This is a genomic window from Bacillus sp. CCNWLW194, from assembly GCF_037120585.1.
Classification (GTDB): Bacteria; Bacillota; Bacilli; order Bacillales; family Bacillaceae_G; genus Bacillus_A; species Bacillus_A basilensis.
The window spans coordinates 230,686-288,356 of the sequence record NZ_JBBBBL010000005.1 but is presented as its reverse complement, the minus strand read 5'-3'; the positions used below and the strand labels follow the sequence as shown (position 1 = coordinate 288,356).

Below are 57,671 nucleotides of genomic sequence, written 5' to 3'. Positions count from 1 at the left end.
GCGTATCTTTTTCGCGTTTAAAAATACCAAAATAACGAAACTCACCAATTACTCTTATGAAAAAAACAACCATACAAACCCAGGATCCCATTTGAACAATAATATTAGGAAATGCAAAATGAACTATATTTGTTTGTTGCAATAAAATCATTGCTGCCATACTTAATAATAACGCAATGAACAATGTCACTCCTAAACCTGGTGTAAACGCCTTTTCTCCAGATTTTGTTGGAATGACAATATTCGTCGCCCACTTACCTCCAAAAGCCCAGTAAACATGTAAAAAGCTAGCTAAGAATAATATGCAGACGGCAAAATATGTAATAATAAGCATTTTGTCCTCCCATTATTTTATTTAAGTCCCCAACTTTAGATTATGCTATGAATTCCTAATTAGCAATTTATATTTAATTACATAAAAACCCTTTAATGGTTCATCAATTCAATGATAAATCATTAAAGGATTTACTGAAATTTCTTATGCATTATACCTATTTCTACGACGTTCCATCCTCGTTTGCCCTTGAACAGTACCTTCTTTATATTGATGTATTTGCTCTGGCGTTTCATATGTTGCAGCTGGAGCTGGTTCTTCGTAATTATGCTCACGTATTTTTTCTGGTGTTTTTCGTTTTGATACTTTTCCACCAAACTTAAATAACTTCATCTTAAATTTTGGTAATCTTGGAAGACGAATCTTAAATAATAGTCTTTTTCTTTTCTTTTTTTGTTTAAATAGATTAATATTTTCTTTATTATTATCTTCCTCTTTTCGGTGCAATAACATCGCAAGTAACCCACCTAATATAAGTCCCCCAATTAAAAGGAGAATATATAAGTAATGGCTCGTCCTTAAACTCGACATACGTTCAAGTATGACTAATGACTGTACTTCTTTAATATCCCATAGTAAAGCAGCCCATAATGAGACTAAACCGAATGTAAGTCCATATGTACGAAAACGGAATAGACACGGAATTAAAGCGACACAAGCGGCAATTTTCGCGTTCGCTATTATTGAACTTATTGAAATATCTTGATGCCAAATGACTAACAGTAGTGTTATAAATGGAGCATACGCTATCCAGCTACATATGCGTGAATATATTTTTTTCGCAAAATAACTACCGAAACTAGTAAAAAATAAAAGGCCTCCAATATATAAAGACTGTTCTAGTGGGATTTGCTTTATAATTCCTGCAACTGGAAAGAGGCCGCTCAATAACATTAATAGCACATCTAATTTCTTCACAATTCCTCATTCCTTTCAAATTTCTTTTGAATCAATTCATACTGCTTTTCCATTTGATGTAGTTTTTTATTTCTAAAAAACATCTTAATCCTGTATGTAAATAAAGTAAATATGTAAAAGAAAAGATACATGACAAAAGATATCCTTATTTACATGAAAAAATGACAAATCCTGATCGATATAATGAACAGGATTTGTCTACTATTATTTAAAGAAGCATAATTGAATCTTTCTTTTCTATTTTCATTATATCTACATCCAATTCATCATCAAACTCTTTAAACTCTCTTGCATCTATATCAGTCATATAGCTTTTTATTACTTTCGCCATATGCATGGAATACGGCATGTGTATATTCTTTTCCAAAAGCATACTTGAATTACAGCACATGTAATGTACCATTTTGGCAATATAATTCTTTTCTACAGCTTTTACACCTCTAGCGGTAAAATTTCGAGTATGTATCGCTGCAATGTTTCACTACCATTAAACGAATACTCACCAGTGCTATAATACATTCCTTTAGGATCTACATATAAACTCGTACAATCGAGTACATCCTCACATTCTATTGCACCGTATGTTGGTACATCAAAAGATGTATTTATTCTAATAATATTTAAGTTTGGAACCTTTAACACATCCGGAACAATCTCAGGGAAAGTATCTATATCAATTTTATTATTTTGTAACTCTTTTATCCAATGTTTTCTTAAACTCGCATCTATAATGAAATATACTTGCTCATTTTGCTCTTTTGCATATTGTAAAATTCCCGTTAATGTTTCAGAAACAAATTGTTTAAATTGAATTCCCATGTCATTTCTTTTTGAAGGCTGCGGTAAAAAGATATTATGTTTATTTATATTTAATAATAAACGATCAATCGTTTGCCACTCTGTATTCCCATATAATTTATATGAAATTTCTTTTCCTTTTATTTGTGAAATAATAGGTAAGAAATCAAATTTCGAGATTCTTTCAATTGATAAATTAACATATGTACAAGGTAAATTTATCTTATTCCAACTACGTTTCAAAAATCCTCTTTGTTCTAATAAACTAAGAATACAATTTATAATTGTTTTACGAGATACACTTTGGCCTATAAATAAATTAATAAATGCCGAAATACGGTTTGTTCGTGCAAACCCTTCTCTAACGATTTGCTTTGGATCAATTTTTTCACGTCCATCACAATTTTCCATTGCAATTAACGCCAATGTCGCATCATTTCGCTCACCTGCAGTAGCATAAACCGCTTTCATAACATCCTCTACTAGGTTTGTTTTGTATTTCTGACAATATTGCATTTTATATGGGTTTTGCAATAATTTTTCAATATTATACCTTACTATTTTTAACAATACTGGAGAATCTGTATGTAATACATATGATGACTCACCAATTTGCGCTATCACAATTTCACTTTCAAATAATGCTTGTTCTACTTCCATCGATATTTTTTCAGACCATATTTCTAACGTTATAGTCTCTAATCCTTTTGGAGCAATTAAAGGGAATAATTCATTTTCATTATTTATTGCTATCCTTTTACATTCTGGTAGTAATCTGAAGTAGGGAAATTTTTGCTGAAACCCTTTAAATAGATACTCTCTTTCCTTTACTTTTATACCTGGTTTTATTTTAGTACCTTGAACTTTATATATTCTCTCATTGTATGGAAGCAACACCCTAATATTTGCCCCTAGCATATAATCTTTCGGATATTGTAGAATATGCTCTAATTCAACTTCTCCACCTATATGAAAATCCTCTTTTAAATTTCTAAATATCTTGATCCACTTTATACCGTTTGTAGCTTGTTGTACTTTTAGTTTTACAAACCGTGACTTTTTATTATTCGATGCAAATTCTGGAGTAGAAATTAATACCATACCCCGTTTTCGTCTTAACAGCAAAGGAATGTCTGGATGGTTATAATCTTGATATTAAGACTGTTTTTATGAGCATCTCCTATAAGTGTGATTTAGTTGATTTAAGCTATTTTCAAAGATGACATATCAGCGATATCTTATGTTTATTCTGTATAAGTGTTAGCAAGTTCGTTTGCAAACTTGTTAGCACTTTTTTATTTTTTTCTATTAAAAATTTTAATTACCACTATACCAAAAACTTTAAGGTCCGTTAACTACTGATAATGATGTACTATGTTAATCTGGCGTGTATATAATATAAATTCTATTAGATAAGCACACAAGCCAAATTATTCGAAACTGAATATGAATAATTATATTAAGTTTCAAAAAAGGAGATGAATTATTTTGAGGTCATATTTTCCAAAATCATTTTTAACCTTAAAGCAGAAAAGAGACTGCCCTAGAATTTTCCCTGCTTTTCCAGCTGAATTCCCTCCGATTCCAGAACCCCAAGGACCACCAACAGTCATGACATGGAATCTTTATTTAGGTGCAGATTTTACCCCCCTTGTAATTGCTACTACACCAGCAGAATTACGCCAAGCGGTAACTGAAGTATTTCGACAATTTCTCGCGACCAATTTTCCTGTCCGTGTAGAAGCAATTGTCAAACAGATTATATTGAAGAAACCTGATATTATTGGATTACAAGAAGCAGAACTGTGGCAACTATTTGTTCCTGGTGTCCAAACAGTCACATACAATTTTATAGAAATACTGTTAAATGAATTAAAGAAAATGGGATTGGATTATGAAGTGGCAGCCAAAAATGAAAATAACTCGGTACAACTGCCAAGTAGCAACGGAAATATAGTAGGTTTTTTAGACAGGGATGTCATATTGATTCGAAAAGATTCCGGATTGAAGGTTATTCAACGACAAGAAGCCAATTTTCAAGCAAAATTAACAATACCAGTTGGCGGACAACCGTTTACCATTCCCCGGGGATGGTCATCTATCGACGTTAGCGCAAACGGACGTATCTTCCGAATAATCAATACGCATTTAGAACCTCTTTCTCCCCCAGTTCAAGTTGCCCAAGGGAACGAATTACTAACAGGCCCAGCCAATACAAATCTACCGCTAATCCTTCTAGGCGATTTGAATTCAAATGCTAACGGAACCGGCACACCAACATATGGAAATTTAATCAATGCTGGATTTCAAGATGCTTGGACAAGGGTGGGAAAAGGACAAGGGTTTACCTGTTGCCAGGATCCTGATTTATTGAATGCTATATCCTCTCTAAACAGAAGAATAGATTTTATTTTGTTTAAAAATGGTTGGATCCCAATTATGGCTGATGTGGTAGGAGAAGAACAACACGATAGAACATCAACCGCTCTCTGGCCATCCGATCACGCCGGAGTATTTGCTAGCTTAGTTCTTCCCTCTTAAAAATAAAAAGAATGGTAATAAAAGGTAAAAACCGATTGGTTATTATCTTAAAAAAATAGATAATCTATCTAATATTTTTTTATATTAATATTAGACTATAGGCGTTGCTATTGTTATAAAAGCTATCATACTTTATTTAATTAACTACTAATAACAAGGATTATATAAATACAAAAGCCATTCAGAAAGCTTAAATAAAGAATTTTTGGTAATCTCGTAATAAATATTTATTATGCATTGGACAAACATACAAGAAAACAGAATCATTTCACATTTAATATATTAAACCTAACTAAAGAAAGGAGCTTGATTTTTTCTTGATCTCAAAAAACAAACACTTCAATTCTTGTAGTCCTTTTGCGTTTCCGCTGATATGTTCATCACCACCAATTCAAGAACAACCTCAATCAGCATTTAGAGCTGTGAATACTGCTGTTGAACAAAATGTTACTGCAGATGTTCCTGTAATTCCAGTTCTTTATCCAAATAAAATATTTGATTTAAACAATGAATATGACCCAATCACATCAACTTTTACTCCAAAACAAGATGGAGTATATTTAATTATTGCAAGTGTTAATTTTTTCCCTGATATTGTGACGAGTTATAGAGTATTAGTACTGATTAGAGTAAATGATGTTCCTGTAGCATCTGATAATGATTTTTTTGGTGAAATTCCTATTGGTGATATAACAAGTGTTTCTGCTATCCTACCATTAAAAGCTGGAGATACAGTAAATGTTGCTGTTTCAAGTTCTACTGATGGCACAATTTTGTCTACCGCATTTGCATCTCCGACTCACTTTGAAGCAGCCAGATTCCCTTCGCCGAATGGATTTCATTTTTTATCTGCTAATAATATTTCAACTTCAACTTACAATTTCAGTTCAATATAACTACTGATAAATAGTAAGTTATATTAACCCTTTATAATTGTTTCTTTTTAAAAGTCTTTATGTAGGTGCTTTAAAGATTTGCATTCAAAATAAACCCTAATGGATTTATTTTTTGAATTAAGCCACTTAATTATCAGACATGATACAATTTTAAATGACACCTAATATATCAAAGACTGTTGTTTCTCATATCGCTAAGATTTTCAACCGCTTTGCTGTAGAAGATTGAAGAGGCGAATTAGAATCTTTGATAGCTCTTGGGTGTCTTTCTCTATAGCTTAGAAAAGAAGAAGAAAGTAATCTTTATTCATATATGGCCTTATTTTTACTCAGTTCTTGTTATTTTTTATAAGAAGTAATTGCTGAATTTGAAACATGATAGCGAAAAGAGTAGAATGGCATTTAATTCGCCATATAAATGGCACTTTTATCGTTCTGTTTTTACCTTTTTCGGATCACCGTACATGCCCATCAAGCTAACAAAACTAAATTTCCTTAAAATGAAAAAAGTACGCTATTCTTTCTGTAGAATAAATCACACTTTTAAAATATCGTATTAATAGGTATGATTTATTTAATTCGAGGGGGCTGATACGATGAAGATTATCCAGTCAATATTTAGAGGTTTTCGTTTAATCAGTAAGATTTTGAATCCAATTTTAAAGGCATTATCTAAAAGTAAAATTTAATTACATAGATATAAAAAAGAGCCAAATCATAATAGAAAGGCTTTTTTAGGTCTTTTAAAAGAGCGTACGTTTGCGTTCGATAAGGATAAATAGCATGTATCGGGGAATTATTATGGAAAACACAAATTGGGGAACACCGAAACTAAAAGGACGCGGCATGATAAAATAGAGACCATTCGCTTCACTTCCGGAACAGTTCATAGGGATTAATGAAATGCTTAACGATTTAAATAAAGTTCCTAAACCAATTGTGACTGAGGACATGCAAGAACAACTACAAATCGGTATTGTACATTCATTACAAAATAAAGTAGGGATATTGATTTCTTATTAACGCGATGGCTTAATTCATGACATGTACATAAATGTATTACATATCGAGCCGATGACAAAAACGATCTATTGTACCGATGCATTTGGATTAAATACGGAATTTAAATTCGATGAATTAGTTAATATAAACTAAAAAAAGCCGCCCATAGGACGGATTTTTTCTTACTTCACATACACATAGGCTTCATTTGCTGTTACATAGTATGTTTTCCCTTTTCTATTGTGTACTTTATATTGTGGTGAACCATTAACACTTACTTTTACATCAATTGTAAATCCTAATCCCGCATCTACAGAACCCACAACATCTTTATCCTGCCAAGATGGAGCATCATAGAAACGTAGATTATTAACTTTAGAAACAACACGCTTACCTACAATTGATGAATCCACAGCACTTTTCTTACTAAACTTTACATAAGATGGATCGTTCTTAATCCATTGTTCTCCACCTAGATTTAACCAGCCATCCTTTTCAGCCCATACAACATAAGACTCTGGTTTATTTAGGTGACGAATCTTAGAATAGCTTGTACTAGGACCTTTACGTAAGTTCACATTGTAACCTTCAATATATGCAATACCATCTGTTACAGCCGTTGGAACCTCAACAGGTTTAGATGGCTTTTCTGAAACAGAAACATCAACATTAGAATTATTGTATGCTCGTTGTACGTCAGCTCGGAATTGAGCTTCTGAAACGCCATGAGACTTTAAGTAATCAAGTGGATCTTCATGATCAGTTCCGCCAAGATATTTTGTAACATCGTAGTGAGTCCATAATCCTTTTTCTACAGATAATCCACGATCACGAAGAATTTTAGCTAATAACTTAACGTATTTATCATAGCTGCGTTTGAATTTCCCATAATCTCTTGTTTCGCATAATTCTACGTGAACAAATCGTTTATTTGCTCCTGGTCCTGCACCATAAGCAATATATTTCGTATCAGCAATTTGGATTGTTTCATTCCAATCAACTGCATAATGTACGAATGCTGAGCGCCATGTGCGAGACTCATATTTTTGAATGTTAATAGCTGGCGCTTCAGGAGTTGCTGTCGAATGTGCCACAACACCTTCATAAGCGCCTACACCATTTCGATATGGTTGTTTGGGTAAATCAGGAATAATAAGTGTTCTATCCGCGAAAGCACTTGTTGCAACGGATAAAGCTAAAATAACAGCAAAGAGTACAGAAGAAATATGTTTTAATGTTTTTTTCATTTTATATCAGCATCCTTTTTCATAATTTTTGTGTGGTCAAATAATCCACTTGCTGATAGACCAATGATGATTCCTTGAAATACATTTGTTTTGATATCTCCGTCCAAAAATAAAACGCCTAGCACAATGCCAAGCGTTAAATTTAATAACGGAATATATTTTGTTTGTAATCCAATTGTTTTTACGATTTGCGAAAGACCAACTACAATTCCAATCATTACAGCTAAACTAACCATTACATACCACCTCCTTTCATTAAGAAAGTGAGAATACCACCAACAATTCCACCAACTATAAGTCGTAAAATCCAGGTAGTATTGGCGCTGATTTTATCTAACTGTTTGTTGATATTAATAATGTCCTTTTCGTTACCCGTTGTTCGTATTTCTAAGCTTTTAACTTCTAATCTTATTTCCTTAATTTCTTGCTTAATTTCTTGCTTGATTTCTTGAACATCACTTCTTACTTCTTGTAACCCTTCCACCTTAACCACCCCTTTTTAGGCAATAAAAAAAGACCAGCTTATGGCTGCTCTGGTTTCTAATCAATTGATTGTTGTAGTAATAATTCTTCTAATCGAGCTATCCGATCTTCTTGGCTAGCTACTTGTGATTTTAGATTTGCAATTTCTACCTTTTGTTCCTGTACTGTTGTATCAACTTCCTGTAAGCCTTTCATTGCAATGGATGCGTATGAATACAAGTGAATTCCTTTCCCACTTTCATCCACAAACATTTCATCACATTCATCTACGATTAAACCGTAGTATGTTTTAATATCTTCTGTTGTCAATGGTGGATCATTGGGACCTTTCTCTTCTCTCATCCGGTATAGTTTGTTTACGGCATTCTTATAATTAAATTGTCTAATTTTAAGACTTCTAATTTTTTCTAAGGCGGAAAAAGAAATATCACGGATATTAGATTTATACTCCCGTAATGAAGGAGTCATAAAATTCCCTTGAACAGCACCCCAGCCATTTTGAGTAACAGATGATTTCAGTTGGATAACTCCTGTATATCCTGCTGCACGGCTATTACGTAAAGTTATATTAGGTAATCTTAAATCAGAATCTGTACTATTATCTTCAACGACTAACGAAGTTTGATATAACCCCGGTTTTCCTCGTCTAAAATACCAACTCCCATTTCCAGCATAAAAAACATGGTAATCATTAGCGTTTAGAACACTTAGTCCGTTTCTTTGCAACTCCCAATACACAGATTTTTTAATTTCATTATTTTCTATGCCGTCGCTAATACCAATGCTCGCATAAGCACCAGACCACCCTGCACCTGCTTGAGACATAAATAACGTGCCTGCAGGAGCGTTAGTCTTTTCATCTGAACCTAAGATAAAAGTCGGTTGCACTGCTCCATCTGCTCTTCTGTAATGCCCCAGAAACGCTCTAGCAACCCCTCTTTCATAGAGACGTATAAATTGGTCATCTAAGCTTACGTAGTTATCCGTATTTGATGTTCTAATTTGGCAACCGGTTAGCAATCCAGCTTTAATCCACTCAGCATTAACTTTACCAACTAAGTCTATTCGTGCAGCATTTAACTTAATGTTTTCTTTACTCATGTTAAAGGCTGCTATTACATCATTTTCTTTTACCGATATACTAACGCCCTTTTCTGTTAGCTGCAGGCGCGACTCCATATCTCTTACATAAGAATCTGTAGCAAATTGTCCATCTGCCTGCGTCTTTGTATATACTTCTGTCTTTTTTGCTGCAGCATTGATACCCTGTTCATTAATAGTGAAACGGTTATCAATCATAGTCATCTTCTGGTTAAATTGTTCAGTTGCAAGCTTGTTAGCTAATTCATCTAATAAATCTTGTTTATTTTGATTCACTGTTTGTTTTAACTCAGGAATCTTAAAGCCAGCAACATAATCCTCTACTTGTTTAAGCTCAACTTTTGCCCCGATTGCCGTTGCCTGTTGTTCAAGTTTTGTATTTGCTTCAGTAAGTTTCTTGCCTTGATCTGTTACTACATTGTTTAAATCACTTACTGTGGAAGATAATCCATTTGCGGTTTGCTCCACAGTAGACATACGCTTTTCGAATCCAGCTTGGCTGTTTTGAACATTTGTTACAGTAGTTTTTACGCCATCTACACTTTTCTCAATTTCAGTTGTTTTTTTAACGAATTCATCAACGGACACTTGTTCCTCTGGTGCTACTGTCCAAGCTGTTGCTACATTACCCTTTTCTATTTTCAATGCTACAATCCGAATCCAAGCGTAACCATTTGACCCTGTAAGCTCTCTTTTTACAGCACCACCGATAAGCATGTAAACATTATCGTCGTCACGATCAGCTTTGAATGTCAATTTTACTTTATGATAAAATCTAGTCGCCCCCACATAAACTGGTGCGGTTTGTGGGAAATCTGTAACTTTGATATTACCAAGCTTCCTATTGCCCCCTGTAACGGTATACATAAGATATATATAATCTAGAACATCATCGAACTCACTCGTCGCCACTTCCATAGAAAGAGTGTATTCTCTTCCGGCACGAACTGAAAACGAATGTCCAGTAGCTTCTAGACCTATCTTTGTATCTTTTGCGATTGGAAGTTGCGTTTTTCCGTCAGCGGATTTTGTTTCCACGTATAAACTTTGACCTGCTAGACCCATCGGGGCATATACGCCAATACGCCCAATGCTTCCCCAAGACTTCCAACCTGTAGCGGATTTGTTCTCTGTTCCGGTAATTAAGTTAGGGCCACCAATATCTATATCATCAAACTTCTTTTCTACGCTTGTTAATTGTTCACTAATCTTCCCAGCTTGTTCTTTAATTTCAGTTGTTGTTTTAGTTAATTCACTTGTTGTTTGCTGCACATCAGAAATTATCTTTGTTGTGCCTTCCACAGTTGACTCAACTGTATTTAGCTTATTACTAATTTCAGTATCTTTTTTCGTTAACGTTTCGATAGAAGTTTTAAATCCATCTGAAGTTTGTTCTATTTGTGTCACTTTTTTATTAATATTGCCTTGTTCGTTTTGCACATCAGAAATTGTGCGACTAACACCTTGTAAGCTTTCCTTCACTTCGTTAAACTGTCCTGTTGCTTGATTCCGTGCTTCTTGAACCTTTTGATTTAATTCTGTTTTTGTGATTTCTATATCTTTATTAACCTGCTCTAGTGTTACTTGTTTGACTGATTCCACATCGGGTACAACCGATTCCCATGCTGTACCTGTCCATATTTTTAAAATACCGGGCTTTCCATTACTAATATCACACCAAAGTGTTTTATAAGGCTTTAACCCAGTTGTCGGTGGGTTCTTCGATTCTATGATTTCAACGGTATTATTTTTAATATTTTCTTGTACCTTTTCAGCAAGTGCTTTCGCTGCTTCTGATTCTTTCTTTGCATTACTAGCGGTTTCGTTAGCTTCTTGAACCAATTTATCTAGCTGATCTATCATTTCTTGTTTATTGCCTAGCGAACTAAGAATACGATTGTAAATCTTTCTTAATTCTTCATTCGAATCAATAATCTCATGATAATCTCCAAATACATATTTATCTTGCAATGGATTTTTAAACGATTCATCACCAGCGATTGCTCTTGCTTCTAAATAAAGCTTTGGCGTAAATCCCGTATCTTTAATCCGAATCGTATCGCCTTCATTAATTAACTCATGAGCCAATCCGAACACACGACCAATTGATTGTGCTTCAACTTCATATAAGACAGATGTATTTACACGTTTTTTTAACTCTGTATTCATAAGAGTCATTAAACGTTTTGGATCCATATCTTCGTTTTCTGTTTCTGGACTGTAAAAACCAAATTTATGTTGTCCTTTTTCGTTCCATCTTTGGAAAGCATCATTATCCACAAGATAAGGAACACCGTTATTTATTTCCGTAATAGTAACAAATTCTCCGCCTGCTTTTTTTACAAAACCTAGTAAGGCTGTACAAATGTTTTGAGAGTTCTCAATGCGCTTAATCCCCATCAAATCTTTACCAAGAGTTACTTCTTTTCCTGTTTCTTGACCGCGCTTCTTCACCATATCTACATAACGCCCAACGACTTGAGAGCCTACGACTTCAGCACAATATTGGATTTCTAATTCGAACAAGGAAGCTATCTTTTTAAGAAAAGACAGTGGATCAATAAATTCATCGATCGTCATGGAACGGAAACTAGCATATTCTAAATTCCCTTTTTGCCACTTCGTACCTGCAAGAGCGATATCAACCATTTCAATTACTGTCTTACCTTCTAGTTTTTGAGGAGGAATAATTCCGGCTTTGGCAAGCTGAATCCATTCACCTGATGCATAAGCGATTACTGATCTATCATCAGAATTCTTTTCAATTTCAGTAATTACATAAGGAACGATACGACCATCACGCACTTCTTTTAATACTAAATTTTGCTGCATAAGTGTGGATGAATGCCTTGTATTATCAAATACATGAAACTCTAATGTATCAATGTTATTTTTGATTTCCCAATGTCTTTTATCATCCCAATAATCTGCTGGCTGAATAGATGCTACAATTTGTTCTGTTTTAAAATCAACAACATGCAATTCACCACTTGGCGTTCTCATCTATATCTCTCCCTGTAACTGATTGTAGCTGTAACATCTGGTGGCATAATATCAATACGATTGTCTCCACGAATGATCTTAGGAAATTCACTAAAAATATCTTTAATATTAATTGCATCTTTCCCATTAATCGTAACAAGACTTTTTTCTGTATCAATAATCACTTTGTCTCCTGCATCGAAAATATAAGGTTTTGTATTAGAAGGGACTTTGTTTACCTTCCAAATCTTTAAATCATCAAATTGCATTTCGTTAACAGGCTGGTGATTATCCCACTTACAAAGCGCAATCATAACTTGTGCGATTTTTCGGTTTGTCATTGGATTACTGTTGTTAACATCGTTCCATTGTTCAACTAGGGAAGCTCCGTCTATCTCTTTACCATCTATAAATTTAGCTACATATACAGACCATTTTGTCCCTCTTCTAGCAATACGCAGGCGTCCCCGAAATTGATTGAAAGTAGATAAGTAATAGCCACTTGTATCTACTAATTTCCGAATGCTATTAGGCGTTCCGCTATTTCCGATTTTCATATGTGCTTTTGTAATTTCTGCCGTTACGTATAAATCATTCATGTTAATACGAGCTACCAGATTACTTGCCTCATCCAATAAGAGAACTTCACAACGCCCCATCTCATCAATGTTTTTGGACTTTAAAGTCATCCATGCCTCCATTTCAAAATCTTGTAATGGACCGCCTGGAATACTTTTCTTAGCTATTGCACCGTAAAATCCTTTCCCCTCTCCGTATTCTTCACAATATAGTGCGTAACCGCCCCTTGATTTAAAACTACCTGTCCCCTTCATATCGTCAAATTGTCCAGTAACAGGAGTCCAACCTATAGGTGAACCCATTTCATCCCATAACACACGCTCACGCTCTTGTACCGTTGTTTCTTCCACAGTTAGAGGATAACCAATACGGAAATAGTTTCGTTCTAAAGGATATTTACCAAACCATACATCTAAAAAAGTGCTTGGTTTTTTTACAGTCATTTCAATTAATGCTGGGGCTTCTACGCTACCTTTATTTGTGAAATAGGAAGTAGTCTCAGTAGACCAACTTTGTACAAATGGATGAGTTTGTACTTTTCCTAATTTATAAGGCATCGGACAAATAAATTTAATTGTACCGATACCAAGTGTTACAAATTCATCTGGATCAAAGCTATCATCTACAACAGCTAAATATGTTCTATTTGGTTCTACATCAAAAGTAAGTTCTACTGCTTGATCTGTAATTAACCAATCCGCAATTTCTTCTTTTATGAGTTCTAAATCAGATCCATCAGGAACGATAATTCCTACAGGGATAGATAAAACACGCATTTCCGTTTGAGTGTTTAATAGTCTTGCACCTGGATATCCAGGAACGCTTAAGAAATTCCTTTTTAATGGCGCCCAAGTTGGTCTTTTCCATCCTTTTGCAATTTGAATAAAATCTTTACGTTGATTGTTAAATGTAAAAGAACTCATGTTAACACCTCTTTTCTTTATAAAATAAAAGAAACCCAAACTTAAAAGTCTGAGTTTCTTGCTGTTTCTCTATCTTGATACTCGGTTGTATATCGGTAAGTACCACGTGCCACATCTCGTCCCTCTAAAACAACAGGAACTTCAACAACTAAATCGCCACCAAGCATTGGGATTACTCCACCACTTGATGAACCAAAAGAATTATTAACCACTTGATTCGATACACTGTTTGTCATGGCTTGTCTGCTATTCGACATACTTCCATACACACCACTCATGACGGTCTTTAATCCTGCTAATTGACTTGCGGAACTAGCCATCATACGGCTCATATCATCCACTAATTGATTTATTTCTCCTGATATAGCAAATTTTTGTCGTGGCATGGCTGCTACTATTCCTGCACCAATATCTCCAAGTGTCTTTTTATTCAATGGTAAAACCGCTTCTTTTCCGGCTTCTCCTGCACCTTGCAAGTTTCCACCATTCATTCCAAAGATAGTCGGTTTAGTGAAGATACCACCTTTTGCACGCCAATCTATATTAAGTCCAGAAGGGAACGTAATATCCTTCCCTAAAATATTTTTCGTACTAGTTTGCAAGCTAAAGTGTGGAAGTGGTGGCATTTCAGGTTTAGGAATCTTTAACTTCAAATCACTAAAGAAGCTCTTGATCTTCCCAATAAATTTTTCTACACTGTCAACTGCATCTTTAATTGGATCAATAATAAATCGTTTCGCTGCTTCAAATTTTTCTTGTGCTGCATTCTTCACAGAATCGAATTTTTCTTTAGCTGAATTATATAAATCAGTAAATTTTTGTTTTGCCTGATTATAAGCATCTGTTACTGGTTGAATCACATATTGTTTCACTAAATTCCAAGCTGAAAGTGTATAGGATTTTATAGATTCCCAATTTGATAATATCCAGTTAGCTAAATCCGTCAGTTTTTGCTTGGTTGTATTCCACAATTCTTGAACTGGCTGAATAACGTACTGTTTTACCAAGTTCCAAGCCATAAGGGTGTATGATTTAGCAAGTTCCCACTGTGAACTTAACCAAGAAATCAAATCACTAAATTTCTCTTTCACTAAGCTCCAAGCTTCCTGTACAGGCTGGACGATATATTGTTTAAATAATCCCCATGCAACTTGGGCCACAGCTTTTGCGATTTCCCATTGTGTACCGAGCCATGTAACTAATTCGCCTATCTTTGTACTTACCCAATCATAAGCTTGTTGAATTGGTTGAATGATGTATTGTGAAATGGCTGCCCATGCAATTTGTACCCCTGCTTGTATTAATAGCCATCCAGCTTGTAGTACTGTTGAAATTAATGAAATGATTGGATCTAAAACAGTAACGATGGTATTCCAAGTTTCTTGCCAAGCTTGTACGAGTGTCCCCCACAATTCTGAAGCTGTTGTAACTAAAGAAGTCCACCAAGAAGACGCCGTTTCAACAATTCCGGACCATAAACTACTAAAGAATTCGCCTATAGGATCAAAGAAACTATGCATCATTTCAGTAAATGAAGCCCAAGCCCCTGAAAAGAATTCAACAATAGAATTCCATGTACTACTACATATTTCGCCTATCCCTGTCCATAAATCGCTAAAAAATTGCCCTATTGGATCAAAGAATGAATGCATTGTTTCTAAGAAAGAACTCCAAGCTTCACTAGAGGATTGAACTATCCCATCCCAAAGCTCTATTAAATATTCCTTAATAGAATTCCATGTATCTATTGTCCATTGTTTTATAGAATCCCAATTTTTATAAATGGCAATTCCTAAAGCGACTATAGCTGCAATAATAATAGGAACAATAGCAACAAGTCCGGCTGCTGCTAAAGCTCCAATTTCAAAGAAGCTCATGACTGTCATGACTATTGGCGCAAGAGCCATAATTGCACCTGAGATTATACCAATAGCCATTGCAACAGCTGTTAATGTGGCTGCTAACTTTGGATTGTTTGAAACCCATTCAGCTATTTTGGAAATGACATCCGCTATGACACTAAGAACTGGCTGAAGCGCAACTTGTAAATCCTGCATCGCTTTTTGAAATTTAACTGCTGGGTTTGCATCCATTTTCTTAATGGAATCATTCAGTTTATCTTGTTGCTTCCCAAAATCAACTGTTTTCTCTTTCGCACCTAGCAAAGTATTAATGATGTTTTGCCCTTGGTCTTCATACATTGTCATTTTGTTATCGTAAAGGCTTTTTATCCTCTACTTCTTACAGTTCAATTCCTGTAAGTTCGGCATACGTTTTCACTTATAAGTGTCGCGGTCTCGTGGAGGGATTATATCTTTTCACCCTCTATGCTCTGCCCCTGACTATACTTTGTACAGCCTTCGGTTCAAATTAGGATTCGCACCCTCTTTGCTTCATACCGCGATTTTACTTCGGCACAATTTATCATCTACCGAAAAATTTAACACCTAATTCATTACGTTTTGTTTCATCTTCAACCTCTGATAAAGCTTGTGCAATTTCCGTCATGGCTGCCGATCCATCTTTACCACCTTTAGCTACTGCCTGACCCCATTTTTCAACTTGTTCTGCTGAAATTTTTGTACCTTCAAGAGCTTCAGTCATAGCTTTATCGACACCTTGACCAAATTCAGCCGCTTTAATACGCCCTTCTTTCAGACCCGTAATGTTCAGTGAAATTCGCAAAGTTTCACCCGTCCACTAAGGACAGCTTACTGTCACCAGCAAGACCAGACTATATCATCATCTTTGTAAAAGATGCTCCCCGTTTCGGATGTCATTGGCTTACACCCTACAATTAGTCGTTACACCTTCCCTTATATCGGGCTTGGCTCGGTATTATCTCATTGAGACTTCCACCGAATTAAAGGAGTTTGCTATGAATGTCACCACTCATAGGGACAATTGTTTATCCAATAGGTTATCGATATTCCAAGTGCCTGTTTCAACCCCAGCTGCCATAATCGCTTGGACTTCTTCAGCGTTGTAGCCTGCTCGCGTAAGCTGACCACCATATTCGGCGATAATATCTAATTGTTCCGGTGGAAAACCCATTTTTAATAAGGCATCAGCCATACCAAGAGCGCCTTCTTGTGAAATGCCTAGTTCATTACCAATTTCATTTGCTTCTTGAATTAATTCAGTAAAATCTATTCCGGCATAAGCATTAGAAATAACAGCTGCACTCTTTACAATAGAAGCATTTGCTTCATCACTAACACCTTTATTCAAAGCCCATTGTCTTCTTACACCCTCAAGTGCTTCTTCTGCATCTAATCCATAAGCTGAAATTCCCCTCACAGCATCCTCTACTGATTTTTTTGAGGATTCAGGAACATCAAATCCTATTTCAATTTTTGTTTTTAACTTGGACATATCAAGTGCTTGTTCAACAGCTGCTGCTATACCTCCACCAGCTGCCAAACCACCGATAACATTTTCGAGTCCTACTTTTAACCCTTCAAACTTTTTCTCCGTTCTTCCAGCTTCTTGCTGTAAATCCCTTAACTCATTTTGTACTTGTCGAATCGAATTTCCTGCATCCACAGATCGTAGAGCACGTTGTAATTTTTCAATATCTGCTTCTGTTCCTAATGCTTCTCGTCCGATAATCCCAATTGCTTGTTCTAACTGCCGACTTGTAGCTGTTCCGTTTTTAATTGCATTCACAAGACGATTTCCTAATGCTCCTGCAAAATCATCAACGCTTTTCCCAGTAGCGCTAAACAATGTTTCTAATTGTCTTGTTGAGCTCGCTACACTATCTTGCTCAGCTTTCATGTTTCCTAGTTTATTTTTAAGACCATTAAGTGACCCTTCTGTAAATTCAATTTCACGCCTGAATGCACGGTATTGTTCTTCAGAAATCTTTCCGTTTTGAAATTGCGCTTGGACTTGTTGCTCCGCTGCTTTCAATTTGTCCAACTTTTGCGTTGTATTTTCAATTTGTTGAGTTAATAACTTTTGCTTCTGAGCTAAAGCTTCAACATTACCAGGATCAAATTTTAAAAGACGTTCAACATCTTTTAGTTCTTTGACCAAGCTATCACTTTGCTTATTAACATCTTTTAGAGAATTTTGTAACGGTTGAGTGTTACCATTAATCTCAATTGTAATCCCTTTAATTCTTCCTGCCATTTTCTCACCCCTTTCTTAGAATGAATCGAAGTCTTTTTGATTTGCTTTTCTAACTTTTTCTTTATCTGGATTTTCTAATTCAGCGAATTCAGAAATATAATCAAAGCAATCACCAACGGTCATTTCTTCTAAATCACCATATGTTAAATTTGCTTTATAACAAAGAGCAAGGAACAATTCAGTTGTAAATTCCTCATCACTGAATGTCCCTTGCTCTCCATTATTTTTCTTTATTTTTTTTTTGCTCCCATAGTGACCTGAACTAATTCCATGACCTCAGGCATAATTTCTTCAATTGGGAATTCTTCAAATCCATCTAGCCATGTCATAGGATCAGGAATATTAGGATCAGCCGTTTTAGCGTATAACCAAGTTAAGTCATAAATAAGTTCAAAATCGACTTTACTCATATCGACATTAGACATATCAATAGGTTGTTCTGAACCATCTGATGAAGCTAAAGCATTAATTGCCCCTAACCCCATCAAATCTGCAAATAAATTACGTCTGAATTGCGCTTTATACCGTTTAACCGTGGCTGCTGTAGCTTTCAATCTGACTTGTTTTTCGTCTATTGTAATTGTCTTTTCCATTTACTTATGCTCCTTTTGGTGCTGCTGGTTTTTTAATGTACACTTCTTTGTACCAGTTATCGTAAATTGCTTGAGTTGTTTTAGAGGTAGTTTTTGTTTTAACCATTGGTCTTCCGCCAGGCGCTAAAACGATTGGACTAGATACAAACTTCAATTCATTTGTATTTGGTTCAGCTGAATTTGTTTTTGTTTTAGATGCGATTGTCGGACGACTCGCTGCACAGTTATACATAACGTGTCGAGTTGCATTCACATCGCCATCGAATTCAAATAGTAATGCAAATGATTTTCCTTTTGCATCAGCTAACTCATTTAATACACCGTCTGTTTCATCTAATTGCTCACCTAATGCATCAATAGCGAATTGCTCCGGGATAGTTGCAATAGATAGCGTTCCATCATAACCTTGGTTATTACTTGCTGCGTAATAAAGCATGTCATCCGCATAGAATTCAATTAAATCACCGCGTGGCTCAAATGTTAGCTCCACCCCACCAGGTAACGGGATTGGCGTACCAAACTTTACTAAAAAATCTTGAATATCAATTGGGACATAATGTACATTCTTCAAACCAAACGTAACTTTATTTTCTTTAGTCATTTATATCAACCTCGTTTCGTATATTTTTTGATACATTTTCTCAGATTCAATAAACGTCCCATACGAGTCATAAGGAATCTCATGATCGTCTAGTACGTTTTCAAGTTTTGCTTCTGCAACTAAATCTTTTTTAGTTGTATAAAGCTCAATATTTGCATCGTCTATCTTGTGATAAACCTTGTTATCAGCCATTAAATTTGCTGATCCATCCACAAGAATACAAATATAAGGTGGCGCTGGCACTGACTTATCTGGTGTTGCTATGAAATGCGAATAAGCCACAGGATAACCTGTAGCTTCAAGGATTTTTATTAATTCACCTAATGTCATTATTCAAGCGCCCTTCCAATCCGTCTTGGTACTTCATTAATTACATACTCTTCAACAGGACGAATATGAACTTGAGCCGGAACACGTCCACCACCAGCCTTCGCATGGCCATTTTCCAAAAGATGCGTTAGTTGCCCTTTTATATTGTGGACGACAACGCCATTACCTTCTTTTTTCTTACGCCACCCTTTACGATAAGCACCTGTTTTTTTAGGACCACTTTGTCTTAATTTACTTACAGCAACATCAGCCACTTCTTCTTGTGCGGTTAACAATTCTTCTTCCACAACATTCGCATATCTTTGTAATTCTCTAGCAAGTTCGCTCGCAAAATCGTTCATATTAAACATGCTCCTTTGCGATAATAGTCAATGTTTGATACATTTCATCATCATTCATTGGCGGTTCGATAATATCAAAGATACGATCCTTCATTTTAATTCGCATTAATTCTGTAATACCCGTTGTATAAGGAATTACAAACCGATAAATTCGTGTAGACTGTGAAGCTGAAGCTTCAATATACTCCGAACCTTTTACCATTTTTATCATCGCCCATGCCTTTTTAACTTCTTGCCAATTACCTGTTTCAACTTCTTGATTCAAATCATCTTTTATTACTTCAGGTTGTTCAATGATAATTCGATTTCTACAATCACCTGTATTCAGTGGTTTCTTGTACTGAAAAGGACGCATATTAATCACCGTCCAGTTTGATTTCTTCTAATGCTTTTGCAATACCAAAACTATTAATTTCCGTTAAAAAGTTTTTAGTAAAATACTCAAGCGCATCGTTATAAACATAGCGAGAACGTTCAAAAACTAATTCTTTGAACGTCTCATCTTTGTTTATGTCATACGATCCACACACTTTTATTAAAGCTTCATTGGATGCAAAAAGGATGCGTCTTAGGTTATCATCTTCATCATCACCTAAGTGCATCCTATCTTTAAATTGCTGTAATATTTCATTTGAAATTACTGTATCCATTCACATCACCCTTGTGTTGGTGGGGTTACTTCTTCAAGTTTCAATGTGTAAACTTGTGAAGTGTATTTATCCTTTGGTTTACCCGTAGCATATTGTTTGGCGATATAAAGTGTTGCATCTTCTAAAGCGAGTGTTTCATTATACTTTTGGATTGGCTCCGTTCCACCCATTGCTGCAATGTATTCCCCTTTAACAAAGAACACCACTTGTCCTTGAGGTACAAATACAGATTCTGTTGGGATTGGATTAAAAGGTAAGCTCGTTACATATACACCTGCTGCATTTTGAATTGTAGCATTTGCTTGAATGTCAAAAGTATCGAATGGATTTGTTACCATAACTACTTTACCAGCAACATTTTTTGGTCGATCCGCATCTGTTTTACCATCAGAATTTAATTTTTTAGCCAATAATTTGACCACGCCTTTTAATTCATTAATTGTTTTACGACCAGGCTCGAAAGTTAAAGTTCCAGCAACTTTTTTATCTGGATATACTCCATTCGTGACACTTCCGCTAGGGTCTTTTAATAATCCAATAGGTTCATTTTTACCCGTACCAGCTACAAAACCACGTTCTAAACCTACTGACATTGCTTCTGTAATCATAGTACGAACATATCGTTCCACCCATACTGGACCAAGCTTCAACATGTCATTTGCTAGTGGAATAAATGCTGTTAATTTTAGTTGAGTAATTGATTCTTTTCGGAATGTAGCATTTAATTGTCCTTTAATATCACCAAATAACGGTCCCCATACAGCTGCACCCTCTGGATCTCCATAAATAAATTCTGTCACGGCTCCTAAATTCTCTAAACCGATATGATCTAGCAACGGATGACCTTGAACTAAATCATCAAAAATTCTCTCTTGTGTTGTCTTAGGTAAAGTATCAGTAGACTTAAAGCCTCCATCTTCCACAACTGCATTAAAGAACTTCATTTCTTCACTTGTTAATACATTAGCACCGCGAGATTGCATAATAGAACGATCTACCATTGATTCATTCACTTGATTTAAAATATCTGCTCGTACATCTGTAGCAAGTGCTTCAATCATGGAATTTAGTGCTGCTGATTGTTCTTCTGCTGTACCTTCCTGTGTTGCTTTTGCAAAAGCCAGTTTCTTCTCTTCGAAATTATTAAACTTAATAACCATATTTTATTTTCCTCCTAAAGTTAAAAAGAGCGTACTCAGATTCTGTTTTGTATTAACAGGCTCTTGAATAGGCTCTTTTGGATTTTTATTATTTGGTTGTTTCATATACTTAGCTACTAAATCTTCTTTAAAATTTTCTACAACTTCCACTTCTTCATCTTCTTGCGTATCATCAATTTCAATTTCATCAGCAATTTCATCAGCTAAACCAAGTGCGACCGCTTCTTCTGCTGTTAGCCATGTTTCATCTTTTAAAAGTTGTTTTAATTCTTCGTCTGTCCCAACAAAACGTTTTTTATAAGATGCTGCTAAAGCTGAATCGATCTTTCGTAAATCTCGTGCTGTTTTTTCAAATAAATCTGCATTTCCATATTCAAAGGTACTTGCTTGATGAATCATCATCATAGTATTACTAGGCATAATGATCTTATCACCTGCCATTGCAATTACAGACGCGGCACTAGCTGCCCAACCATCAATATGAACTATAATTTCCGCACTATGCTGCTTTAACTGATTACAAATTGCTACACCGTCAAATGCGGAACCTCCACCCGAATTAATATGAACGTGAATTTTTTCTGCTTTAACATCTTGAATTTTTCTTCTTACTGCTTCAGCATTGTTTTCACTAAACCATCCACCAATTGACCCATAAACAGTTAATTTGTATTCATTTTCACCTTTAGCTTCAAAACGAATATCTCGTTTTAAGTTCAAAAGCTTATTCATATTCACATGCTCCATCATTTCTCACCCCCTTCAGATTCATTTAATTTTGTATAGTTCTTCGTAATATGATGGATATTTAGATTTGGATCATCCGACTCCTCATAATCTACTTCTGAACGAATTTCATTCCCTGTAAATGCACTTGAAGAAATGAGTTTATCAATACTTGTCGCAAGATCAAATATACTCTGATAGGAAACAGCCTTAACCTCAATTTTCCGTCCTAAAAGATATTCACTCATTTCAAAGAATTTAACGTTCGCTTCATCAGATAGCTTTTTTAATAATGGTCGTACTGTGAAAAGCATATAATTTTTTGTTTGCTTTTCTACATCAGCCATTTCTCCATATATCAGAGCTATAGGAATACCAATTGCCATAGCTACTTGATTCAAGAAACCATTTGTTACTTTATTGATTTCTTCCACACTTGGACCATTTGCAACACCATTATATATCTCGTTATAATTAATGCCTTTTTGCTGTGGAACAATAGCTATATCTTTCGAACCGATTGACTTATACATATTGTCTATAAACTCTTGTAGCTTTGCTATTTGTTCCTCAGTTTTAGCACCAATCATATCCACATCAACCGTGCCACGAACTTGATTTTTACGTTTCTGTGAGTTTAGTATCCTACCAAATAAATCACCGTAATCTGCAAACAATCCATCAATAAGTGGAGATAATTTATCATTCCGATACTTCAAATGAATAACTTCGCTTTGCTTAAAACTTCTCTTAAACGTATAATCTTTTACCCTTACATCAGTAAAAGTATCTTCAAACACAGCATACTCATTATGTTGAAATCCATCTGCAATAAGTAAATCACCATCATCTGCTTGTATGACTAAACACTCATTATCATAAATAAGTTTGCGAACAAACCTTTCCCAAAAGGTACTTGCGGTCATATTCTTGTTTGGTCTTACATTTAATCGATAATAAAGCTCATCCTTCTTAAATGCTTTACCATTTCTTACTCTAAATTCAGATTGACTAATTGTCCTTCCTAAAAATGATACGCATGTATCAATCGCCAATCGTTTCATATGAAGCCTGTTTGCTGTATCGGTAATTATGTCGATATCCACCATAAATTCTAGTTCTTTATTTCTTTTAAATACTGAACCCAACCATCCAATGATTATCACCCCCTTTATTAGAATTTAATGTTACCTATAACAAAGTCAGTTGCTTCTTGTATCTCATCCACCCGATAAAGAGCATGAACAAAACATTGGAACCCATCTGTTTTTCTACGAACAGGCTCTTTCTTTTCGTATATTTTATTTCCATCACTTTTGATAACAACCAATACATTTTGTGTATACCAACGCATTAGCGGATTATCATCAAAAACAATTTGTTTATTTGCAAACGCCATTTCAATACGTGGAGCTAACAAACTATGAATTGCTTTCGGGTTTCGTATAACCTCTATTTCAAATCCTTCTGCTACTAATAGTGGTCTTATTGCTTCCATCCGGAAGTTATCAGCTATAATTTTTTTGATTCCATATTGCTCGCGCATCGCTACAAACCAATCAACAATATGTTGAGGATTAATAGTAGGCTCGTCCACAACTGTTAACAAACCTTGTTCTTCCCACTCTTTAATTGGAGCGAATTTTTGTTTCTTGAACTCGCCTGCTTTTTTAGAATATCCGTAATAGATATCAACAAATTCTTTTCGTACGAAGGAATGAGTTTTAAAGATATATTCACCATTTTGTCTAAATAAAAGACCACATGCTGCAAAGTCCCGAATACTCGCAAAGTCTAACGCTCCTATGCATTCTTGGGCATATAAATCAGGAAAAGAGCGATTTGTAGCAAGGATTTCTGACCATTTTGCAACGGAACGTTCTAAGTTTGTAACAGGTAAGTTCATACGTTTTGTCATGAACTCTTCTCGGTTGCTTGGATCATCCTCTAAATCTTCATACTCTTCCTTTATCGTTTCAAGTAATCCCTCAGCATACTCGCTTAATGGTTGCGATAGCATAGGATTAGCTAATTCCCAATTATCAATATCATCAACTTCTTTTTCATCATTAAGCTTGCATATAAAGGGAAATACAGCATTAGGGCGAGCTTCACCATTTAAAACCTTCATAGCTTTTTCTTTTTGTTTATCTAAAAAGCCATCTCGGACATAACCATCTGTGCCAATATAAAATTCACGAGGGTTTTTCTTTTTCCCTAAGCCACTGATATGGACGCGAACGTCTTTATTACTTTCATATTGATGTATTTCATCAAATACAACAGCACCATCACGCAAACCGTCTTTTGTATCCCCGTTTGAAGTTCTAAATTTTAGTATACTTTCAGTAGCCTTTGAAACAGTTTGAGTTAATGTGGTTTTAAAAGCTCTCTGTAAAACTTCATTTTTCTTTACGCATTTATGAACTTCATCAGGACTTGTTTTCGCTTGTTCCTCACTATTCGCAACAACTGAAATGTTATACTCTGGGATGCCGTGCAATTCACTAATTAAAAAGTGAATGATTACAGATATTAGACCATTTTTACCTCCACCACGTCCTAACATCCATAGGAATTTCCGATAAAATACGCGTCCATTTTTCTTATAAAACAAAAAAACGAATGCTATTAAGAATTTTTGAAATGGTTGCAACGGAAAATACCACTTCTCACCAAAGTTGATACAATCCTGAATCATTTCATCATCAAAATACAAATCGTCTCTGTTTAAAACGTAATTTTCTAGATAATTAATTAACAGTTCTCTTTCTTTGTTGAACTTTATTTTTCTACTTCGATAAAGTTCAATGTATTCATCTACAAACTTTTGCCTAATCATGTTAAATCACTTTTACTATAACCAGCCTTAGTAATATTCGGCTTACAAACAAACTTTATATCTCTTCCTAAAGCAATTAAAGAACTGTTAATTTTATTTCTTTCACTTATAAGAGGATGGGCCTTAACAAAAACTTGAGATCCGTTTTTGACTGTAACGGACTCACCTTCTTTATTGATAGTCCTATTTATTTTTCTAAATGCTTTAACCAGATCAATATATCTTTCTACTTTTTCAACCTCGACTAAATCTTTAATATCAATACTGTTCATTAGCTGTTCCTTCAACTTTGTAATACTGACAGCCATCTACCCACCCCCCTTACGTGCGTAATTCCTAAAAAAATCTGACGGTTAACCCCCTCCTCCGGTGTCCCTTAGAAGAAAAAAAGCCCAATCCTCGAACCGGGGGGCTTAAATCATTTCATTAGATTTCAAATAATTGCATTTCCTATGAGCTAATTTCACATTGTCCCAAGTATGAGTTCCGCCTTTAGAAACCGGAATAATATGTTCAATACTTGGATAATAATCATGATTTGGATTCAAATTTATATCAACACATTTGCTACATAAGTAACAAATCCCTTTATCTCGCTTCATTAATCTTTCAATTGAAATAGACCAATCAACTTTACCATTTTGTTTTATACGATTTCTCCTTAAGGTATCCTTCTTTCTATCTTGATATCTAGAGTTACATTCAGCAGAACAATATAATTTTCTTTTATTAGTAGATGAAAACCATTTGCTACACTCTTTGCATTTTATGTTATGAATAACTTTTTGTCTTACTTTATATTGGTACCTACACTTATAGCTACAATACTTACTATTAGTAACATGTGTTTTATATTGTTTGCTACAATTAATACATATTGCTATATGCTTCGGCTTTGGAATGTACTCAATCTTAGATTTTTTATTCACATTTTCATAGATCCGCCGACAGTCAATAGAACAGCATCTCCTTTTCTTATACTCATAAAACACTTTCATACATTGCTGACATATTTGTTTATGTCCCCTATGTTTACCATTATATTTTCTTCTACACTTATCACTACAAAATCTAGTTGTTTTATATCTTGATTCCTTTTCAACTCCACAAGACTGACAAACAATTAATACACCCATCTCATTTCAACTCCAATACAATTGATTTCCAGATTTATATGGTATCAGTTTGTATATGTACAGTGAATAGAATAGACTATACTATTTACCACTTTTCATCATTTTCCCATTTATTGATTTTCTTTTTGAATATTCTACCGTGTTCTTTATTATGGCAATCCACACATACTGTTTCTAAATTATCTACTACTAATGCAAGTTCTGGATGATGTTCAAGTTCTTTTATATGATGGACAACGAGTTGAATCTTCTTACGCTTTGCACTCTCACTGTACTCATTGGTGTCCACTCGAACACCACCATTACGTTTACACTCTTGGCACTCATAGTTGTCACGCTTCTTTACTTGCTCGCGTATACTCTTCCACTCACCACTGTCATAGAACTTACGCTTCTGTTGTTTGGTTTTATATTCTTTCATCATTCGTCACTAAGAACTCATTCATAGTTTTATCTAACAAACTAACCATCGCTTCTCTCTTTTGCTTTGGAGTTGTGTTATCTTGCATCTCATTAAAAATAATAATTATATTTTCTAATTTCTGTTTATCGATACGTTCGTTTACAAGGTCCTTTCCTAATATTGAAATGAATGTACCAATCGCAACCGCTTGTTCTTGTTTATTTAATTTCATTTCTTCTGTTCCTTTCTAATATTGGATACTGTCATTTTTACATAATAAAAAGGCACGTCCTTTAAACGTGACCTTATTAATTATTAAACTCTATTAATTATTTATGGACCTAAGCTTTATTTGGATCATTAAGTCGCAAAATCCTATATAAGTCATCAGATATAATAATATTATTAAAAATATCTCGTTTTGAATTTTTATTATAAAAGGCCTCAGCAGCTGAACACATTTTATGACAAAAATCAATAATCCCTATTCTAATTTTTATACTACAATCATCTTCATTGTCTTCGTAAGACTTACTGTAAGAAGTAATACTATCTGTTAACTCAAAAACAAAATTTATAGACTTTTTTTGGCGATTTTGTTTTTTCATATATTCTTCAATATCACTTGACCCATCATGTAGAAGATTGCAACGTAACTTATAAACCGCCCAACCATCAAACTTACCTAGCTCTTCTATTTTCTGTTTTAATTCTGGTTTTGATTCGTGTTCATATATATGCTCGTCATACCATTTAGCATATCTTCTTCCCACTGCTCCCTTTCCTGTTTCCTCAGGATATGCGATTTTCCCACAAATATCGGGTAGTGTTAATGTTAAAGCTAAAGCAGACAGATAATTTTTATTATCTAAACTACTCATAATTTCTATTATAAGATTTTCCAAAGTATTATCACCCTTTTACATCAATTATAATTTTTTAATAAATAACCGTCCTACCATACATACGGTAAATGAAGTTTTGTTCTTCTTGCAATCACCTAATGTTGTTATCGTAATCTAGTTTCATATTATTAAGTAACTGGAAGAAGAGCAAAAGCTCTCCCTCATAACGGTATCATTCAATCATTACCATCTGCTGGTTTCGGATTTTATGTGCCGTCATTACAAAACCGTTTAGACAATATATAGATTATAAAGGAATCTTTATGAGTTGTGTTTTCCGCCACTACTCACAATACAAATATATCACGTTGATTCCAAAACAATCTGCACATTTCCTGCCAAAATGCGGTCACGACTCTGCCACTACTTTTCCTTTAACGTTATTTTAGTGCTATGGTAAATGCTAGCTCCATCCTCATCGTAAGTGAAAGGATCCACAATAATATTTTGGTCTCTCATTTTTTGCAGTGCAGAAAACAACTCACTTGTTTCATAATTATTAGGTTTCTCACCATATAGTTCTTTTAATAGATCCATAAAATTTGGTCTTTTATGTAATAAAATCCCCTTAATTCTATCAATATAGGAATCTGTTTTTAAATTCTGTTCTACATCTTTAGATTTTTCTATTAAATCAAGAACTAGATCTCTTACCTGCTCTTTATTCAAACTATTTTCATGAATACCTTCTAAAGCTTTATTAACAATTTCATTTGTTTTAGATTCAATTTTTTCCGCGGAGATGTCTCCATTCCCTGTTCCATTTTTCCTATACACATATTGCCTCATATCATGGACAGTCTCCTTTACCATGCCAAAAGTATCAGTATACATCTTTTCAAACATCATTTCTAATTTCTTTACGTTTGAATCAATATCATGAGCGGCCTTTTCAACTTCCTTAGATGATTTTTCTGACATTTTATAAAATAGAACAGATAGAACTATTGCTACAATCCCCAAAACCAAAGATATTGCTGACGATATGATAGAAAATACTTCTACAGCCTTTAATGAAACCTCTATTACTTTTTCTCCATCTTGCAGACTACCTTTCATTATACTGCCCCTTCATTAAATTATTTTTCAACCCATTTATTACTATATCATAAATAAATAGTTACCCATATCTTATATTGTGTGTAACTGACCTCTTTGCTGAACCCTTTGGTATCATTGATTTTATTTAACTTTTTCTTTTGAGTTACACAGTTCGAAAATTATGAGTAACTGCATTGGAATACCACCAGCATTTTGCAAAATAACTTACGCTATGCGGAAACATAAAATAAAGCTGCCCATGTGGACAGCTTATTCACATAATTCTCGTTATTGGTAGTTGTATCCGAATACTGTAAAAATTGCTAATCCATTAGGGAAATCTAAATCTCCAGCACCAAAATCTCGAACGTGTATAGGAACTGTAGGATTGGTAATATTATAAACTTCTACTGTGTTATCTCCAGTGTTTGCGACATAAAGAGTAGTATCTGTAATAGCCAATACAGCAGGAGCATTTAAATCTCCTGCGCCGAACTCTCCTACACGAACAGGAGTTGTAGGATTGGTGATATTATAAATTTCTATCGTGTTATCTCCAGCATTTGCGACATAAAGAGTGGTACCTATAGTAGCTAATCCTGCAGGAATATTTAAATTTCCTGCGTTAAATTCGCCAACTCGTATAGGAACCATAGGATTAGTAATATTATAAATTTCTACTGTATTATCTCCAGTATTTGCTACATAAAGAGTGGAATCTGTAGTAGTCATGCCGGAAGGAACATTTAAATCTCCTGCGCCAAACTCGCCTATACGAACAGGGGTCGTAGGATTGGTAATATTATAAATTTCCACTGTGTTATCACCACCATTTGAGACATAAAGAGTGGTACCTGTAATAGCTAATTGATCAGGACCATTTAAATCTGCCGTCCCAAATTCTCCTATACGTATAGGGGCTATAGGGTTAGTAATATTATAAATTTCTACACCATCTCCTAAATTTGCAATATAAAGAGTAGTATCTGTAATAGCTAATCCCGCAGGACCTAAACTAGTTATTGATGCAAATTCTCCTACGCGTACAGGAGTTGTAGGATTGATAATATTATAAATTTCTATAGTATCATCATCAATGCCGCCGTCAGTACTAGATACATAAAGAAATTTAGCTTTCACAATAATAGGAGGAACAGCAGGTGGGAAAGCAGGGAAAAGTCTACGACAGCATCCCTTTGGTTTTGAAAAATATGAGTTCAAAATAATTCACCGCCTTTTTTTGAAACATAATATAATTAATTATATTCAAATCAAGTAATTTAGCTTGTATACTTGTCCAGTAAAACTGACGATGTATATCCTATACATATCAGGTAGACATAACGTCCTATTATAGACATAAAAAAAGGATCTTCAATCCAAGATCCTTTTTAATACTTTTAATAGTTTTATTCATTTACCATGGCATCAGCTTTTGTTACATGTACAGTACCAAATGGATGGTTAGGAGGAGCATATATTGAATAAAGTTTTAGAGGGATATTACCTGTATTGGTTAGATTATGCCATGTTCCAGCCGGTATCATTATGGCATAATCATCATAGACATTTCTTTTAAAGTTTAAATTATCTTTACTTTTTCCCATTTGAACAATCCCCTGGCCTTGTTCAATACGTAAGAATTGATCAACGTTAGAATGCATTTCTAAACCGATATCTTCGCCAACATTGAGACCCATTAAAGTAACTTGTAAATGTGTTCCTGTCCATAAAGCAGTACGATAGGTATTATTTTGTTTCGTTGCTTCATTGATATTAACGACAAATGGTTTTGGTCCATAATCTGTTAATGAAATTCTTCTGTCACCGTTGGAAGAACGAAAAGAATCATATCTGTTTGCATGCTCTATCTCATTAGGAAAAGTCGAGTAAACAGACTGTCTTCCATAGTTATACATTGGTATTGGCATGTTAACATAATAAAAATATTGATATGGATATATATAAGGATTATAGTGCATTTTCCCCAATCCTTTCACGTTTTTACAAAATTATTCTATGCACTTGTTAAGGAAGTGTACTTAGATTCAAGATGAATTATTAAAAACATATGAATACTCTATACAGAGCTAGTTAACATAACGCCTCATTATCAGTTGCAATGAAAAGAGGAAGCCGTACGTTCACCAAGGAGCCTTCTTTTTTTGTTCTATGGATCTATGCATTTTTTTATACATTCCTATCCTAGCGCGGTTTTAGGGTTCTTGTTTGTTACTGGAATTGTATAAAATCTTGCATACTCTTATGCCTAGTTTTTTACCAAAATGCTACGATACCCCTAGATTTAAAAGAAAAAAGCAATGATTAGATTTTAAACCTAGTCATTGCTTTATCCATTGCATCTTGATTTACACCTATATAACGTAACGTGATCTTCTCTGACGAATGATTGAATATCTCCATGAGTAATGCTATGTTTTTCGTTTGCATGTACATATGATACCCGTACGTCTTTCTCAACGTATGTGTTCCTATTTCATCTAATCCGAATTCTGCCGCTACTCCACTTAATATCTTATATGCCATGCTACGACCAATCGGACGATTCCTACCTTGTCTGCTTTGTAATAAGTACTCATTATCTTCTCTTTCTTCAATAAACCATTTAAGTTCTCTTTTCAGTGCTGCAGTAATTTGTATTCGTTTCTGTTTCCCTGTTTTCTTTTCTCTCATAGATATATGACTACCTTTGACATCTCCTACCTTCAGTTTCAAAATATCCGAGATTCTCAGGCCTGTATTGATTCCCATAATGAAGAGAATATAATTACGCAAGCTCTTTTCCTTAAAATAGTCTTTCAACTGCTGTATTTGCTCTGGATCACGTATTGGCTGAACAAAATTCATTACTCATTACCCCCAGTTTCTTCAGTCTCATAAACTTCTAATCTAAGAGCAAAAGCAAGTTTATAAAATATTCGAGCCTTAACACGTCGATAAGTACGCTCACTCATGCCAATTTCGTTATATACCATATAGTCACATACATCTTCATCTTCTAAATAACGCTTAATGATGATATTTCTTTGATCCATTCCTGCACGCCCATTACCCAAACGACTAAGAAACTGGTCAATACGAAATGACGTTTGCTTAATCCACTCTTCTCGTTTACTTTGCTGTATATTAGCCATCGCTACATCTTCTAATGGCTTTCCTACATCATTTGTAGGTCCGTGATATCTAATTTCATAAGAAGGAGTGACTTTCATTTCTTCACGCATCATTCCAAACTGTCTATATAAACGTACGCTTTCAAGAACACCTTCTAATTTTTTCTGCGTTGCTACTCTATCAATTTTTGGCAAGAAAGATAATTGTTTAGTCATGTAAGACCACTCCTTTTCATTTTTAGATTACTTTTGTCTTAATGCTCCACGTCTTCGTTCATAACGTGGTCCATGAATCCCCATTAAACCTTCAATGTCACGAGTGCTTAACTTCTCTTTTCGCTTTTTCTTAGTTTTCTTTTTCGTTTGATTCGACTGTTTTTTCCACTCGCGTAATTGGTCCTTTAGTGCCTTCATATTTCTCCCTCTCCCTTTTCAAAACAAAAAGGACACCTATTCCTAAAACAGATTTAATTGCTGCTTTAATGAATTGGTGTCCTCTAGTTTTCTAGCTGGACTATATTCTTTTTTGGGGTAATATTGTAAACTTTTAATTAGGTGCTCATATATTAATATTGAATGACAACTCATAGGACATTGAGCTATCTCTCCAAGGGCACTTTTCGCAGTGCTCTTTTTATTTGTTATTCAAACTTTAAAATAACCATTTTGTTACATTCCTTGCACTTTTAAATAAGGCAAGCATATGTTATAGTATTATGTTTCATCACATTCCTTTTTTTCAAGAGTACATATCGAATGTGTACTCTTTTTGCATTACGCTAAAATGAAATTTTTATTAAAAAACTTTGATTATACGTCCATATCTTCTAAGGAAAGTTAATACTGTTTTCCATCTCCTTAGCTGTACGACTTACCAAGCAATCGATTGCTGCATCTTCTGGTAGATATCCTTTTTCTTTCATTATTCATTCTCCTTTTCTTCTAAATAAAGTTTTTACCATAAAAGTAATTGTTAAATATCTAATGCATATGCATTATAATTGGATAGGTATTGTGTATTGGCATTAAGAGGAGCACCCTGTTCAAGTGCTTCTCTTTTTTTATAAAATAGTGTTTTTATTTACTAGAGTGGATTTTATTATTTTGTACAAGCACTCTTTCCTTTTGTCCAATAAAATATAGAGATATCTTAAAGAAGAACTTAACTTAAAAAGGTGGTGATTTTTTGATTAAAAATCGCATTGTAAATGGAGGATTCGAGACGGGAACTCTTTCTCCATTTATTGTAAATAACCCCTCTTTTGTTTCTATTAATAGCTCTAACAGTCATTCTGGTGTTTACAGCGCTAAATTATCTGGAGGTTTAGCTACCGCTATTATTGCTCAAGCGGTTCCAGTATCCCCAAATGAAACGTTCGAACTTTTTGTATCCCTTTCTAAAGTCGGACCATTTCCTAGCCCTTTAATAGCTATCAATGTCCAATATTATAATGGCAATACTTTTTTGGGTGACGGCTTAGTTACTTTTATACTTTCTAATCGTATCCCCGATAACAACGAAAAAGATTGGTTAGAAGTTTATGGGACTACTTCTCCAGTGCCAGCTACAGCTAATACAGCATCAATAGTTATCGCTAAGTTCCCCGAATTAGGAAGTGCTGATGTATTTATTGATGATATATCCCTTCTATCCGTCGAACCACCGCAATCTGCATTTAGAGCTGAAAAAATATTTTCTCAAAACGTTACAGAAAATAGTGATATACCAGTTAGTTACGAAGATCAAATATTTGATTTAAACGATGAGTATAATCCACTTACATCTACATTTATCCCTAAACAGGATGGGGTGTATTTTATTTTTGCAATGGTCGATGCACAGCTTTTTGGATTCGATCTTAGTCATATAGCTATATTAAAAATTTACGTAAATAATATTCTTACATTAAGCAGTAAAGGCGTTTATTCAGTTGGCCTCCCATCAACTCCTACTTTAAGCGTCTCTGGAGTCCTACATTTAAATGCAGGAGATGCCGTTATCGTACGTTATATTTCTATTTCCTCAGCTGGTATTATTGAGGGATTTCCTGACTCTTCACACTTTGAAGCTGCTAGATTTCCGTCTCCACTATAAATAAAACAAGTTTACTTTCATTAAAAAAATTTAACTTTAAAAGATGGTGATTTTTTGATTAAAAACCGCATTGTGAATGGAGGATTCGAGACGGGAACTCTTTCGCCATTTATTGTAAACAACCCCTCTTTTGTTTCTATTAATAGCTCTAACAGTCATTCTGGTGTTTACAGCGCTAAATTATCTGGAGGTTTAGCTACCGCTATTATTGCTCAAGCGGTTCCAGTATCCCCAAATGAAACGTTCGAACTTTTTGTATCCCTTTCTAAAGTCGGACCATTTCCTAGTCCATTGATAGCTATCAATGTTCAATATTATAATGACAATACTTTTTTGGGTGATGGCTTAGTTACTTTTATACTTTCTAATCGTATCCCCGATAACAACGAAAAAGATTGGTTAGAAGTTTATGGGACTACTTCTCCAGTGCCGGCTACAGCTAATACAGCATCAATAGTTATCGCTAAGTTTTCCGAATTAGGAAGTGCAGATGTATTTATTGATGATGTAGCCCTTCTTTCCGTGGGGCCTACTGGATTGCCAGCACCTGAAACAACCTGTTTCCAAGATATAGAAACCACACTCCAACATTGTATAGGACGTTTCGTTGCTCTTCGTCTTTCGGGATGTAGTGATTCGATTCAAGGTCAAATCTCTAGTGTCGGTGGAGGAAGCATTGTTTTTATTTCTAATGAAGGAACAAGTGTCATTTCTATTTGTGATATTGTTTTAATTACTTCAGTTCCTCTTGGCTATGTCGTAAACAGCGGTAGTGGCTCTGTATCAATCTTTAGTACTTTAACCAATACAGTCATTGCACCACCTATACCTGTTGGTGCTCTCCCTCTCAATATTGCGATATCGCCAGACGGTACTCACGCCTATGTTACTAATGAATCAAGTAATGATGTATCTGTTATTAGTACTATTACTAACACAGTCATTGGAGCACCCATACCTGTTGGTTCTAATCCCATTGATGTAGCTATAACACCAGATGGTACTCGCGCCTATGTTACTAATGCATCTAGCAATGACGTATATGTTATCAATACTATCACTAACACCGTTATTGGAGTACCTATACCTGTTGGGAATAGCCCTAGGAGTATAGCTATAACGCCAGATGGTACTCGCGCCTACGTTGCTAATTTCTCTAGCAACGACGTATATGTTATCGATACTATCACTAATACCGTTATTGGAGCACCTATACCTGTTGGTACTGGTCCTAATGATATAGCTATTACGCCAGACGGTACTCGCGCCTATGTTACTAATACATCTAGCTTTAATGTATATGTTATCGATACTATCACTAACACCGTTATTGGAGCACCTATACCTGTTGGTGATGAGCCTAGAGATATAGCTATAACACCAGATGGTAATAGTGCTTATGTTGCTAATTTCCTTAGTAATAATATATCTATCATCAATACTCATACAAACACAACCATTGGAGTACTTTTTGCTAATCTCGGTCCAACAGGCATAGCCATAACACCAAACGGTACCCGCGGCTATTTTACTAATCTAATTAGCAATGACGTATATGTTTTCGATGCTATTACTAACACAATTGTTGGGGTACCTATACCAGTTGGTACTCAGCCCTTCGGTATAGCAATAATGCCAAACTGCATTTAAACTTTTTGAACTCATATAAAAGAATATAAAAAGTTTATTGCTACAGCTAGTAAACACTTTTGTGGACATACACTTACTTCCCCTTAAGAGCACTATTTGAAGGTGCTCTTAAGGGGCAATCTTCTACCAAATAACGCTTTTATTTTAAAATTATATTGTTTTAAACTATCTATTCTACTTCTCTTCTCTTCTCTTCTCTTCTCTTCTCTTCTCTTCTCTTGATCATATGCCAAGTTCTCTATTCATACACTAAACATAAATGGCATAACTGAATGGAGGATAACTATGTCTTTTGCGAATATTATTAAATACGGACGCGTTCCCCTCTTTAATTCTAACCTCCCTTTAATTTTATTTTGGAGTCAAAAAAGTGGCTGTACCTCTCTTGCACATTGGTTTTTTTATCAAATAAATTTATTTAAACAAGCTATAAAATACAATTCTTTCATCCATAATTATGAAAATGAAATATACAAAAACTCCTCGGACTACTTTATTGAATTAGCTGCAGCTTTATATTCAAAAGAAAAAGATACCTATAAGTTAGTAAGAAACCCGTATACAAGAGCTGTAAGTTCATTCTTCTCATTAATTGCTCCCCCTTACATAGAAAACCCAGCATGGAATCCTATTCGGAATTTTTATTATGGTAATGAATTTTGTAATAAACCTATTTCATTTAAAGTCTTTCTCTACTACTTAAAAGCACAAATGATAGATTTAGAACAAGTAGATCCACATTTAATGCAGCAGTATGAACCAGGTGAGGAGGAGTTTGTTACAAAGTATATCTACATTGAAAATTTCTCTACTGAAATTGTGCGCCTAGAACAAATATATCAACTAAAAACTTCTCCTTTACACATACTAACCAAATCATGGCATCATCAGAAGGACAGGGCGATTTTTAAAGGGAATTTTGCAGATGCGGATATTACTGATCCTTTATTCCCACGCCTCCCAACATACGATAGTTTTTATGATCATGAAACTATCCAATTAGTACAAGATGTTTTTAATAAGGATTTCAGCACATACAAATACCCATTAACACCTTTAAAAAATACGTGATTTTCTAATTGCAGTTTTATATTTTACAGAGTAACTTAAATTCACCTATTTAAGTTTCCTCATAAAACTCTCGTAGTAAGTTGAGACACTGGAAGCAGTGTCTTTTTTTAATAAAATTCAAATTTGGTCTTACTTCACATCGACACGTGCTTGGCTTGCTTCCCGACTAAATCCATCAGGATATCTTTTAGTTAGTTTTGCAATGTTCATTTGAGCAATGTCTTCTAGGGTATACCCCATTTCATGAGACATAATTGAAATGTAATACAAAATATCACCTAGCTCTAAAGCGATTTTATGCGTGTTCCCATCTTCTTCTCCTGGGCAATGGGCCGGATCAAATCCATGACCATGGAAAATTGCTTTTTTTACAATGTCCGCAATCTCACCAGATTCTCCTGAAAGTCCTAATGCTGCATTTAAAACACGTCCACCAAAATCCTGATTTGTATTCCATGTACGTAATGCCGCTTCTTGATATTGAACTAATTCACAAATTTGATTGTTGTTCATTACAGCTAGTCCTTCCTTTGATTTATTGATTAATTTAGTTACTTCCATAACACCGTTGTTCATTGCTTTCATCTTCATTCGCTCCCTCTAACTAATATTTTTCTTTGTTCTTTTGATCTTAGGTTTCGTAGTAGCTGCTTTTATCGGTTCCCAGCCATAACTCAATCTAGATCTGAAAGTACTTACACTTATGCCATTGGATTTAGCAATCTTAACAAGTTCCTTCCTGTCAATTTGTTTACGCGTCGGAATCCTTGCCGCATCTTTAGGGTCCCAATCATTATTTACTCTGCTATAAAAAGTACTTGAATTAACTCCATTTTCTTCAGCTAATTTTAGCCATTTATTGTGTTTCCCTTCACCCATATGCCAATATGTTCTTGGTGGTGTAGTTAATGCTTCTTGCAATTCCCAACCGTATCTGTACATCCTCATGTAAAGAACCCTTCTACTAATACCGTTTGATTCAGCTTGCTGATATTCCTCATCAGTCAACCAACGATTGAAAGCCATCACTTTACCTCCTAATCTAGTTCCAGAAATTCAGCTCTGGTACGATTCGAATGAGTTACCCTAATCTTCTGAATACCTTTACCGTGCTCTTCTATTGTTGCGTCCCAAGCTTCGTTTTCATTTTTAGCATCAAAACAATCCATCTTTTGCCGTTCCTCTTTATCATAGAAATGTACTTCATAGCTTGGATTCAAAAATTTTTCACTGGTACTTATCGCATTGTAGTCGAAACTACCTACAACATCATCAATAGTTAATTGCTTCATAATCGCATCCCCAGTTATTTAATTTTTTCAGTGATTGTAGTTGATACACGATCAACTTTCCCGCCTTGCCAAGTAATTACTTGTTCACCAAATCCTGTTACTGGAGGATTCAGCAGAGTAACCTCACCGTTTTTTACTACATAAATTTTATTATCCGTAACATCGATTTCAACTTTCGTAGGCTTCATACGACTGAAATCCCCCTTTTTCTTGTTAACTAGCTTTTTGTTGTTTGTTTCTTTCTAATTCTTGTTTCATTGATTCAAATTTTATTAGCCACGCTTGCTGTCGCTTTGCCACTTCACAATTACAACCGTTCGTTTCAATTACACCCGGATAAGTTTCTTTACGAACAATCCCTGTATCATGACATAATACGCACATTTTTATTTCCTCCTTTTATGCTTCGATAAACCTTTGTAAACGTTGCTTCGCTATCTCTCTTCTATAGCTAGCGGCTTCATTTTTTACTGTTAGACTTGTCTCAACCATTCGGTCATATGAACGTTTCCCAACTTGGTTTTTCAGTTCTTTGGGTTCTAAATTACTCGTATATAGAGTAGGGAGTTCTTTTCTATACCGACCATCAATAATATTGAACAATTTTTCTTCTACCCATTCCGTAGTTTTTTCTGCTCCAATATCATCTAATATAAGTAAGTCGCATTCTAAAAGAGCTCTCATGATTTGAGTTTCGTTTTCCTTATTTTCACTATTGAACGTACTGCGAATGCGTTGTAATAATTCCGGAACACTTTGAAATACTACGATGTACCCTTTTTTAGAAAGCTCATTTACAATCGCGGCTGCTAGGTGTGTTTTACCGTTACCAGGTTCTCCCCAAATCATTAACGATTCCCCGTCCCATTCTTTAAACGTTTTCACGTATTTCGTCGCGACTTTATAAGCTGTCTCTGATCCATTTCTATCTAGAAAAGATTCAAATGTACTTTTGGAGAACCTTTCTCCTAAGTTACTAATGCTGAACAACTTTTCTATTTCTCTCTTCTTAGCAAAATTTTGAGCTTCACGTATTTTGGCTTCTTCACGTTCTACAACACACTCACATGTAGGAAGTATTTTATTTTTAATACGTAACTGCGGAACTTCTACAGTAATTGCTACGATATATTTATTACAATGTTCGCATGTATACCCTTCCGTTTCTTCACTACAAGCCGATGTATTCACTATCCGAGTCATCACTCTTCCGATTGATTCCGACACGTTTTTTCACTCCTTTATTTCGTTGATATTCCGTTTCTAAAGCATCCACATCTTTTAAGGTCTTCACGTTATTGTTAACCCACTGTTTTAAAATGCCCTCAGCATAATTCCATTTCTTCTGCTGTTTCAAAGCACGTTGCATAGCTGCTTGTACAAGTTCTTCGCTTGTATCGTTTACCCACTGTGAAATACTTTCGGCTATGAATGAATTTAAAATACCGAAATTATTTTCATAGAAAGAGAAGATGCTACTACTTTGTATATTAGTATTTTGTTTATTAGTACTTGGTTTTTTAGTACTTAGTAGTGTTGGATTTTCCACAAATGGAACTTCCACTTGTGGTTTTTCCATTTGTGGATTCTCCACTTGTGGAACTTCATAAATAATCGTCTCCCAGTTAGTTATCTTTCCCTTTTCGTTTTTTACAGGAAATCTTCTAACGTAACCGTATTTTTTCAGTTCTTTCATTCCTACCCTTAAACTATCAATTCCATCTTTTGCATGAGTAGATATTTCCTCCATGTAAAACACCCAATCATCTGGTAACGATAAAATGTAAGCCAATATCCCTTTTGCTTTCCAACTTAAACGTTCATCTCGAAGACCTGTGTTATTAATGGTTGTGTAATTTTTACTTTTATTTACTCGAAATGTTGCCACCTGTTTACCTCCTCGTACAAACTGCAACATATGCTTGTCCACTTTTGATGATTCGTTGAATTTCATAATGTGAATAACCATTTTTGAAATACTGCTCAATTATTTGTTTCAACTCATCTTTGCTTTTGCTAAGCCCCAAAATTTATTAGGTAATAGCACCTGATATTCAATTAAATTCATGTACTATTTCCCTACTTTCCGTGGTATACTTATAAAAATTTATTTTTTCTAACAGACCCACTGCCATGGGTCTTTTTATTTTGCTCTATATCACTCCAAGCCCATTTTCTTATTGGCTCATAAGTGACATAAAGTAGCCATGAACCACCTGTGATTGACAATCCAAATATAGCTAATGATATTGTATCTTCCACTAGTTCACCTCCTTTTGTGTTTCAAGCCAAGCTTCTAAATCCTTTTGCAAGAAAAGAAGTTTACGTCCTTCTCTTATTACTGGAAACCTAGGGTGATTTGCTAATTCGTACATTCTACAAACAGCAATGTTGAGGTAAGCTGCCGCTTCTTTTACTCGCATAACCTTATTTGGTTGTGATTGTTGTTGTAAGTCAGCTATTGCTGATCTAATTTCCTCTCTTACAATTTCGCGAATAGATTCTTTAATAAATTGTTCTAAACCCATTTTCTTTCACTCCTTTTAAATAAGTTTCATACAATGAAACTTATTATTTAAAAATTTTTTCTTGTTCCTTAAATAATATAGTTGTTTCCTTTCCCAATACTTTAGATATATTAACTGCTACATCATAGTAAACCCTTAAATTCCAGTTAATTATTTTATAGCAGTATGACTTCGATATCCCGACCCTTTTAGCTAGTTCATGATATTTAAGTCCAGATTCTTCAAATGCTTTTTGAAGTTCTGTTTTAGGCGTATCGGTTTGCATCTGATCACTCCCTTCTGATGCTTACAAGTCCATTATATGTTTCATTGTATGAAACTTCAAGTGTTTTTTATAAAAAATTTCAGAACAGGAAACTTTTTTGCTCTTTACGTTTCTTGTCAGGAAACTTTATAATAAACTTAATAGGATTTAGGATTACCGAAAAATCTTAATAAGGGGAGTTTTTTATGGATATGAAAGATAGAATAAAACAAATTCGTTTAGAACATAAAATGAACCAAGAACAATTTGGTAAAGAAGTAAATCTCACTAAAGGTACCGTTTCAAAATTCGAAAATGGAAAAGCGTTCCCAAGTCGTGAGACAATAGAAAAAATAGCGAAAAGATTTGCTGTTCCTGTGAATTACTTATATGGAGAAAATAATGAAGTAAATCAGGATGAGAATAAATACGAGAAATTTAAAGAGATTATGGCATGGCTAGAACCTCTTCCAAAAGATAAAGAAGATATGGCATTAGACCAGATGTTAGCTATCGCTCAAGCTCTGAATAAGCATCATAAGAAAATGGAAAAATAGCCTCTCGAATTAGGATCGGCTATTTTTTTTAATCTCCTCAATATATTCCTCTAATTTTTCAGGAGCGAATTCCTTAACTGTATTTAAGAATAGCATTACAATTTCTTCTTTTGTCACCACTAGTTCCCCCTTGCATCCTGTTATTTATACGTAGACTTTCTAAAAGTGGAAAGTTTTTGTCGTTCCAATTAAAATGTTTCCATTCCCTTTAAAGCAGAAATGACACTATCTATTAGATAGTGTCATTTCTTGCATTTATATAATTATCCGCCTCCAGGACCTGGATCAATCATGTATAAAGTTGTTTTTTTCTCTTTAGCGCTTTGTACTTTATCTTTTTCTGTCACTTGAAAAGCTGTAATAGAAAGACAAGATACAGCCATAATAGATAACACTACTTTTACAAGCTTATTTTTCAAGTGTTTCACCACCTTTTATGTATAGTTTAATTATAGCATTTCAATGCTTCTTTTGGTAGAAACATATAGAAGAAATCACCTGATTTAGAAAAACTTTCAATAGATAATTCTAAGTATTTTTTCCCTTCTTTCCCTCCAACCGCGAGCCCCATATAGTACAATTGAAAACTACTAAGATATCCGTTGTTATTTTTTAAATTCTGTAAAATTTTAATTGCTTTTTCATTCTCACCTAACCTGACATATAAAAAAGCTCTCTCAGCTGCATCTAAATCTTCAAAATTAATAGTATGTAAATCTTTCTTATGGTGTATTCTTAAAAATAAAAGTGTATTAAGTACTTTTTCTCTCCTTATTTCTAGTTTCTTATTAGCTGGATTACCAATAACTTTTAGTGATTTTTCCATATACTCTTTAGCTTTCTGATAATCAGAGAAAACATAACTTTCTCCAATTTTACAATACGCTACTGCCTTAGTACTGACATAACAATTTGTCTCATCGTTTATTATGTCAAAACATAATTGACGAGATTCTTCTAACTTATTTTCATGGAGATTCACAAAAATCTCCATTTCTTTTATTCTTAATAAAAATGAATCTCTTAAAGTGTGACATTTAATTTTTGTAATATCGGGTAATAATTGTTGAATATATTCATTAACCATCTTGTAATTACCTAAATCAAAAAAAGAATATATTGTGTTTAGAATCGAAATTATAACAAGTTCATTATCAGTATATTTTTGATTTTTCCTCATTTTATCAACTTTCTCAAAAAACATCTTAGCCGTAATCTTATTTTCACTTCTTTCTCGCAATGTTTGGTATAAAGGAACCAAGCTTAAGTTTATTCTTAATGTTTTCGAAATACCCTTTTTCTTTTCTGTTTGGTTGCCCTTAAATTTATATATCTGTTGAATAATCATATCTTGAAGTTCATATTCTCCAAACATGTCTAACACTTCTAATGCCAATTTTAAATTTTTATGTGAAAGTGTTGGTATGCACTCTTTGATGCAGTTTCTTCTGAACTTAATATCTTTAGGCTTATATAACCTAAGTGAATCTACAAAGTGCATAAAATCAAATTTAACCTTTTTATTAAAATAACTATTTACAGTAGTATGGGTTACTTTAAAACGCGTCGCTAACTTCCTATTTGTATAACCGGATGATTTTAGACTTTCTTGCATATCATTAAAATCCAATAAAACTTGCACAATTTTTGTCCTCCTTTTGGACAAAAGACACGTCATCCCTAGTATTTTACATTTACAGAGAAACGTGTCATTATATCTAAGTTGTGTGTTATACTAATGTACGAAGACTTATGACAGGTGTTTTCCCTACTGTGGTTAGGGAGACAGTATAAGGGTGTTGCAGCACTACTTACACAGTCATGGGTCTTTTTTATGTCCGTTTTTTAGTTATTTTCATAATATCACAAAAATTAGGAATTTTAGTTATGTGTCAATCTGAAAATTATTGAGAAAGTTTAATAATTAATATAAAAAAGTATTCTTTTATATTGTAAAACAATAATATCCCTTCCCCCCTCTTTAATTACAATATACTCATATATATTGTGATATAAAAATTATAAGGAGTACATTAAATTAATCAGATTGACTTTAGTACTATACAATCACCTGTTAATTAGTTATACAGGCAGCTATTATGTTCCTTGCTATCAGAGTTACTTTTGGATTAGTTTATATCTTACTATTAAAAATCCATGCACCAAGATGGATAGCTAGTATTTTAGCAACCACATGTACTATTACAGCTATTTATCAAACGCTTTTAATTTTATTTTCATGAATACAGCAAAGAAGAAGCCCTATGGCTCTTTTTTTATTCCTTAATAACAATCTAAATATGGTAAAATATATCCATCGCTGATATGTCCAAACATGTAATTTTCATAGCAGCAAAATTACAACTAGGCTTATACAACATGATTCAAAATAAAATGAAGGAGTGTTTTAAGTGAAAGGACATATTCGAAAAAGAGGAAATAAATATTGTATTGTGGTCGACATTGGACCTGATCCAGAGACAGGAAAAAGAAGACAAAAGTGGTTTTCTGGTTATAAGACAAAAAAAGAAGCACAGGCTGATGTTGCGAAGAAGATTACAGAATTAAATGAAGGAACTTTTATAGAACCGTCTAAAGTTATGTTAAAAGAGTATCTAAATCACTGGCTAGAAATTAAAAGTATGAGTATAGAAAGAAGTACTTTTGTTGGTTATAGGGCATTTATCAACCAACATGTTATACCTAGTATAGGGATGGTTGCACTCCATAAATTAAATGTTATGCACATTCAAAAATGCTATAAAACTGCGATAGATAAAGGTATTGCAAACAATTCTATTCTGCTTATGCATAGAATATTAAAGAGCGCTTTAAATCTGGCTGTAAAGCAAAATATTATTTCTCGAAATCCAGCTACGTTTGCTGAGATACCGAAAAAAGAAAGAACCTCTATCCAAACTTGGACAGAGGAAGAAGTAAAAAAGTTTCTTTTGCATTCACAAGAATCACGATATCACATTGGGTATCTACTTGCAATAACTACAGGTATGCGTATGGGAGAAGTTCTAGGCTTACGATGGCAGGACGTTGATTTTGAAAAACACACCGTTACAATAAACCAAACATCTGGCCATGACAATAAAATCAAAAAAACAGCAAAGACCAATTCATCAAAGCGTACTATTCCTGTACCTAAAGAAACTATAGAATCCTTAAAAAGACATAAGATTTTAATTAATAAAGAGAAATTAAGGTTTGGCTCTGCTTATCAAGATCAAGATTTAATTAATTGTAATGAGTTTGGAAGAATTATAAAAAAAGCGCATTTTAGAAAAAGTTTCATTAGAGATACACACAAAGCGGGTATAAAAGAAATTAAATTCCATGATTTAAGACATACACACGCTACTATACTATTGAAACAAGGAGTTAACCCTAAAATTATCAGTGAGCGATTAGGTCATACAGACATTTCAATGACATTAAGTGTGTATTCGCATATTTTACCGAATATGCAAGAAGAAGCTGTTAAAAACTTCGGTAAAAGCATCTTTGGATAACTTATGTTTGCATTTTATAAAAACAAGTCAAACAAACGCTGTTATATCAAGGTTTGTTTGACTCAATATCTTATATTCTTGATAAAATCTCCGAATTCCTATTGAAACATTTAATAATGGAATGTTCTCTCCTCCGCGCGTTATATACTCGAACCGATATACGTAGGCGAAATAATCTTGTGTATTTTCATCTTTAATAGGCTCTGACATAGCCTCACAAATATTTTGTATCACCAATCAACCCAGCAAATATACCGAGCTCAATAAGAAACACAAAAGCCACGACACTCACGCATCGCGGCTGAATATATAAATGTAATTGGTCTTTTCGTCCTTTTTGCGGATTCTTACCGCCCTTGCCCGTTCTCCGGTAACGTTTTGATAAAGGGGCTATAATCATTGATTATGAGCGCATAGATACGTTATCCCCACGTTATGCTCTTTTCAAAGAACAAGTAACTATAGGAATATCGTATCGTCGATTTCAATGTAAAAAGGGACCCGATTTAGTACTCAAAACAGTGCCCCAAAAGTTCTATTATTTTTTATATCATACCTAATGCTGTAGCCAAATTAACGATTCCAGATTTTCGCTTTCTATAAAACTTTCCTCGTTTCATACCAAGAACAGTATAAATATAATCATCATTCAATTCTTTAATGCTCATATACTTCATTTCAAGAATCCTTTGTTCATCCTCATCGAGAGCTTCCTCAAAAGCTTGTTTTAACTGTCTATACTTCAACTCATGTTTGTCCACTTGCTTTAACTCAGGAAACAGCAATTCTGTTCCCAGTTCCGTTCTTTCTTGCTGATTTTGGAATCTAATACGTAACACTCTGTATTTCCGCAACTCTTCTATCACGAAAGGGCGGATTTCTTTCTCCTCTATATGCTTGAAAAATGATAATTGGTCCAAATATAATCCTCCCACGTCTCAATCCTTACATATATAAGGCTAAAACTTTAAATATTTTAGATATATACCTTTATATATGTATGAAATTAGTTCGTAATCCACAATCGGCTGTAAACCTTTATTTTTTTACGTCTATTATTATGTAATTTACTAGCAGTGATCATTTAACTTAACAAAATCCCACCAGATTCTCTAAGCATATTTAATGGTTTCCACCAGGCATAATGTATAAAAACAAATAAAGAAAAGAGACTGTCTTACAAAGTTAATCTGTGGATACTTTTTTGACAATCTCTTTTCTTATATCAAAATTTTCAACTACAAAACTTACAAGTGATTATACGAATGTTATACCTGCACTTGCGAAGCCTGTAATAGCAGTAGCTATATCAAAACCAGGTGTAGTTGATGAAACAACAAGTAATATCTTATCTTGTGGAGCGACCGCAATTGCTTGTGCGCTAATACCGCTTGCAGTATTACCGATAGCAATAAGACCACTAAATGCTGGTGTTAATAGTAACGGTGTACCTACTGGAGTGAAAGTATTACTTGCTGCTGGTGCGCTGTACAACTGCATTTGAATTTGTATGCTTCCTAATGCTAAAGCAACCGCTACCGTTACACTAAAGAATCCTGCTAACGAAGTAATTGTACCTGCGCGAGGAGCTACAAATGCGAAATCAAATACTGGAGGTACAGGACCTATAGTAATTGGGCCACCAGGTGGGACAATTACAGGGAAGAATGAACTTCCAAATCCAAGAAGTGCTCCTGTGTTAGCTAATCCACCTAAAACAGTTGCTAATGCTACTGGTCCACCTGATGCAAACGGAATAACTGCTCCAGCTCCCGTTGCTCCTGTTAGGCCTGTTGCTCCTGTTAGGCCTGTTGGACCTGTTGGACCTGTTGCTCCTGTTGGACCTGTTAGGCCTGTTGGACCTGTTAAACCTGTTAGACCTGTTAGACCTGTTGGACCTGTTGCTCCTGTTGGACCTGTTGCTCCTGTTGGACCTGTTGGACCTGTTGGACCTGTCGCGCCACCTCCAGGACCTGTTGGGCCCGTTGGGCCTGTTACTCCACCTCCAGGACCTGTTGGGCCTGTTGGGCCTGTTGGACCTGTCGCCCCTGGAGTAGCATTGATTAATTGAATTAATAAACTAAAAAGAAGTTGTAAAGTTGCAGGATCGACATTTGAGTCACAGGATACAGGGATAAGATCTAAAGCGAAGAAGAATTGTGCAAGGGCGCTATAAAATTGTTGCAATAATGTTGACAATTGTCCTAAATTAGGTGCTGGAGATTGTAATAAAACTATAATACTTTGAGTTAATTGTTTCAAAAAGTTAACTTCTGGGGAAGATAGTAAGGAATTTAAGAAAATTAAAAATTGATTAAATAAATTGAGTAACGCTACTCTATTTGCATCACTTGGATTTGCAAAAAATGCTGAAATAGCTGGTATTAATGAATTTAGTAAAGTAATTAATTGACTTAATTGTTGGCTCGTAATAGGAACTGACTGTGGATTTTTACAACAATCTGCTGAAAAAACAATCGGATTGCAGTTATTATGATTAAAACAATCATTATGTTTCATTTATTTCCTCCTTATTTTATAATTTTGAGAGAATATTCTTATACTAAGAAACACTCAATTTTAATGGCGTGGAATATTTTAAATATTCATTTTTCTTAGAATAAAAATAGTTACTAATAATTAAACTATAAAAATTTAGTTTAATTACATTCACAACTCACATAATATAAGTATACGCATCTATTTATCCAGTGCTTAGATTAATTTACTAATAAAAACGCATATTTTTAAAGGAAAACGTTATTACTCCTATCAACGTGTTTATTTTATCAATAAACGAAAAAACATAATAATTTATAAGTTCAATAATTCCATTCTAGAGTAATATCAAATGAAGTTTTTTTGAAAAAGTTTAATCCTCACAACATAGTTGTTTGTATCATGGGTTTCTAATAATGCATTGTATTTTCCATTGAGAGCTAATCATTTTGCTTTTGCTGACTAATTTTTATTTTTTTGTAACAATTTATACTCATCTTACATACTATTGTCTTGAATCCTTACCTTTCAAAACATTTAATTGTTCATGACTCACAAACATTAACAATATATGAATGGTGTGCTGATTCATAGAAGCGTACCATATAATGGTGCTCTTTTTCATTTCCTATAAAATAAAATTTTGTATAAAAGATACACACTTAATCGAAAATAACTTCATAAAATATTTTGTGTTCCTTTCTTTATAAATTGAAATAGTCTTTACAAAATGAATCTCGTCACGAGAGCACTTTATTAAGTGCTCTTTTTTGATTTTTGAATACTTATCAAATGAAATTTTTATTTAAATGTGTTTTTACACACTTGTATGAACTAAACATATATTTATATAGACATGCATATTTTAGCTGCTTTTATAAGGAGGTGTTTTTATTAATACAACTGTAATTTCCCATTTTTATAATGAAGAGTATCTACTCCCTTGGTGGTTAATGCACCACACAAAACTATTTGATCACGGTATCCTTATTAATCGAGGGTCTACTGATCGTTCAGTAGACATATGTAGATTATTTGCACCTCATTGGGAAATCCGAGATTCAAAAGTATTAGAGTTTGATGCCTTATTAGTTGATCAAGAAGTAATGGAAATAGAAAAAGAAATTTCGGGATGGAAAATGGTTTTAAATACCACTGAATTTCTTTGCTGTTTTGATAAGGAAGACTTTTTCTCTTCTCTTGCTACTTTAGGAAAAAACATGTATTCCATTAGGACTATTCTGATGGTGGATGAACCTTCTCACGGTTATACCAATCCGAGATACGGCATTCCCCTTGTCAAACAGCGTTATCATGGGATAATAATCCATCCTAATCCACTTGCCCCTTACAAGGGTGGCAGACTAATTCACAATTATTCACATGGTAACTATACAGCCGGAAGGCATTGGTCAAGTCATTCATTTATCGTTTACATGTACCCTGCCTTCGTTTTAAAATTCTTTTACAGTCCATGGAACAAAGCTATGAAAAATCGAAAGTTACAAATTGGTCCAACTCTTTCTAAACATAGCATCCAGCATGGCTTAGGTATTCATCACCTAGTTACACTAGCTGAATTAGAAATAAAATATAAATCCTTGGCGAGCACCACTATTGACCTTCGATTAATCCCAGAACATCAAGTTTTATTTCCAGATTTATGTTTCCCTAACTATTAATACATCTAAGAAGAACATTTTTAAGCTTTCCATGCGGCCCCGCTTTTGAATAAGAATCATCCCTTATTAAAATAGCATTTTCATTAAAATCTTTTCACATTTAAACTGGACAAGCATATATTATTGTATCTCCTCTTTTCTTTCATAGAATTTTACATTTGTTGAGACAACATCCCCCTTCGGATGTTGTCTTTTTTGCATAAACTAAAGATTTTGTTAAAAAATTGATTCACTCTTTATTTACAAAATCCATATACTTATACGGACTATAAAAATACAAAATATAGTTCTTGGTCAAAGAGCACCTTTAGGGCATATTGTGCTCTTTTTAATTAAAATAACTATTTTGTTATATTCCTTGCACTTTTAAATGAGACAAGCATATGTTGTAGCATAGTGTTTCATCACTTATATATACTTCCTTTTTTCAAGAGTACATATTCGATATGTACTCTTTTTGCATCACTATAAAATAACGCTTTTGTTTAGTTTTCAATGGTTTAATTAATAGATCCAGCCAAATCAAGATTTATTAACAATGGGTCTGCAACCACTTTTCCAGTATCATCTACAAAAATACGTACACTCCCACAAATGTTTTCTATCTTTACATCTTTCACTTTAATTCCCCATCTCTGTACAAAATTCAAATTTGGTCTTTATCAAAAACTTCAATATCATGTAAAACCTACGTAAAGATTGCTGTGATTCAACCTATCCACCCGATAAACGTTATATAATGAACTTGCAAATATCTGATTTGCACACAACTACCTTTCTGTACCGCGTAACTCTTTGCCAGGAGAAATCCTAGCCTTTTTTTATTTCTCTCATATCAGTCGGTCCTTTCCATTTCCCCTCACTTTCCCACTTCTTTTTAAGATTTCCAACATAAGTAAATCTATGATCGTACATAATGCTTATTTCCTTATCTGGAATTTCCTTTTGATTTATACGATACAGTTTCCCTCCGTTCGATCTACTCTAATGAACTTTTATTTCATTTCCTTTTTACACTCTTCAAGAAAATCGATAACTTCTTGAGTCTGCACTCTCGTAGAAAGTAATTCGATCACATTACCTTCTGTGTTATATACACGAATTGCTTGTTCCTTAAATTCCATCCCTAGCATTCCATCATCATCTAAAACCTTCACATTATCTTCCATTCTTCTAACCTCGCTTTAAAAGGATTTTTTTAAATCTAACTTTACACTCAATTTACAAATGTAATTATCTAGTAAAAAAAACTTAACAGCATTAACATCTCGAACAGTTATTTATTACGCTATAATATAAGTAAATTCGTCTATGCACGAATACCCTTTAACTGGCTAGGAGAAATCCTAGCCTTTTTCTTTGCAAAAGACCTTCTACGTCTGAATAAAACTTAATATTCCGTCAATACTATAGATAACCCATTTCAAACCACATTCCATGATTGGAGCAGTTAGCTTTGCTAGCTGTTTTTTTTTTATGTTTTTAAGCGAATAAAATTCTAAAAATTATCTAACACTATAAATAAGGCTTTAAAAAGCTGTTTTTTCCCACTCTAGCTTTCTTGGTCGAAAGCCGAGCAGTTAGCTTTTGCTAGCTGCTCTTTTATTGAATAAATTTCTAAAACATGTTAACAATATAGATACACCAAGGTTGAATACGAATGACCATTACGTTCTTCTTATTCACTAAGCAGTTAGCTTTTGCTAACTGCTTTTTTATTGCGTTCCGACTCTTGCTTCTTAAAGAATTCTTTAACTGCGTTTTCCCAATAAGTGCACATTATCCATCCCTCCTTGAATAAAGCCATAAACCTTGTCCATACTATAAATACACTTGAGTTCTGAACTTCCTTCTTAACGTTTTTTCAGAGAGTAGTTAGCTTTTGCTATCTGCTCTTTATATGGACTTTATTTAGTAATTCAACTTTTCATTTTCTCGAATAAATTCCAATTTTTCGGTAACACTAAGTACAAGCTACTTTTTCCCCAAAGTAGTTCCTTTTAGCAGTGCTTGTGAGAGGCAGTTAGCTTTTGCTAGCTGCTTTTTTCTATGAAATTGAAAAAAATTTTAGTTCTTATTTCTTTTCTACACCATATAATTTTAACCTAATCATCCAGCTCAAAGTGTTACCTCCTATCTTAAAGAGCACTTATGCATGGTGCTCTTTTTTATTTTGTTCCCTTTCATTTCTGAATAACATCTTTAACCCTGTTCATACTATTTTTGTAACTTAAAGTTACAAACTATTTCTGTAAGCGCAGCGTTTCTTTTGTACAACAAGCAGTTAGTTTAGTTAACTAGCTGCTTTGTTGTGTAAAAGAAAGATTTTTTAAACTGCACATCTATTAAGAACATACATAAAATATCATGTGATAATCTTTTTCAATATTAGTTTTGGTGAGAGAGCACTTTTAAGAGTGCTCTTTAAATGTATTGCAATGTATAACATCACGTTTTACATACAATAAACATAGATTGCAATGAGCACGCAAGACATAATTTTTATAAAATCGTGTACATTTTTTGTACACGATTTTATTATTAAATAACTATTTTATTGCACTTCCTAACTTACAGTAATGTTCTTGAAAAAACATTCATATATATTTATCGGATGCCTTTTGAAACCCCTAAGTATTAAATACTTTTAAGAATTGACTGACCAACACTTTTCAGCTAATTTTCACAAACTTGTTAAAAATAACATATATACACAAAAAGTTACGTTTTATAGGATAAAAAATTATCTTACATAAAGGAGTATGATTATTTGTGAATTACCAAAATGATAACAATTCTAAAATTCACAAACCTTGTTCTTGTCCATCCCCCACGGCTAACAGTTTAAATGTTGTTCAAACTACCCCAGCAATAGTTTCTGTAAATTCTGCGATTCCACTAGATACCGTGGTAAATTCTAATGGTACAGCAATCTCATTCGCACCACCAACAACTGTTTTACTCGAAGGTGGAAGAACCTATTTGGCAATCTATGAAGTGCAAGTTATTATTCAACCAGGAGGAAATGCGGCAGGTATCACCATGTATCTTAATAATAATTCAATCACTGGCTCAGGTACTTCTCTAGGATATACTGCAGGATTCACTTCTGTATCAGCACCCGCAATTTTCACTACACCTCCAGGTATAACAAGTTCTCTTACTGTTAATGTAGGACCATATTCTAATTCATTAAATACGTTGGGCTTAACTCTTGCTGTTATAGCATTAACATAGTAAAATCTAATACTTTCTATAATAAAATAACGCTTTATATTAAGAAATCCGTTTCATCCGCCCAGTAAAGTAATACTCTCTTTTTAAATAAGCTCTAGTTCCTGAATAGGATTTAAACCACATGTATTCTTTATCGCCTAACAAATCTATCGTTACATCAAACTTGTCGTCCTTCTCTGTAATTTTATATGTGTAATGACCCTCAGTTCCTTCCCACACCTTTACACCAACACACCTCGTTTCTTATAAAATTCAAAATTTATTGTGCTTCGTCTCCTTCTTTTCCAATCCATCTAATAATGTTAAAATATAGAAGTAATTCATTTTATTACTAGGAGGGATTTCTATGTCCATGGGAACCTGGGCTGCAATTTTTATTGCTATATTTTGCGGAGTTATTTCTTCTAATAGCAAGTTGAAAAACTCCCGTAATAAAAATGGATAAACACCCAGCTGAAAAGTTAGATATCTAGCATTTCAGCTACCAATCTTCCCCAAATAACTATTTTATTAAATTTCACATATACAAACGCTTGTCCATTTCCTTTGACTCTACTCCCACATTTACTATTAGTAATACGAATTTTTCAGAGGTGAATTATATTGGACGAGTTTTTATCTTCTGCTGCATTAAATCCGGATTCGATTGGACCTACACTTCCACCTATGCAACCTTTTTAATTCCCTACAGGTCCCACTGGAACAACGGGTACTACAGGACAGTACTGGATTCACTGGAGCAACAGGATTTACTGGCATCACCGGGCCTTCTGGCATCACTTGGACCCACTGGAAGTACTAACTGGACCTACCGGTATTACTGGGCCTACGGGACCAACTGGGCCTACAGGACCTACTCTATTTTTTACTCCCCTTACACCAGTACCTGAATCTATAGATCTTCCTCCAAATACAAATAACTTAAGAATTATGGAGGTCATTGTTCCTATAGAAAATATTGGTGACAGAGTCCTATTAAATGCGACTATGGGAACAGAGATTGTTGTTGAGATTGGAGTAGATCAAAGTAGTTTCTTTAACATAGACACCATTAACTATCAGTTATTCCGCGATAATTTGTTGTTAACAGAAACATTTGTATCCGGCAACTTTTCAGTCGGTAGTGATGGGAATTTTTTATACCCCTTTAACTCCACATTTACATGAGTAGACTCCCCTGGAGACCCGATAACACCACCAGATCCAGTTCATTATCGTGTTATAGCGAATATAGGAGAACTTAGTGAGACTATAACATCAGCACAAGTTGGAAATCGTAGGTTTGTTGCAATAAAATATCCTGGCGATCCAATTTAATTAAAAATATTAATCGCTTATCCCACTACGAAAGTATAAATGTTAAAATTACTATGTTTAATCTATCGAGCAGTTAGATTTTGCTAGCTGCTCTTTTTCTACAAAATTCAAATTGTATTGAAATTGATTTCCATCATTCTTTTCTTTTCAAATCTGCTTTCTTATTTTCCTCTGCTCTAAATCCAAAATAGAATAGCGCACATGTAATAACCGAACCTGCAATGTATCCTAAAAAACATCCTAACCAAAACATAGTGCAACTCCACCTTTCTGTATAACATTCAAAATTGGCACTACTTTGCAACTCCCTGCGCTTTTCCAAAAGCTGCAGCTCTTTGATTGATTTTTTTAGAATCCGACTAATTTGAGTTTGAGTAACCCCTACACGCTTTCCGATATTCCCCTGTGACATGTGGTTTGAGTACATATCCCAAATCATTAACTCTATATCTGGTAACGTATTTATAAAAGAACGCATTACTAACTTTCCTTCAATTTCTTCGATTTTACGTATTGGACTTTCATCAACAAGCTTTGACTCAATTGTAATTTCGGCTTTCTCTCCGCCTGAACAATACATTACTTCACTTAAAGAACTTGGAATTTGTTGATACTGTAAAGCATCTCCTACATCCTCAACAGATACGCCTAATTGTTGACTGATGGTCTCTGGTTTTTCTTCTGTTAATCCTTCCCTTTGGATTCTGCCTTTCAAATAAAATATGTCTCGTGTTACCTTGACCTTTTGATTACCTATAATCGCTTTTGTAGTTTCTCCGTATATTTTAGGAATCGCTAAAGTGGAAAATTTGCACCCATATCCATATACAGGGTTAAAGTCTCTTCTCGCTTTTAGTAAACCTTTGAATTAAATTCTCTATATCTAAACCCGTAGTACTTTTAATCGGTCCCAAAACTGCTCCGTACTTTCTCCATACAAACTTGTAAACTAGCTTTTTATATTTTTTTACAAACTCATCATCCGACATGGCTTTCACATCAACTATTTCAGGCATTTGCTCCACCCCTTTTTATTTCTCTCATATCAGCTGGCTCTTTCCAATTACCCGCTCGTTTCCATTTTTTCTTTTCCCAACATACGAGGGGCTAAGATCATACATAATATCGATATCTTTATCCGGTATACCTTGTCTATTGAATTTCCTGACAACCTCAGGTGTTAAACCACTCGGCGCTCCCTTTCTTAGTTCATCAGTCTTTTTAGACTGTGTATCCAAGTATCTACTCAACTGGCGTAACTCTCCACCAGTCGGGCATGCTTTGCTTTACACTCATTAACACTAAAACATTCATTTGATGTACGATTGTAATAACAACGTCTACATTTCTGTTCGATAATATTTGATGGTAAAACCATAAGAAAAAAGCAATGATTAGATTTTAAATCTAGTCATTGCTTTATCTATCTCATCTTGATTTATACCAATATATCTTATTGTTACTCTTTCACTTGAATGATTGAATATATCCATTAGCGATGGCTATATTCTTTGTCGGCATGTACATGTATAAAGCTAATGTTTTTTAATTGATAAATGTAGTTAATATTCATATGTTACAATAGTACCCGTAGTATCAGAAGTACCATTAAAACAATTAGAGCAACCACCACAACCGCCACAGCTTCCACAACCAAAACAACCGAAGCAACCAATACAACGGAATCCACCACAACGAAACCCACCACAGCGACCGCCACAACCTCCGCAACGACCACAACCGCCACAGCGACGAGCAGCATCTTCAATATAGTAATAATATGGATATTGGTTTTGCTGGTCCCAATATACAATATTTCCAGACCGGTAATCATTAAGGGTTAGCGCTTTTAGTTCTTGTTGAAACTGATTCATTTTCATGACCTCCGTTTATAAAATACAACCCCATCGATGCTTTCCTATATTTTTGTTCGTTACATCTAAGTAAAAATAGCGCTATAAACTAAGTTAAATACATACACCAACAAAGTATGACTTATCACTAGATGATGCACCTTGTTCATATACCTATTTTTACTATGGGCTCATTTTTATAAATAGAAATTATAAAATTTGAATTCTAGCGTCATATCTTCATGCTTACTAAGTTCAATTTATTTCTCAATAACCATAATGCCGTATCCTGTACGTTCAAGGTAGAAATTCATTCCATTACGTTGTGCATCTGAAGTTGGAGCAGTAACGAAATATGTTAATCCATTTGATTGTTTAATACATGTGGCAGAAGTTTATCCAGTTAATGCGTAGAAAATTAAATTAACTAACTTATCGATATGCCATTTCGCCATATCCCCAGCACTATCGACTTTACACAAATCTGATAAGAAAAAATATATAGATAGGTAGGTATTATCCATACCTATCTATAACATTACTCCTATTCTTTATCCAATTACATCTTTTACTTCTGTATTCACTGGCCACTTTTCTAAAGTATAAGCCATTTCCCAAAATGAATATTCATATTGACTACTAATCATAAAATGTTGTTTCATTCGATTTCGGTCTGCCTCTGTTACTTTTTCAGCTATTGCATCTAATCGTGTAATTTGCTCTTCAACTAATGTGCGGAACCAATCAGATCCATAAGCAGAAATCCATTCGTTATAAATTGGCTCTTCTGGCTGACACTCTTTTAAACGCTCACCAATTTCATAATACAGCCAATAGCAAGGTAAAATTGCTGCAATGATATCGCCTAAATGTCCTTCATACGCAGCACGATACATATGTGAAGTATATGCGTATGCAGTTGGAGCAGGGATAAAATTATCTTTTTCTTCTTGTGTTATCCCAAGTTTCTTCGCAAAATTCTCATGTAATGATAATTCCGCCTCATATGTATTTTGGGCATGGTGTGCCATACGAGCTGTCGTTTCTAATTCCAATGCTTTTGCAGCTCCTAAAGTTTGTACTCTAGCAAAGTGACTTAAATAATATGAATCTTGAAGCACATAATAGCGAAAACTAGCTAAATCTAAAGTTCCTTCACCAAGTTTTTTTACAAATGGATGGTTAAAACTTGCTTTCCAAATTGAATCTACTTCTTTACGTAATGATTGTGAAAAAGTCATTTAAATTCCTCCAATAATTAATTTAATATAAGTATTTATCCACAGTTATTAACGCTTTAAAATAAAAAAACTTTCTTTACAGGCGTAAAGAAAGTGAAATTGACAGTATTTATTCATGAAATAGCAATGTCTTTCCCACTTCCCTACGCTGGCATTAACCAGATCAGGTACTAAGAGTCTCAAATTCCCATTTGATCTCAGCCTATAATAGGCCCCCCTAGTGGATAAATATTTAATTTTGTATTGTATTCATCATAACATACTTCATGTTACTGTCAAAAGTATTCATGATACCGCTACTTAAAACCCTTCTTCTTCCCTTACTCTTAATGAAGTTTCAATAATCATATCTAATAGTTTGCTATAATTAATTCCCGCTGCATCTGCACTTTTTGGTAGTAGACTTGCTTGTGTCATTCCTGGTAATGTGTTAACTTCCATTACATATGGAATACCGTCTTTCACCATCATATCAACCCTTGCATAAACACTACATTTTAATGCTTTATAGCAAGCCAGTGACGCTTTGTTTACACGTTCTTTCAATTCAACTGGAAGTTCAATAACTTCTTCAATAGTACCAGCATCATCATATTTCGCATTGTAATCAAAGAACTCCGCCGCGTGTCGAATTGAAATGATGGGTAACTGTTTTCCATCAAAAATGGAACATGTAATCTCGTCACCTTTTATATACTTCTCTATTACTACTTCAGAATCCCATTCAAACACAGTTTCCAGCATTGAAATTAATTCGTCTTTATTATAGACAATCTTTACTCCAACACTTGACCCACCAGAGTTTGGTTTTACGACTAACGGAAATCCTAACTTATCTAACTCATCAAGATTTAGATCCTCCATTTTTGTAAGTTCAATCCAATCTGGTGTTTCTATTCCTTCATAACGTAAAATCTTTTTCGAAATATTTTTGTCCATACATATACCGCTAGATAACATATTGCTCCCGCTATAAGGAATACCTAAACTTTCAAGCGTTCCTTGAACAGTCCCGTCTTCTCCGTATTTTCCGTGTAATGCGAGCAGCGCAAAATCAATGTCTTTCGCTTTTTCGATTAAA

Annotated in this window: 63 protein-coding genes, 9 pseudogenes and 1 riboswitch (2 of these 73 only partly in view); of the genes and pseudogenes, 12 read left to right on the top strand and 60 right to left on the bottom strand. The window is 34.3% G+C overall.

Annotated features, from left to right (window positions below; all coding sequences use genetic code 11):
* From V7S50_RS14330 to V7S50_RS14320, 3 genes and pseudogenes are all read right to left on the bottom strand, one after another.
* Window positions 1-334, bottom strand: the 5' portion of a protein-coding gene (locus V7S50_RS14330; protein WP_242253418.1) for a DUF3995 domain-containing protein. The gene continues 83 nt to the left of window position 1, outside the view; only the first 334 of its 417 coding nucleotides appear in the window; the start codon lies at window positions 332-334; its stop codon lies beyond the left edge, outside the window.
* A 144-nt stretch (window positions 335-478) separates the two neighbouring features.
* Window positions 479-1,252: a DUF3959 family protein gene (locus V7S50_RS14325; protein WP_242253417.1), complete on the bottom strand. Its 774-nt coding sequence runs from the start codon at window positions 1,250-1,252 to the stop codon at window positions 479-481.
* A 208-nt stretch (window positions 1,253-1,460) separates the two neighbouring features.
* A pseudogene (locus V7S50_RS14320) lies at window positions 1,461-3,175 on the bottom strand (RNaseH domain-containing protein).
* A 363-nt stretch (window positions 3,176-3,538) separates the two neighbouring features.
* On the opposite strand from V7S50_RS14320, the gene V7S50_RS14315 reads away from it, so the two are divergent.
* Both V7S50_RS14315 and V7S50_RS14310 read left to right on the top strand, forming a co-directional pair.
* Window positions 3,539-4,591, top strand: a complete 1,053-nt coding sequence (locus V7S50_RS14315) for an endonuclease/exonuclease/phosphatase family protein (RefSeq protein WP_396022992.1) — start codon at window positions 3,539-3,541, stop codon at window positions 4,589-4,591.
* Between the two features lie 317 nt (window positions 4,592-4,908).
* Complete coding sequence (locus tag V7S50_RS14310) at window positions 4,909-5,487, top strand: C1q-like domain-containing protein (protein ID WP_242253416.1); 579 nt, start codon at window positions 4,909-4,911, stop codon at window positions 5,485-5,487.
* A 150-nt stretch (window positions 5,488-5,637) separates the two neighbouring features.
* Here the strand turns inward: V7S50_RS14310 and V7S50_RS14305 are convergent.
* A pseudogene (locus tag V7S50_RS14305) lies at window positions 5,638-5,938 on the bottom strand (IS4 family transposase); the annotation flags it as partial.
* Window positions 5,939-6,390: 452 nt separating this feature from the next.
* On the opposite strand from V7S50_RS14305, the pseudogene V7S50_RS14300 reads away from it, so the two are divergent.
* A pseudogene (locus V7S50_RS14300) lies at window positions 6,391-6,642 on the top strand (YolD-like family protein).
* 29 nt (window positions 6,643-6,671) lie between these two features.
* Here the strand turns inward: V7S50_RS14300 and V7S50_RS14295 are convergent.
* The 30 genes and pseudogenes from V7S50_RS14295 to V7S50_RS14150 all read right to left on the bottom strand — a co-directional run bounded on the left by V7S50_RS14295 (window position 6,672) and on the right by V7S50_RS14150 (window position 32,217).
* Entirely contained in the window at window positions 6,672-7,736 is a 1,065-nt protein-coding gene (locus tag V7S50_RS14295; RefSeq protein ID WP_242253415.1) for an N-acetylmuramoyl-L-alanine amidase, read from the bottom strand.
* Window positions 7,733-7,972, bottom strand: coding sequence for a holin (locus tag V7S50_RS14290; RefSeq protein ID WP_123805348.1), 240 nt, complete (start codon window positions 7,970-7,972; stop codon window positions 7,733-7,735). The genes V7S50_RS14295 and V7S50_RS14290 overlap by 4 nt, the downstream gene beginning before the upstream one ends.
* On the bottom strand, window positions 7,972-8,220 hold the full coding sequence (locus V7S50_RS14285) for a hemolysin XhlA family protein (RefSeq protein WP_242253413.1): 249 nt from the start codon (window positions 8,218-8,220) through the stop codon (window positions 7,972-7,974). Before V7S50_RS14285 ends, V7S50_RS14290 begins: the two co-directional genes overlap by 1 nt.
* Window positions 8,221-8,276: 56 nt before the next feature.
* Complete coding sequence (locus V7S50_RS14280) at window positions 8,277-12,323, bottom strand: phage tail spike protein (protein WP_242253412.1); 4,047 nt, start codon at window positions 12,321-12,323, stop codon at window positions 8,277-8,279.
* Window positions 12,320-13,804, bottom strand: coding sequence for a distal tail protein Dit (locus V7S50_RS14275; protein ID WP_242253411.1), 1,485 nt, complete (start codon window positions 13,802-13,804; stop codon window positions 12,320-12,322). Before V7S50_RS14275 ends, V7S50_RS14280 begins: the two co-directional genes overlap by 4 nt.
* A 41-nt stretch (window positions 13,805-13,845) precedes the next feature.
* The gene (locus tag V7S50_RS14270) at window positions 13,846-16,011 is read right to left on the bottom strand and encodes a phage tail tape measure protein (RefSeq protein ID WP_242253410.1); all 2,166 of its coding nucleotides are present in this window, start codon (window positions 16,009-16,011) and stop codon (window positions 13,846-13,848) included.
* Window positions 16,012-16,234: 223 nt separating this feature from the next.
* Window positions 16,235-16,465: pseudogene (locus V7S50_RS14265) on the bottom strand (hypothetical protein); the annotation flags it as partial.
* 249 nt (window positions 16,466-16,714) lie between these two features.
* A pseudogene (locus V7S50_RS14260) lies at window positions 16,715-17,941 on the bottom strand (DUF2207 domain-containing protein); the annotation flags it as partial.
* A gap of 15 nt (window positions 17,942-17,956) precedes the next feature.
* Window positions 17,957-18,118 (bottom strand): hypothetical protein, encoded by a 162-nt coding sequence (locus V7S50_RS14255; RefSeq protein WP_242253406.1) that lies wholly within the window; start codon window positions 18,116-18,118, stop codon window positions 17,957-17,959.
* Window positions 18,119-18,171: 53 nt separating this feature from the next.
* A complete protein-coding gene (locus tag V7S50_RS14250; protein ID WP_242253405.1) occupies window positions 18,172-18,534 on the bottom strand; it encodes a hypothetical protein in 363 nt (120 codons plus the stop codon).
* Between the two features lie 4 nt (window positions 18,535-18,538).
* Window positions 18,539-19,135: a major tail protein gene (locus tag V7S50_RS14245; RefSeq protein ID WP_242253404.1), complete on the bottom strand. Its 597-nt coding sequence runs from the start codon at window positions 19,133-19,135 to the stop codon at window positions 18,539-18,541.
* On the bottom strand, window positions 19,136-19,465 hold the full coding sequence (locus tag V7S50_RS14240; protein WP_242253403.1) for a hypothetical protein: 330 nt from the start codon (window positions 19,463-19,465) through the stop codon (window positions 19,136-19,138). It abuts the gene before it with no gap.
* On the bottom strand, window positions 19,465-19,806 hold the full coding sequence (locus V7S50_RS14235; RefSeq protein WP_242253402.1) for an HK97 gp10 family phage protein: 342 nt from the start codon (window positions 19,804-19,806) through the stop codon (window positions 19,465-19,467). The genes V7S50_RS14240 and V7S50_RS14235 overlap by 1 nt, the downstream gene beginning before the upstream one ends.
* A 1-nt stretch (window position 19,807) precedes the next feature.
* On the bottom strand, window positions 19,808-20,161 hold the full coding sequence (locus tag V7S50_RS14230) for a phage head closure protein (protein ID WP_242253401.1): 354 nt from the start codon (window positions 20,159-20,161) through the stop codon (window positions 19,808-19,810).
* Window position 20,162: 1 nt separating this feature from the next.
* Window positions 20,163-20,456 (bottom strand): hypothetical protein, encoded by a 294-nt coding sequence (locus V7S50_RS14225; RefSeq protein WP_242253399.1) that lies wholly within the window; start codon window positions 20,454-20,456, stop codon window positions 20,163-20,165.
* A gap of 5 nt (window positions 20,457-20,461) precedes the next feature.
* A complete protein-coding gene (locus V7S50_RS14220; protein ID WP_242253398.1) occupies window positions 20,462-21,616 on the bottom strand; it encodes a phage major capsid protein in 1,155 nt (384 codons plus the stop codon).
* Between the two features lie 3 nt (window positions 21,617-21,619).
* A complete protein-coding gene (locus V7S50_RS14215) occupies window positions 21,620-22,363 on the bottom strand; it encodes a head maturation protease, ClpP-related (protein WP_242253397.1) in 744 nt (247 codons plus the stop codon).
* Entirely contained in the window at window positions 22,363-23,508 is a 1,146-nt protein-coding gene (locus V7S50_RS14210; RefSeq protein ID WP_242253396.1) for a phage portal protein, read from the bottom strand. The genes V7S50_RS14215 and V7S50_RS14210 overlap by 1 nt, the downstream gene beginning before the upstream one ends.
* 8 nt (window positions 23,509-23,516) lie before the next feature.
* A complete protein-coding gene (locus tag V7S50_RS14205) occupies window positions 23,517-25,184 on the bottom strand; it encodes a terminase large subunit domain-containing protein (RefSeq protein WP_242253395.1) in 1,668 nt (555 codons plus the stop codon).
* Window positions 25,181-25,492 (bottom strand): P27 family phage terminase small subunit, encoded by a 312-nt coding sequence (locus V7S50_RS14200; protein ID WP_242253394.1) that lies wholly within the window; start codon window positions 25,490-25,492, stop codon window positions 25,181-25,183. Before V7S50_RS14200 ends, V7S50_RS14205 begins: the two co-directional genes overlap by 4 nt.
* Before the next feature lie 105 nt (window positions 25,493-25,597).
* Window positions 25,598-26,320 (bottom strand): HNH endonuclease, encoded by a 723-nt coding sequence (locus tag V7S50_RS14195; protein ID WP_252209274.1) that lies wholly within the window; start codon window positions 26,318-26,320, stop codon window positions 25,598-25,600.
* A gap of 85 nt (window positions 26,321-26,405) precedes the next feature.
* The gene (locus V7S50_RS14190; protein ID WP_242253390.1) at window positions 26,406-26,741 is read right to left on the bottom strand and encodes an HNH endonuclease; all 336 of its coding nucleotides are present in this window, start codon (window positions 26,739-26,741) and stop codon (window positions 26,406-26,408) included.
* Window positions 26,728-26,955: a hypothetical protein gene (locus tag V7S50_RS14185; RefSeq protein WP_242253388.1), complete on the bottom strand. Its 228-nt coding sequence runs from the start codon at window positions 26,953-26,955 to the stop codon at window positions 26,728-26,730. Before V7S50_RS14185 ends, V7S50_RS14190 begins: the two co-directional genes overlap by 14 nt.
* Before the next feature lie 109 nt (window positions 26,956-27,064).
* Window positions 27,065-27,628 (bottom strand): hypothetical protein, encoded by a 564-nt coding sequence (locus V7S50_RS14180; protein ID WP_242253386.1) that lies wholly within the window; start codon window positions 27,626-27,628, stop codon window positions 27,065-27,067.
* Window positions 27,629-27,991: 363 nt separating this feature from the next.
* Window positions 27,992-28,687: a hypothetical protein gene (locus V7S50_RS14175; RefSeq protein WP_242253384.1), complete on the bottom strand. Its 696-nt coding sequence runs from the start codon at window positions 28,685-28,687 to the stop codon at window positions 27,992-27,994.
* Window positions 28,688-28,957: 270 nt separating this feature from the next.
* Complete coding sequence (locus V7S50_RS14170) at window positions 28,958-29,890, bottom strand: LVIVD repeat-containing protein (protein ID WP_242253382.1); 933 nt, start codon at window positions 29,888-29,890, stop codon at window positions 28,958-28,960.
* Between the two features lie 188 nt (window positions 29,891-30,078).
* Window positions 30,079-30,651, bottom strand: coding sequence for a cupin domain-containing protein (locus V7S50_RS14165; RefSeq protein ID WP_242253562.1), 573 nt, complete (start codon window positions 30,649-30,651; stop codon window positions 30,079-30,081).
* 343 nt (window positions 30,652-30,994) lie between these two features.
* Entirely contained in the window at window positions 30,995-31,537 is a 543-nt protein-coding gene (locus V7S50_RS14160) for a site-specific integrase (RefSeq protein ID WP_242253381.1), read from the bottom strand.
* Window positions 31,537-32,019 (bottom strand): ArpU family phage packaging/lysis transcriptional regulator, encoded by a 483-nt coding sequence (locus V7S50_RS14155; RefSeq protein WP_242253380.1) that lies wholly within the window; start codon window positions 32,017-32,019, stop codon window positions 31,537-31,539. The genes V7S50_RS14160 and V7S50_RS14155 overlap by 1 nt, the downstream gene beginning before the upstream one ends.
* Window positions 32,020-32,046: 27 nt before the next feature.
* Entirely contained in the window at window positions 32,047-32,217 is a 171-nt protein-coding gene (locus V7S50_RS14150; RefSeq protein ID WP_016109818.1) for a hypothetical protein, read from the bottom strand.
* A 772-nt stretch (window positions 32,218-32,989) separates the two neighbouring features.
* On the opposite strand from V7S50_RS14150, the gene V7S50_RS14145 reads away from it, so the two are divergent.
* The 3 genes from V7S50_RS14145 (at window position 32,990) to V7S50_RS14135 (ending at window position 36,619) form a co-directional block, all read left to right on the top strand.
* Window positions 32,990-33,898 (top strand): NTTRR-F1 domain, encoded by a 909-nt coding sequence (locus V7S50_RS14145; protein ID WP_242253379.1) that lies wholly within the window; start codon window positions 32,990-32,992, stop codon window positions 33,896-33,898.
* 54 nt (window positions 33,899-33,952) lie between these two features.
* A complete protein-coding gene (locus tag V7S50_RS14140) occupies window positions 33,953-35,548 on the top strand; it encodes an NTTRR-F1 domain (protein ID WP_326042345.1) in 1,596 nt (531 codons plus the stop codon).
* Between the two features lie 285 nt (window positions 35,549-35,833).
* A complete protein-coding gene (locus V7S50_RS14135) occupies window positions 35,834-36,619 on the top strand; it encodes a sulfotransferase family 2 domain-containing protein (protein WP_242253377.1) in 786 nt (261 codons plus the stop codon).
* A 129-nt stretch (window positions 36,620-36,748) separates the two neighbouring features.
* Here V7S50_RS14135 and V7S50_RS14130 read toward each other — a convergent pair whose 3' ends face one another.
* From V7S50_RS14130 to V7S50_RS14085, 10 genes are all read right to left on the bottom strand, one after another.
* A complete protein-coding gene (locus tag V7S50_RS14130; protein WP_242253375.1) occupies window positions 36,749-37,204 on the bottom strand; it encodes a nucleoside triphosphate pyrophosphohydrolase family protein in 456 nt (151 codons plus the stop codon).
* Between the two features lie 15 nt (window positions 37,205-37,219).
* A complete protein-coding gene (locus tag V7S50_RS14125) occupies window positions 37,220-37,645 on the bottom strand; it encodes a hypothetical protein (RefSeq protein WP_242253373.1) in 426 nt (141 codons plus the stop codon).
* An 11-nt stretch (window positions 37,646-37,656) separates the two neighbouring features.
* Window positions 37,657-37,911: a hypothetical protein gene (locus V7S50_RS14120; protein WP_242253372.1), complete on the bottom strand. Its 255-nt coding sequence runs from the start codon at window positions 37,909-37,911 to the stop codon at window positions 37,657-37,659.
* 14 nt (window positions 37,912-37,925) lie between these two features.
* Window positions 37,926-38,099, bottom strand: a complete 174-nt coding sequence (locus V7S50_RS14115; protein WP_000805171.1) for a DUF3954 domain-containing protein — start codon at window positions 38,097-38,099, stop codon at window positions 37,926-37,928.
* A gap of 25 nt (window positions 38,100-38,124) precedes the next feature.
* Window positions 38,125-38,295 carry a hypothetical protein gene (locus V7S50_RS14110; protein ID WP_242253371.1) on the bottom strand — a complete coding sequence of 57 codons (171 nt, stop codon included), beginning with the start codon at window positions 38,293-38,295 and terminating at the stop codon, window positions 38,125-38,127.
* 15 nt (window positions 38,296-38,310) lie between these two features.
* Window positions 38,311-39,114 (bottom strand): ATP-binding protein, encoded by an 804-nt coding sequence (locus V7S50_RS14105; RefSeq protein WP_242253369.1) that lies wholly within the window; start codon window positions 39,112-39,114, stop codon window positions 38,311-38,313.
* The gene (locus V7S50_RS14100) at window positions 39,083-39,799 is read right to left on the bottom strand and encodes a DnaD domain protein (protein ID WP_336376443.1); all 717 of its coding nucleotides are present in this window, start codon (window positions 39,797-39,799) and stop codon (window positions 39,083-39,085) included. The genes V7S50_RS14105 and V7S50_RS14100 overlap by 32 nt, the downstream gene beginning before the upstream one ends.
* A gap of 209 nt (window positions 39,800-40,008) precedes the next feature.
* Window positions 40,009-40,173 carry a hypothetical protein gene (locus V7S50_RS14095; protein WP_242253365.1) on the bottom strand — a complete coding sequence of 55 codons (165 nt, stop codon included), beginning with the start codon at window positions 40,171-40,173 and terminating at the stop codon, window positions 40,009-40,011.
* On the bottom strand, window positions 40,173-40,439 hold the full coding sequence (locus V7S50_RS14090) for a helix-turn-helix domain-containing protein (RefSeq protein ID WP_063224929.1): 267 nt from the start codon (window positions 40,437-40,439) through the stop codon (window positions 40,173-40,175). Before V7S50_RS14090 ends, V7S50_RS14095 begins: the two co-directional genes overlap by 1 nt.
* A 43-nt stretch (window positions 40,440-40,482) precedes the next feature.
* Window positions 40,483-40,704 carry a helix-turn-helix domain-containing protein gene (locus V7S50_RS14085; RefSeq protein WP_242253363.1) on the bottom strand — a complete coding sequence of 74 codons (222 nt, stop codon included), beginning with the start codon at window positions 40,702-40,704 and terminating at the stop codon, window positions 40,483-40,485.
* A 185-nt stretch (window positions 40,705-40,889) separates the two neighbouring features.
* On the opposite strand from V7S50_RS14085, the gene V7S50_RS14080 reads away from it, so the two are divergent.
* Complete coding sequence (locus tag V7S50_RS14080; RefSeq protein ID WP_242253362.1) at window positions 40,890-41,240, top strand: helix-turn-helix transcriptional regulator; 351 nt, start codon at window positions 40,890-40,892, stop codon at window positions 41,238-41,240.
* Between the two features lie 263 nt (window positions 41,241-41,503).
* Here V7S50_RS14080 and V7S50_RS14075 read toward each other — a convergent pair whose 3' ends face one another.
* Window positions 41,504-41,659: a hypothetical protein gene (locus V7S50_RS14075; protein ID WP_000791796.1), complete on the bottom strand. Its 156-nt coding sequence runs from the start codon at window positions 41,657-41,659 to the stop codon at window positions 41,504-41,506.
* Window positions 41,660-41,685: 26 nt separating this feature from the next.
* The gene (locus tag V7S50_RS14070; RefSeq protein ID WP_242253360.1) at window positions 41,686-42,882 is read right to left on the bottom strand and encodes an AimR family lysis-lysogeny pheromone receptor; all 1,197 of its coding nucleotides are present in this window, start codon (window positions 42,880-42,882) and stop codon (window positions 41,686-41,688) included.
* Window positions 42,883-43,651: 769 nt separating this feature from the next.
* On the opposite strand from V7S50_RS14070, the gene V7S50_RS14065 reads away from it, so the two are divergent.
* Entirely contained in the window at window positions 43,652-44,761 is a 1,110-nt protein-coding gene (locus tag V7S50_RS14065; protein ID WP_242253358.1) for a site-specific integrase, read from the top strand.
* A gap of 72 nt (window positions 44,762-44,833) precedes the next feature.
* Here V7S50_RS14065 and V7S50_RS14060 read toward each other — a convergent pair.
* The 3 genes and pseudogenes from V7S50_RS14060 to V7S50_RS14050 form a co-directional block, all read right to left on the bottom strand.
* A pseudogene (locus tag V7S50_RS14060) lies at window positions 44,834-44,989 on the bottom strand (pPIWI_RE module domain-containing protein); the annotation flags it as partial.
* Window positions 44,990-45,306: 317 nt separating this feature from the next.
* Complete coding sequence (locus V7S50_RS14055; protein ID WP_242253356.1) at window positions 45,307-45,681, bottom strand: ArpU family phage packaging/lysis transcriptional regulator; 375 nt, start codon at window positions 45,679-45,681, stop codon at window positions 45,307-45,309.
* A 337-nt stretch (window positions 45,682-46,018) separates the two neighbouring features.
* The gene (locus V7S50_RS14050; RefSeq protein ID WP_242253355.1) at window positions 46,019-47,281 is read right to left on the bottom strand and encodes an exosporium glycoprotein BclB-related protein; all 1,263 of its coding nucleotides are present in this window, start codon (window positions 47,279-47,281) and stop codon (window positions 46,019-46,021) included.
* A gap of 932 nt (window positions 47,282-48,213) precedes the next feature.
* On the opposite strand from V7S50_RS14050, the gene V7S50_RS14045 reads away from it, so the two are divergent.
* Window positions 48,214-48,942, top strand: coding sequence for a glycosyltransferase family 2 protein (locus tag V7S50_RS14045; RefSeq protein WP_242253354.1), 729 nt, complete (start codon window positions 48,214-48,216; stop codon window positions 48,940-48,942).
* Window positions 48,943-49,937: 995 nt separating this feature from the next.
* Here V7S50_RS14045 and V7S50_RS14040 read toward each other — a convergent pair.
* Window positions 49,938-50,111 (bottom strand): hypothetical protein, encoded by a 174-nt coding sequence (locus V7S50_RS14040; RefSeq protein ID WP_242253352.1) that lies wholly within the window; start codon window positions 50,109-50,111, stop codon window positions 49,938-49,940.
* 1,603 nt (window positions 50,112-51,714) lie between these two features.
* Between V7S50_RS14040 and V7S50_RS14035 the strand changes: the two genes are divergently transcribed.
* The gene (locus V7S50_RS14035; protein ID WP_242253350.1) at window positions 51,715-52,179 is read left to right on the top strand and encodes a hypothetical protein; all 465 of its coding nucleotides are present in this window, start codon (window positions 51,715-51,717) and stop codon (window positions 52,177-52,179) included.
* 39 nt (window positions 52,180-52,218) lie between these two features.
* Here V7S50_RS14035 and V7S50_RS14030 read toward each other — a convergent pair whose 3' ends face one another.
* Entirely contained in the window at window positions 52,219-52,398 is a 180-nt protein-coding gene (locus tag V7S50_RS14030; protein ID WP_242253348.1) for a hypothetical protein, read from the bottom strand.
* A 384-nt stretch (window positions 52,399-52,782) separates the two neighbouring features.
* On the opposite strand from V7S50_RS14030, the gene V7S50_RS14025 reads away from it, so the two are divergent.
* Entirely contained in the window at window positions 52,783-52,860 is a 78-nt protein-coding gene (locus V7S50_RS14025) for an exosporium leader peptide-containing protein (protein WP_277930142.1), read from the top strand.
* Here V7S50_RS14025 and V7S50_RS34045 read toward each other — a convergent pair.
* Window positions 52,857-53,075: pseudogene (locus V7S50_RS34045) on the bottom strand (hypothetical protein). The gene V7S50_RS14025 and the pseudogene V7S50_RS34045 sit on opposite strands and share 4 nt — an antisense overlap.
* Here V7S50_RS34045 and V7S50_RS14020 point away from each other — a divergent pair.
* Window positions 52,996-53,346, top strand: coding sequence for a hypothetical protein (locus V7S50_RS14020; RefSeq protein ID WP_435817079.1), 351 nt, complete (start codon window positions 52,996-52,998; stop codon window positions 53,344-53,346). The pseudogene V7S50_RS34045 and the gene V7S50_RS14020 overlap by 80 nt on opposite strands.
* A 535-nt stretch (window positions 53,347-53,881) precedes the next feature.
* On the opposite strand, the pseudogene V7S50_RS14015 reads toward V7S50_RS14020, so the two are convergent.
* From V7S50_RS14015 to ddlB, 8 genes and pseudogenes are all read right to left on the bottom strand, one after another.
* Window positions 53,882-54,298, bottom strand: a pseudogene (locus tag V7S50_RS14015) (sigma-70 family RNA polymerase sigma factor); the annotation flags it as partial.
* A gap of 31 nt (window positions 54,299-54,329) precedes the next feature.
* Window positions 54,330-54,512, bottom strand: coding sequence for a hypothetical protein (locus V7S50_RS14010; protein WP_242253346.1), 183 nt, complete (start codon window positions 54,510-54,512; stop codon window positions 54,330-54,332).
* A 24-nt stretch (window positions 54,513-54,536) separates the two neighbouring features.
* Window positions 54,537-54,746: a hypothetical protein gene (locus V7S50_RS14005; protein ID WP_336376442.1), complete on the bottom strand. Its 210-nt coding sequence runs from the start codon at window positions 54,744-54,746 to the stop codon at window positions 54,537-54,539.
* A 144-nt stretch (window positions 54,747-54,890) separates the two neighbouring features.
* Window positions 54,891-55,041, bottom strand: a pseudogene (locus V7S50_RS14000) (site-specific integrase); the annotation flags it as partial.
* A 17-nt stretch (window positions 55,042-55,058) separates the two neighbouring features.
* Window positions 55,059-55,376, bottom strand: a complete 318-nt coding sequence (locus tag V7S50_RS13995) for a heterocycloanthracin/sonorensin family bacteriocin (RefSeq protein WP_242253344.1) — start codon at window positions 55,374-55,376, stop codon at window positions 55,059-55,061.
* 233 nt (window positions 55,377-55,609) lie between these two features.
* Window positions 55,610-55,729 (bottom strand): N-acetylmuramoyl-L-alanine amidase C-terminal domain-containing protein, encoded by a 120-nt coding sequence (locus V7S50_RS13990; RefSeq protein WP_242253561.1) that lies wholly within the window; start codon window positions 55,727-55,729, stop codon window positions 55,610-55,612.
* Window positions 55,730-55,900: 171 nt separating this feature from the next.
* Entirely contained in the window at window positions 55,901-56,590 is a 690-nt protein-coding gene (gene tenA / locus V7S50_RS13985) for a thiaminase II (protein ID WP_242253343.1), read from the bottom strand.
* 123 nt (window positions 56,591-56,713) lie between these two features.
* Window positions 56,714-56,819: riboswitch (TPP riboswitch) on the bottom strand.
* Between the two features lie 71 nt (window positions 56,820-56,890).
* Window positions 56,891-57,671 carry the 3' portion of a D-alanine--D-alanine ligase gene (ddlB, locus tag V7S50_RS13980; protein ID WP_242253560.1) on the bottom strand. Its footprint extends 134 nt past the window's final position, so 781 of the gene's 915 nt are visible here — the last part of the coding sequence; its start codon lies beyond the right edge, outside the window; its stop codon occupies window positions 56,891-56,893.

Excerpts from the sequence above, each read along its gene's own strand:
- V7S50_RS14230 (WP_242253401.1), bottom strand. The coding sequence starts at position 20,161 with ATGCGTCCTTTTCAGTACAAGAAACCACTGAATACAGGTGATTGTAGA.
- V7S50_RS14085 (WP_242253363.1), bottom strand. The coding sequence starts at position 40,704 with ATGCAAACCGATACGCCTAAAACAGAACTTCAAAAAGCATTTGAAGAA.
- V7S50_RS14135 (WP_242253377.1), top strand. The coding sequence starts at position 35,834 with ATGTCTTTTGCGAATATTATTAAATACGGACGCGTTCCCCTCTTTAAT.
- V7S50_RS14205 (WP_242253395.1), bottom strand. The coding sequence starts at position 25,184 with ATGATTAGGCAAAAGTTTGTAGATGAATACATTGAACTTTATCGAAGT.
- V7S50_RS14250 (WP_242253405.1), bottom strand. The coding sequence starts at position 18,534 with ATGGAAAAGACAATTACAATAGACGAAAAACAAGTCAGATTGAAAGCT.
- tenA (WP_242253343.1), bottom strand. The coding sequence starts at position 56,590 with ATGACTTTTTCACAATCATTACGTAAAGAAGTAGATTCAATTTGGAAA.
- V7S50_RS14165 (WP_242253562.1), bottom strand. The coding sequence starts at position 30,651 with ATGCACTATAATCCTTATATATATCCATATCAATATTTTTATTATGTT.
- V7S50_RS14225 (WP_242253399.1), bottom strand. The coding sequence starts at position 20,456 with ATGGATACAGTAATTTCAAATGAAATATTACAGCAATTTAAAGATAGG.
- V7S50_RS14130 (WP_242253375.1), bottom strand. The coding sequence starts at position 37,204 with ATGAAAGCAATGAACAACGGTGTTATGGAAGTAACTAAATTAATCAAT.
- V7S50_RS14215 (WP_242253397.1), bottom strand. The coding sequence starts at position 22,363 with ATGGAGCATGTGAATATGAATAAGCTTTTGAACTTAAAACGAGATATT.
- V7S50_RS14110 (WP_242253371.1), bottom strand. The coding sequence starts at position 38,295 with ATGTGCGTATTATGTCATGATACAGGGATTGTTCGTAAAGAAACTTAT.
- V7S50_RS14245 (WP_242253404.1), bottom strand. The coding sequence starts at position 19,135 with ATGACTAAAGAAAATAAAGTTACGTTTGGTTTGAAGAATGTACATTAT.
- V7S50_RS14155 (WP_242253380.1), bottom strand. The coding sequence starts at position 32,019 with ATGACTAAACAATTATCTTTCTTGCCAAAAATTGATAGAGTAGCAACG.
- V7S50_RS14275 (WP_242253411.1), bottom strand. The coding sequence starts at position 13,804 with ATGAGTTCTTTTACATTTAACAATCAACGTAAAGATTTTATTCAAATT.
- V7S50_RS14050 (WP_242253355.1), bottom strand. The coding sequence starts at position 47,281 with ATGAAACATAATGATTGTTTTAATCATAATAACTGCAATCCGATTGTT.
- V7S50_RS14090 (WP_063224929.1), bottom strand. The coding sequence starts at position 40,439 with ATGGGTTTAGAACAATTTATTAAAGAATCTATTCGCGAAATTGTAAGA.
- V7S50_RS14115 (WP_000805171.1), bottom strand. The coding sequence starts at position 38,099 with ATGAAGCCTACGAAAGTTGAAATCGATGTTACGGATAATAAAATTTAT.
- V7S50_RS13995 (WP_242253344.1), bottom strand. The coding sequence starts at position 55,376 with ATGAAAATGAATCAGTTTCAACAAGAACTAAAAGCGCTAACCCTTAAT.
- V7S50_RS14040 (WP_242253352.1), bottom strand. The coding sequence starts at position 50,111 with ATGGAAGATAATGTGAAGGTTTTAGATGATGATGGAATGCTAGGGATG.
- V7S50_RS14105 (WP_242253369.1), bottom strand. The coding sequence starts at position 39,114 with ATGACTCGGATAGTGAATACATCGGCTTGTAGTGAAGAAACGGAAGGG.
- V7S50_RS14150 (WP_016109818.1), bottom strand. The coding sequence starts at position 32,217 with ATGAAGGCACTAAAGGACCAATTACGCGAGTGGAAAAAACAGTCGAAT.
- V7S50_RS14120 (WP_242253372.1), bottom strand. The coding sequence starts at position 37,911 with ATGAAGCAATTAACTATTGATGATGTTGTAGGTAGTTTCGACTACAAT.
- V7S50_RS14295 (WP_242253415.1), bottom strand. The coding sequence starts at position 7,736 with ATGAAAAAAACATTAAAACATATTTCTTCTGTACTCTTTGCTGTTATT.
- V7S50_RS14125 (WP_242253373.1), bottom strand. The coding sequence starts at position 37,645 with ATGGCTTTCAATCGTTGGTTGACTGATGAGGAATATCAGCAAGCTGAA.
- V7S50_RS14240 (WP_242253403.1), bottom strand. The coding sequence starts at position 19,465 with ATGACATTAGGTGAATTAATAAAAATCCTTGAAGCTACAGGTTATCCT.
- V7S50_RS14280 (WP_242253412.1), bottom strand. The coding sequence starts at position 12,323 with ATGAGAACGCCAAGTGGTGAATTGCATGTTGTTGATTTTAAAACAGAA.
- V7S50_RS14175 (WP_242253384.1), bottom strand. The coding sequence starts at position 28,687 with ATGAAAGGTAGTCTGCAAGATGGAGAAAAAGTAATAGAGGTTTCATTA.
- V7S50_RS14270 (WP_242253410.1), bottom strand. The coding sequence starts at position 16,011 with ATGACAATGTATGAAGACCAAGGGCAAAACATCATTAATACTTTGCTA.
- V7S50_RS14045 (WP_242253354.1), top strand. The coding sequence starts at position 48,214 with ATGCACCACACAAAACTATTTGATCACGGTATCCTTATTAATCGAGGG.
- V7S50_RS14220 (WP_242253398.1), bottom strand. The coding sequence starts at position 21,616 with ATGGTTATTAAGTTTAATAATTTCGAAGAGAAGAAACTGGCTTTTGCA.
- V7S50_RS14160 (WP_242253381.1), bottom strand. The coding sequence starts at position 31,537 with ATGAATTTTGTTCAGCCAATACGTGATCCAGAGCAAATACAGCAGTTG.
- V7S50_RS14290 (WP_123805348.1), bottom strand. The coding sequence starts at position 7,972 with ATGGTTAGTTTAGCTGTAATGATTGGAATTGTAGTTGGTCTTTCGCAA.
- V7S50_RS14235 (WP_242253402.1), bottom strand. The coding sequence starts at position 19,806 with ATGAACGATTTTGCGAGCGAACTTGCTAGAGAATTACAAAGATATGCG.
- V7S50_RS14010 (WP_242253346.1), bottom strand. The coding sequence starts at position 54,512 with ATGCCTGAAATAGTTGATGTGAAAGCCATGTCGGATGATGAGTTTGTA.
- V7S50_RS14200 (WP_242253394.1), bottom strand. The coding sequence starts at position 25,492 with ATGGCTGTCAGTATTACAAAGTTGAAGGAACAGCTAATGAACAGTATT.
- V7S50_RS14080 (WP_242253362.1), top strand. The coding sequence starts at position 40,890 with ATGGATATGAAAGATAGAATAAAACAAATTCGTTTAGAACATAAAATG.
- V7S50_RS14185 (WP_242253388.1), bottom strand. The coding sequence starts at position 26,955 with ATGAAATTAAATAAACAAGAACAAGCGGTTGCGATTGGTACATTCATT.
- V7S50_RS14190 (WP_242253390.1), bottom strand. The coding sequence starts at position 26,741 with ATGAAAGAATATAAAACCAAACAACAGAAGCGTAAGTTCTATGACAGT.
- V7S50_RS14195 (WP_252209274.1), bottom strand. The coding sequence starts at position 26,320 with ATGGGTGTATTAATTGTTTGTCAGTCTTGTGGAGTTGAAAAGGAATCA.